This is a genomic window from Pseudomonas putida (assembly GCA_029953615.1).
Lineage (GTDB): Bacteria > Pseudomonadota > Gammaproteobacteria > Pseudomonadales > Pseudomonadaceae > Aquipseudomonas.
The window spans coordinates 3,599,859-3,656,587 of record CP124529.1 but is presented as its reverse complement, the minus strand read 5'-3'; the positions used below and the strand labels follow the sequence as shown (position 1 = coordinate 3,656,587).

General features: G+C 62.7%; 53 protein-coding genes and 5 pseudogenes (2 of these 58 cut by a window edge). 15 read left to right on the top strand and 43 right to left on the bottom strand.

Translation table 11 applies throughout. From position 1 onward, the window contains the following. Together QIY50_16800 and QIY50_16795 are read left to right on the top strand one after the other, a co-directional pair. Window positions 1–84 carry the 3' end of a hypothetical protein gene (locus QIY50_16800; protein WGV19073.1) on the top strand. The gene continues 354 nt to the left of window position 1, outside the view, so the window shows 84 of its 438 coding nt (coding positions 355–438); the start codon falls outside the window, past its left edge; it ends in the stop codon at window positions 82–84. Further along, window positions 81–485 carry an META domain-containing protein gene (locus QIY50_16795; GenBank protein ID WGV19072.1) on the top strand — a complete coding sequence of 135 codons (405 nt, stop codon included), beginning with the start codon at window positions 81–83 and terminating at the stop codon, window positions 483–485. Before QIY50_16800 ends, QIY50_16795 begins: the two co-directional genes overlap by 4 nt. 125 nt (window positions 486–610) lie before the next feature. Here the strand turns inward: QIY50_16795 and QIY50_16790 are convergent, their stop codons facing one another. After that, complete coding sequence (locus QIY50_16790) at window positions 611–1,075, bottom strand: TlpA disulfide reductase family protein (protein ID WGV19071.1); 465 nt, start codon at window positions 1,073–1,075, stop codon at window positions 611–613. 85 nt (window positions 1,076–1,160) lie between these two features. On the opposite strand from QIY50_16790, the gene arsC reads away from it, so the two are divergent. Genes arsC through QIY50_16775 form a run of 3 tightly spaced genes read left to right on the top strand, consistent with a single transcriptional unit; the run spans window position 1,161 to window position 2,522 of the window. Beyond that, window positions 1,161–1,514, top strand: a complete 354-nt coding sequence (gene arsC, locus QIY50_16785) for an arsenate reductase (glutaredoxin) (GenBank protein ID WGV19070.1) — start codon at window positions 1,161–1,163, stop codon at window positions 1,512–1,514. Then, window positions 1,511–2,116, top strand: coding sequence for an NAD(P)H:quinone oxidoreductase (gene wrbA, locus QIY50_16780; protein WGV19069.1), 606 nt, complete (start codon window positions 1,511–1,513; stop codon window positions 2,114–2,116). Before arsC ends, wrbA begins: the two co-directional genes overlap by 4 nt. Then, entirely contained in the window at window positions 2,109–2,522 is a 414-nt protein-coding gene (locus QIY50_16775; GenBank protein WGV19068.1) for a DUF2069 domain-containing protein, read from the top strand. Before wrbA ends, QIY50_16775 begins: the two co-directional genes overlap by 8 nt. A 102-nt stretch (window positions 2,523–2,624) precedes the next feature. On the opposite strand, the gene QIY50_16770 is transcribed toward QIY50_16775, so the two are convergent. Then, a complete protein-coding gene (locus tag QIY50_16770) occupies window positions 2,625–3,296 on the bottom strand; it encodes a DNA-3-methyladenine glycosylase I (protein ID WGV19067.1) in 672 nt (223 codons plus the stop codon). 4 nt (window positions 3,297–3,300) lie between these two features. Beyond that, window positions 3,301–4,126, bottom strand: a pseudogene (ttcA, locus tag QIY50_16765) (tRNA 2-thiocytidine(32) synthetase TtcA). 262 nt (window positions 4,127–4,388) lie between these two features. Between ttcA and QIY50_16760 the strand changes: the two are divergent. Then, window positions 4,389–4,988 (top strand): Yip1 family protein, encoded by a 600-nt coding sequence (locus tag QIY50_16760; protein ID WGV19066.1) that lies wholly within the window; start codon window positions 4,389–4,391, stop codon window positions 4,986–4,988. A gap of 131 nt (window positions 4,989–5,119) precedes the next feature. Continuing rightward, complete coding sequence (locus tag QIY50_16755; GenBank protein WGV19065.1) at window positions 5,120–5,614, top strand: SprT family zinc-dependent metalloprotease; 495 nt, start codon at window positions 5,120–5,122, stop codon at window positions 5,612–5,614. 125 nt (window positions 5,615–5,739) lie between these two features. Here the strand turns inward: QIY50_16755 and fpr are convergent, their stop codons facing one another. Continuing rightward, on the bottom strand, window positions 5,740–6,519 hold the full coding sequence (gene fpr / locus QIY50_16750; protein WGV19064.1) for a ferredoxin-NADP reductase: 780 nt from the start codon (window positions 6,517–6,519) through the stop codon (window positions 5,740–5,742). 121 nt (window positions 6,520–6,640) lie between these two features. Between fpr and finR the strand changes: the two genes are divergently transcribed. Continuing rightward, window positions 6,641–7,567 (top strand): LysR family transcriptional regulator FinR, encoded by a 927-nt coding sequence (finR, locus tag QIY50_16745; GenBank protein ID WGV19063.1) that lies wholly within the window; start codon window positions 6,641–6,643, stop codon window positions 7,565–7,567. Here the strand turns inward: finR and QIY50_16740 are convergent. The 3 genes from QIY50_16740 to QIY50_16730 form a co-directional block, all read right to left on the bottom strand. Next, a complete protein-coding gene (locus QIY50_16740; protein ID WGV19062.1) occupies window positions 7,564–7,929 on the bottom strand; it encodes a diacylglycerol kinase in 366 nt (121 codons plus the stop codon). The two genes, finR and QIY50_16740, sit on opposite strands and share 4 nt — an antisense overlap. 73 nt (window positions 7,930–8,002) lie before the next feature. Then, window positions 8,003–8,653 (bottom strand): response regulator transcription factor, encoded by a 651-nt coding sequence (locus QIY50_16735; protein ID WGV19061.1) that lies wholly within the window; start codon window positions 8,651–8,653, stop codon window positions 8,003–8,005. A gap of 78 nt (window positions 8,654–8,731) precedes the next feature. Beyond that, entirely contained in the window at window positions 8,732–9,442 is a 711-nt protein-coding gene (locus tag QIY50_16730) for a tRNA-uridine aminocarboxypropyltransferase (GenBank protein ID WGV19060.1), read from the bottom strand. 222 nt (window positions 9,443–9,664) lie between these two features. On the opposite strand from QIY50_16730, the gene QIY50_16725 reads away from it, so the two are divergent. After that, entirely contained in the window at window positions 9,665–10,084 is a 420-nt protein-coding gene (locus tag QIY50_16725; protein WGV19059.1) for a quorum-sensing-regulated virulence factor family protein, read from the top strand. Window positions 10,085–10,098: 14 nt separating this feature from the next. Here QIY50_16725 and QIY50_16720 read toward each other — a convergent pair whose 3' ends face one another. Next, a complete protein-coding gene (locus QIY50_16720) occupies window positions 10,099–10,308 on the bottom strand; it encodes a hypothetical protein (protein WGV19058.1) in 210 nt (69 codons plus the stop codon). Between the two features lie 161 nt (window positions 10,309–10,469). Here QIY50_16720 and QIY50_16715 point away from each other — a divergent pair, with 161 nt between their 5' ends. After that, entirely contained in the window at window positions 10,470–11,588 is a 1,119-nt protein-coding gene (locus QIY50_16715; GenBank protein ID WGV19057.1) for an LOG family protein, read from the top strand. Between the two features lie 204 nt (window positions 11,589–11,792). Here the strand turns inward: QIY50_16715 and recX are convergent, their stop codons facing one another. The 4 genes from recX to QIY50_16695 all read right to left on the bottom strand — a co-directional run bounded on the left by recX (window position 11,793) and on the right by QIY50_16695 (window position 14,681). Then, window positions 11,793–12,263 carry a recombination regulator RecX gene (recX, locus tag QIY50_16710; GenBank protein ID WGV19056.1) on the bottom strand — a complete coding sequence of 157 codons (471 nt, stop codon included), beginning with the start codon at window positions 12,261–12,263 and terminating at the stop codon, window positions 11,793–11,795. Window positions 12,264–12,284: 21 nt separating this feature from the next. Next, entirely contained in the window at window positions 12,285–13,352 is a 1,068-nt protein-coding gene (gene recA, locus QIY50_16705) for a recombinase RecA (protein WGV19055.1), read from the bottom strand. A 103-nt stretch (window positions 13,353–13,455) separates the two neighbouring features. Next, the gene (locus QIY50_16700) at window positions 13,456–13,938 is read right to left on the bottom strand and encodes a CinA family protein (GenBank protein ID WGV19054.1); all 483 of its coding nucleotides are present in this window, start codon (window positions 13,936–13,938) and stop codon (window positions 13,456–13,458) included. 89 nt (window positions 13,939–14,027) lie between these two features. After that, window positions 14,028–14,681: a hypothetical protein gene (locus tag QIY50_16695; protein ID WGV19053.1), complete on the bottom strand. Its 654-nt coding sequence runs from the start codon at window positions 14,679–14,681 to the stop codon at window positions 14,028–14,030. Between the two features lie 300 nt (window positions 14,682–14,981). On the opposite strand from QIY50_16695, the pseudogene mutS reads away from it, so the two are divergent. After that, window positions 14,982–17,559: pseudogene (mutS, locus tag QIY50_16690) on the top strand (DNA mismatch repair protein MutS). Between the two features lie 140 nt (window positions 17,560–17,699). Beyond that, a complete protein-coding gene (locus tag QIY50_16685) occupies window positions 17,700–18,023 on the top strand; it encodes a ferredoxin family protein (protein WGV19052.1) in 324 nt (107 codons plus the stop codon). Window positions 18,024–18,560: 537 nt separating this feature from the next. Here QIY50_16685 and rpoS read toward each other — a convergent pair. The 8 genes from rpoS to QIY50_16645 form a co-directional block, all read right to left on the bottom strand. After that, on the bottom strand, window positions 18,561–19,568 hold the full coding sequence (gene rpoS, locus QIY50_16680; protein WGV19051.1) for an RNA polymerase sigma factor RpoS: 1,008 nt from the start codon (window positions 19,566–19,568) through the stop codon (window positions 18,561–18,563). A gap of 108 nt (window positions 19,569–19,676) precedes the next feature. Then, on the bottom strand, window positions 19,677–20,534 hold the full coding sequence (locus QIY50_16675) for a peptidoglycan DD-metalloendopeptidase family protein (GenBank protein ID WGV19050.1): 858 nt from the start codon (window positions 20,532–20,534) through the stop codon (window positions 19,677–19,679). A 221-nt stretch (window positions 20,535–20,755) separates the two neighbouring features. Next, complete coding sequence (locus QIY50_16670; protein WGV23075.1) at window positions 20,756–21,394, bottom strand: protein-L-isoaspartate(D-aspartate) O-methyltransferase; 639 nt, start codon at window positions 21,392–21,394, stop codon at window positions 20,756–20,758. 35 nt (window positions 21,395–21,429) lie between these two features. Continuing rightward, the gene (gene surE / locus QIY50_16665; protein WGV19049.1) at window positions 21,430–22,179 is read right to left on the bottom strand and encodes a 5'/3'-nucleotidase SurE; all 750 of its coding nucleotides are present in this window, start codon (window positions 22,177–22,179) and stop codon (window positions 21,430–21,432) included. Continuing rightward, entirely contained in the window at window positions 22,167–23,225 is a 1,059-nt protein-coding gene (gene truD, locus QIY50_16660) for a tRNA pseudouridine(13) synthase TruD (GenBank protein ID WGV19048.1), read from the bottom strand. Before truD ends, surE begins: the two co-directional genes overlap by 13 nt. Beyond that, window positions 23,222–23,695: a 2-C-methyl-D-erythritol 2,4-cyclodiphosphate synthase gene (gene ispF / locus QIY50_16655; protein WGV19047.1), complete on the bottom strand. Its 474-nt coding sequence runs from the start codon at window positions 23,693–23,695 to the stop codon at window positions 23,222–23,224. The genes truD and ispF overlap by 4 nt, the downstream gene beginning before the upstream one ends. Window positions 23,696–23,905: 210 nt before the next feature. Beyond that, window positions 23,906–24,760, bottom strand: coding sequence for an S-formylglutathione hydrolase (gene fghA / locus QIY50_16650; GenBank protein ID WGV19046.1), 855 nt, complete (start codon window positions 24,758–24,760; stop codon window positions 23,906–23,908). 8 nt (window positions 24,761–24,768) lie between these two features. After that, window positions 24,769–25,881 (bottom strand): S-(hydroxymethyl)glutathione dehydrogenase/class III alcohol dehydrogenase, encoded by a 1,113-nt coding sequence (locus tag QIY50_16645; protein ID WGV19045.1) that lies wholly within the window; start codon window positions 25,879–25,881, stop codon window positions 24,769–24,771. 105 nt (window positions 25,882–25,986) lie between these two features. Here QIY50_16645 and QIY50_16640 point away from each other — a divergent pair, with 105 nt between their 5' ends. Next, window positions 25,987–26,883, top strand: a complete 897-nt coding sequence (locus QIY50_16640; protein WGV19044.1) for a LysR substrate-binding domain-containing protein — start codon at window positions 25,987–25,989, stop codon at window positions 26,881–26,883. A gap of 117 nt (window positions 26,884–27,000) precedes the next feature. Here QIY50_16640 and ispD read toward each other — a convergent pair whose 3' ends face one another. From ispD to rpsB, 23 genes and pseudogenes are all read right to left on the bottom strand, one after another. Beyond that, window positions 27,001–27,708, bottom strand: coding sequence for a 2-C-methyl-D-erythritol 4-phosphate cytidylyltransferase (gene ispD / locus QIY50_16635; GenBank protein WGV19043.1), 708 nt, complete (start codon window positions 27,706–27,708; stop codon window positions 27,001–27,003). Next, window positions 27,705–27,986, bottom strand: a complete 282-nt coding sequence (ftsB, locus tag QIY50_16630; GenBank protein WGV19042.1) for a cell division protein FtsB — start codon at window positions 27,984–27,986, stop codon at window positions 27,705–27,707. The genes ispD and ftsB overlap by 4 nt, the downstream gene beginning before the upstream one ends. Before the next feature lie 169 nt (window positions 27,987–28,155). Further along, on the bottom strand, window positions 28,156–29,445 hold the full coding sequence (eno, locus tag QIY50_16625; GenBank protein ID WGV19041.1) for a phosphopyruvate hydratase: 1,290 nt from the start codon (window positions 29,443–29,445) through the stop codon (window positions 28,156–28,158). 153 nt (window positions 29,446–29,598) lie between these two features. Next, window positions 29,599–30,444 carry a 3-deoxy-8-phosphooctulonate synthase gene (gene kdsA / locus QIY50_16620; GenBank protein WGV19040.1) on the bottom strand — a complete coding sequence of 282 codons (846 nt, stop codon included), beginning with the start codon at window positions 30,442–30,444 and terminating at the stop codon, window positions 29,599–29,601. A 3-nt stretch (window positions 30,445–30,447) separates the two neighbouring features. Further along, complete coding sequence (locus tag QIY50_16615; GenBank protein ID WGV19039.1) at window positions 30,448–32,076, bottom strand: CTP synthase; 1,629 nt, start codon at window positions 32,074–32,076, stop codon at window positions 30,448–30,450. Between the two features lie 269 nt (window positions 32,077–32,345). Then, window positions 32,346–33,629: a tRNA lysidine(34) synthetase TilS gene (gene tilS, locus QIY50_16610; GenBank protein ID WGV19038.1), complete on the bottom strand. Its 1,284-nt coding sequence runs from the start codon at window positions 33,627–33,629 to the stop codon at window positions 32,346–32,348. A 145-nt stretch (window positions 33,630–33,774) separates the two neighbouring features. Next, window positions 33,775–34,722: an acetyl-CoA carboxylase carboxyl transferase subunit alpha gene (gene accA, locus QIY50_16605; GenBank protein WGV19037.1), complete on the bottom strand. Its 948-nt coding sequence runs from the start codon at window positions 34,720–34,722 to the stop codon at window positions 33,775–33,777. A 107-nt stretch (window positions 34,723–34,829) separates the two neighbouring features. Beyond that, window positions 34,830–38,360 (bottom strand): annotated as a pseudogene (dnaE, locus tag QIY50_16600) (DNA polymerase III subunit alpha). A gap of 173 nt (window positions 38,361–38,533) precedes the next feature. Further along, a complete protein-coding gene (rnhB, locus tag QIY50_16595) occupies window positions 38,534–39,157 on the bottom strand; it encodes a ribonuclease HII (protein WGV19036.1) in 624 nt (207 codons plus the stop codon). A gap of 1 nt (window position 39,158) precedes the next feature. Beyond that, window positions 39,159–40,286: a lipid-A-disaccharide synthase gene (gene lpxB, locus QIY50_16590; protein ID WGV19035.1), complete on the bottom strand. Its 1,128-nt coding sequence runs from the start codon at window positions 40,284–40,286 to the stop codon at window positions 39,159–39,161. A 1-nt stretch (window position 40,287) separates the two neighbouring features. After that, window positions 40,288–41,064 (bottom strand): acyl-ACP--UDP-N-acetylglucosamine O-acyltransferase, encoded by a 777-nt coding sequence (gene lpxA, locus QIY50_16585; GenBank protein WGV19034.1) that lies wholly within the window; start codon window positions 41,062–41,064, stop codon window positions 40,288–40,290. After that, complete coding sequence (fabZ, locus tag QIY50_16580) at window positions 41,061–41,501, bottom strand: 3-hydroxyacyl-ACP dehydratase FabZ (protein WGV19033.1); 441 nt, start codon at window positions 41,499–41,501, stop codon at window positions 41,061–41,063. The genes lpxA and fabZ overlap by 4 nt, the downstream gene beginning before the upstream one ends. Window positions 41,502–41,615: 114 nt before the next feature. Beyond that, entirely contained in the window at window positions 41,616–42,671 is a 1,056-nt protein-coding gene (lpxD, locus tag QIY50_16575) for a UDP-3-O-(3-hydroxymyristoyl)glucosamine N-acyltransferase (protein ID WGV19032.1), read from the bottom strand. A 1-nt stretch (window position 42,672) separates the two neighbouring features. After that, on the bottom strand, window positions 42,673–43,176 hold the full coding sequence (locus QIY50_16570) for an OmpH family outer membrane protein (protein ID WGV19031.1): 504 nt from the start codon (window positions 43,174–43,176) through the stop codon (window positions 42,673–42,675). Window positions 43,177–43,220: 44 nt separating this feature from the next. Then, window positions 43,221–45,570, bottom strand: a pseudogene (bamA, locus tag QIY50_16565) (outer membrane protein assembly factor BamA). Window positions 45,571–45,644: 74 nt separating this feature from the next. Further along, window positions 45,645–46,997 carry an RIP metalloprotease RseP gene (rseP, locus tag QIY50_16560; protein ID WGV19030.1) on the bottom strand — a complete coding sequence of 451 codons (1,353 nt, stop codon included), beginning with the start codon at window positions 46,995–46,997 and terminating at the stop codon, window positions 45,645–45,647. A gap of 70 nt (window positions 46,998–47,067) precedes the next feature. After that, window positions 47,068–48,258 carry a 1-deoxy-D-xylulose-5-phosphate reductoisomerase gene (ispC, locus tag QIY50_16555; GenBank protein ID WGV19029.1) on the bottom strand — a complete coding sequence of 397 codons (1,191 nt, stop codon included), beginning with the start codon at window positions 48,256–48,258 and terminating at the stop codon, window positions 47,068–47,070. Beyond that, window positions 48,255–49,070 carry a phosphatidate cytidylyltransferase gene (locus QIY50_16550; GenBank protein WGV19028.1) on the bottom strand — a complete coding sequence of 272 codons (816 nt, stop codon included), beginning with the start codon at window positions 49,068–49,070 and terminating at the stop codon, window positions 48,255–48,257. The genes ispC and QIY50_16550 overlap by 4 nt, the downstream gene beginning before the upstream one ends. Next, window positions 49,070–49,826 (bottom strand): annotated as a pseudogene (gene uppS / locus QIY50_16545) (polyprenyl diphosphate synthase). Before uppS ends, QIY50_16550 begins: the two are co-directional and overlap by 1 nt. A 15-nt stretch (window positions 49,827–49,841) precedes the next feature. Continuing rightward, window positions 49,842–50,399 carry a ribosome recycling factor gene (frr, locus tag QIY50_16540; protein ID WGV19027.1) on the bottom strand — a complete coding sequence of 186 codons (558 nt, stop codon included), beginning with the start codon at window positions 50,397–50,399 and terminating at the stop codon, window positions 49,842–49,844. After that, complete coding sequence (pyrH, locus tag QIY50_16535; protein ID WGV19026.1) at window positions 50,396–51,139, bottom strand: UMP kinase; 744 nt, start codon at window positions 51,137–51,139, stop codon at window positions 50,396–50,398. Before pyrH ends, frr begins: the two co-directional genes overlap by 4 nt. 179 nt (window positions 51,140–51,318) lie before the next feature. Further along, a complete protein-coding gene (gene tsf, locus QIY50_16530; protein WGV19025.1) occupies window positions 51,319–52,182 on the bottom strand; it encodes a translation elongation factor Ts in 864 nt (287 codons plus the stop codon). Between the two features lie 186 nt (window positions 52,183–52,368). Beyond that, entirely contained in the window at window positions 52,369–53,106 is a 738-nt protein-coding gene (gene rpsB, locus QIY50_16525; protein ID WGV19024.1) for a 30S ribosomal protein S2, read from the bottom strand. A 346-nt stretch (window positions 53,107–53,452) separates the two neighbouring features. On the opposite strand from rpsB, the gene map reads away from it, so the two are divergent. Then, a complete protein-coding gene (gene map / locus QIY50_16520) occupies window positions 53,453–54,235 on the top strand; it encodes a type I methionyl aminopeptidase (GenBank protein ID WGV19023.1) in 783 nt (260 codons plus the stop codon). Window positions 54,236–54,277: 42 nt separating this feature from the next. Beyond that, a protein-coding gene (locus QIY50_16515; protein ID WGV19022.1) for a [protein-PII] uridylyltransferase crosses the window boundary here: on the top strand, window positions 54,278–56,729 show its 5' portion. The gene runs 251 nt beyond the window's last position; only the first 2,452 of its 2,703 coding nucleotides appear in the window; the start codon lies at window positions 54,278–54,280; its stop codon lies off the right edge, out of view.

Sequence of the window (56,729 nt, the reverse complement as noted above, 5' to 3'; positions counted from 1 at the left end):
GCCAGCGCCCGCGTTGCCGAGCTGGGTTGGGCCAGCCATGGCGAAAAACACCTGTGCCCGCGTTGCCAGGAGGCCGCCGAGTGAAGAATCTGCTGACCGGCTTGCTGATTGCCACCGGCCTGCTCGGCTGTGCCGCAGAACCTTCCAGGCTGCAGCAGGAGCGCAGCTACGTGCTGGAGTGGATTGGCGAACGGCCACTGATCGACTACAGCCACCTGACCCTGACCCTGGCCAGCGATGGCCGTGCCTATGGCAACGGTGGCTGCAACCACTGGTTCGCGCCGTACACACTGGACGGCGAGCACCTGAGCTTCGGCAAGGTCGGCAAGACCCGCAAGCTCTGCGCGCCGGCGTTGATGGAGCAGGAAAAGCGCTTCCTGCAGGCGCTGGAAACAGTGCAGCGCTGGGATGTGTCGCCGATCGAGCAGGTACGTTTCTGGCCGGCCGAAGGCAAGCCGCTGCGCTTCTGGCCTGAGGAAGGCTGATCGCTATTGCCTGTACCGGCCCTATCGCCGGCAAGCCAGCTCCCACAGGTACCGCACAGCATATGAACCCTGCGCAGTACCTGTGGTAGCTGGCTTGCCGGCGATATGGCCGGTACAGGCTGACTTCAGGCGCCCTTCAGGGCCTTGATCCTGGCCTGCAGCCCTTCCTGGGTTTGCTCGCCCATCAGCTGTTCCCGCACCTTGCCCTTGTCATCGATGATGTAGGTCACCGGCAATGCCTCGCTACGTGGCAGGTCATAGCGCTCGGCCGGGTCCTGCGCCAATACGGTGAAAGCGATGCCCAAGGTTTCGGCCGCCTGCTTCAGCTCCTGCCCCTGCAAGCCATCGAAGTTCACCCCCACCACCTTGATTCCGTCGGCCGCCCACTGCTTGGCTGCCGCGTTCAGCTCAGGGATTTCGGTACGGCACGGCCCGCACCATTCGGCCCAGTAATTGAGCACCAGCCAGTGCCCATCGATCTGTTCGGCCTTAACCGTATTACCGTGTTGGTCCACGCCATAATCGGCACCGCAACCACCGAGCAACAGGCTCGCGGTGATGGCCAGTACTGCTGCCAGACGCCTTGCCATGGGTCAATCCTTCTCGAGTTTTAAAGCAAATTGGTCAGTCGCTGCGGTTAGAATAGCCGCCACACCCTGCTGGATGCGACCCGACATGACCGACCTCACGCTCTATCATAACCCGCGCTGCTCGAAATCCCGCGGCGCCCTGGAACTGCTCGAAGCCCGCGGCCTGGCGCCGACCGTCGTGCGCTACCTCGAAACCCCGCCCGACGTCGCCACCCTCACGGCCCTGCTCGGCAAACTGGGCATCGCCCCGCGCCAGTTGCTGCGTACCGGCGAGGACGAGTACAAGGATCTGAACCTGGCCGACCCGGCGCTGACCGACGCACAACTGATCGAAGCCATGGCCCGGCACCCCAAGCTGATCGAGCGGCCGATCCTGGTCGCCGGTGACAAGGCCGTGGTCGGCCGCCCGCCCGAGAAAGTACTGGAGATCCTGCCGTGAGCCAGCCCTACATCCTGGTGCTGTACTACAGCCGCCATGGTTCGACCAGCGAGATGGCCCGGCACATCGCCCGCGGCATTGAGCTGGCCGGCATGGAAGCCCGCCTGCGCACGGTGCCGGCGATTTCCACGGAATGCGAAGCAGTCGCCCCGGACATCCCGGCCAGTGGCGCGCTGTACGCCACCCTGGACGACCTGCGTCACTGCGCCGGCCTGGTGCTGGGCAGCCCGACCCGCTTCGGCAACATGGCGGCGCCGCTCAAGTACTTCCTGGATGGTACCAGCAGCCTGTGGCTGAGCGGCGAGCTGGTCGGCAAGCCGGCCGGCGTGTTCACCTCCACCGCCAGCCTGCACGGTGGCCAGGAAACCACCCTGCTGTCGATGATGCTGCCCCTGATGCACCACGGCATGCTGGTGATGGGCCTGCCGTACAGCGAGTCGGCACTGCTCGAGACGCGTGGCGGCGGCACCCCGTATGGCGCCAGCCATCATGCTGGCGCCGATGGCAAGCGCGAGCTCGACCAACACGAAATCACCCTGTGCCGCGCCCTTGGCCAACGCCTGGCGACCACCGCCAAGGCCCTGGAGGCCACACGTGGCTAAAAAGCCCAAGGTATTGCCGACGCTGGAGTGGCTGGCACCGCGCCTGCGCCTGACGCGGGCACTGAGCCTGGCGTTCTTCTTTGGCCTGATCGCCCTGCTGGTGGTGAACAACCTGTGGTTCGCCAACCTGCACGGGGCGCGGGTCGAGGTGATCCTGGCGATCGAACTGGTGCCATTGCTGCTGTTGCTGCCGGGCATGCTGGCAGGCAGCGCCCGGGCACATGCCTGGACCTGCTTCGTGGTGAATATCTATTTCATCAAGGGTGTGCTGGCGGCGTTCGACCCGGCGCGGGCGGTGTTTGGCTGGGTAGAAGTGCTGGTGAGCCTGGGGCTGTTCATCGCCGGGCTGCTGTATGTGCGCTGGAAGTTCCAGCATGAGCGGCGCATGGCGGGCGAAGGTAGTTAGATTCTTCGCGGGCTTGCCCGCTCCCACAGGGTTCGAGCCACACATGAGGCCGGCGCTGTACCTGTGGGAGCGGGCATGCCCGCGAAGGGGCCAACACAAATCTCAATGGTTGACGGTATGCGCCAGCATCACCGACAACTGGCACAGCGGCCGCCCGCTCTCGGCATGCCACTGGTTGAACGCCTGCTGCACCAAGGCCAGATCGCGCTGGCTGGTCGGCTGTTTGTCGATCACATTCTGCGCAATCAACGCCGCCGCCATGTCATCGGTAGGGATGAATGTGTCCTTGCCGACCATGCGCAAGAAGCGCGGCGCGGACAACCCGCCCAGCTGGTTACCGTGCTTGGCCAGGTACTTCCACAAGCCGACGATGTCGGTCACCGGCCAGTCGGCGATGAACGCACCAAAGCTGCCCTTCTCCTTCGCGATATCAAGCACCATCTGCGCATTGCGCGGCACGCTCTTGAGCTTGCCCAGGTGGCGGATGATGCGCTCGTCGTGCATGAGCCGCTCGAGGTGCTCGGCGCCCATCAATACCACCTTCTCCGGGTCGAAGCCGAAGAATACCTGCTCAAAAGCTGGCCACTTGGCATCCACCAGGCTGTGCTTGAGCCCGGCGCGGAACACGCGCAGAGCCAAGGTCGACAGGTAGCGGTCGTCACTGATATCACGCAGCTGCGCCGGCGTGCGCGGCTGCGGCAGAAAGGCCTCCAGCGCCTGGGCCGAGCCGAAGCGGTTCAGGCAGTATTCGTGCAACCACTGGTAATCGCGCATGGGCTCAGATGTTCAGCACGTCAAGGAAGCGCGGGGTGGCGTTTTCGTCGATCTTCAGGCTGGTGAAATCGAACAGGTTGCGGTCGGCCAACTGCGACGGTGCCACGTTCTGCAAGGCGCGGAAGATGCTCTCGGTACGCCCCGGGTGCTTGCGCTCCCACTCCACCAGCATGTCCTTGACCACCTGGCGCTGCAGGTTTTCCTGCGAACCGCACAGGTTGCACGGAATGATCGGGAATTCCTTCATGTCCGAGTAGGCCTGGATATCCTTTTCGCTGGCAGTAGGCCAGCGGGCGGATCACCACGTTGCGGCCATCATCGGCGCGCAGCTTCGGCGGCATGCCCTTGAGCGCGCCGTTGAAGAACATGTTGAGGAAGAAGGTTTCGACGATATCGTCGCGGTGGTGGCCCAGCGCCATCTTGGTCGCGCCGATTTCGTCAGCGAAGGTGTACAAGGTGCCACGGCGCAGACGCGAGCACAGCGAGCAGGTGGTCTTGCCCTCGGGCACCAGCTCCTTGACCACCGAGTAGGTATCCTTCTCGACGATGTGGTACTCGACACCGAGTTCCTTGAGGTAGGCCGGCAGCACATGCTCGGGGAACCCTGGCTGCTTCTGGTCCATGTTCACCGCGACGATCTCGAACTTGATCGGTGCCACCTTCTGCAGGTGCAGCAGAACATCGAGCATGGTGTAGCTGTCCTTGCCGCCGGACAGGCAGACCATGACCTTGTCGCCATCCTCGATCATGTTGTAGTCGGTGATGGCTTCGCCGGCGAGACGACGCAGGCGTTTTTGCAGTTTGTTCTGGTTGACCGAGAGGGTGCCCATAGCGCTTGGATCCGCGAGGTGTGACAAAAGCCGGCTATTTTACGCACAAACGCGGCGGCGCTGTAGGCATTCCGATAAAGACTTCGTTGTAATCAACAGCGCGCCTTACAGCGCAATTTGCTCTAAAAAGCACGGTTTATGCGGGTAACGGCTTCCTATACTGCGACATAAGGCCACATTACCGCTTGCTTCGGTGTTCGGGCGTAGGGCCGCTTGCGCTCCATCTGGGGGGCGTTTGGCAACATTGAGAGGAGTGATCGGCATGATTCATCACGTTGTGGGGCTGTTTACCCATCCCGACCAGGAATGGCGGGAAATTCGTGGCGAAGAAGAAACCATCAGCCACATGTACCTGACGCACACCCTGATCCTGGCTGCGATCCCCGCCGTTTCGGCGTTCATCGGTACGACCCAGGTCGGCTGGGTAATCGGCGACCGGCCAGCGGTGATGCTGACCATGGAAAGCGCCATCTGGATGAGCATCATGTCGTACCTGGCGATGCTTGCCGGGGTGGCAGTGATGGGGGCGTTCATCCACTGGATGGCCCGCACCTACGATGCCAACCCATCCATGGCGCAGTGCATCGCCTTTGCCACCTACACCGCCACCCCGTTGTTCATCGGCGGCCTGGCGGCGCTGTACCCGCACCTGTGGCTGGGCATGCTGATTGGCACTGCCGCCATCTGCTACACGGTGTACCTGCTGTACGTCGGTTTGCCGACGTTCATGAACATACCGTCCGACGAAGGCTTCCTGTTCTCCAGCTCGGTGCTGGCGGTGGGCCTTGTAGTACTGGTGGCGATCATGGCCGCCACGGTGATCATCTGGGGACTGGGCGTGGGGCCCGTCTATACCAACTAGAACAGACTCGACCAACACTGGGGCATCAACCAGGGGCCGCCGCAAGGCGGCCTCTGGCTGTGCACTGACCGGTGGCTCGGCAGGCTGCCCGGGGTTGCGGCATAATGCCCGGTCAGGAGAACCATCCCGCCATGCCCGAGCTGCTCAGACAACGCGTCGAAACCTGTTACCAGCAAGCCGAAACCTTCTTCAAACGCCCCTTCCCGCGCCCGGAAGTCAGCTTCAAGCTACGCGGGCAAAAAGCCGGGGTCGCCCATCTGCACCAGAACCTGCTGCGCTTCAACCTGCAGCTTTACCGGGAAAACCAGGAAGACTTCCTGCGCCAGACCGTGGCCCATGAAGTGGCACATCTGGTGGCCCACCAGCTGTTCGGCGACCGTATCCAGGCCCATGGCGAGGAGTGGCAGCTGATCATGCGGGGGGTGTATGAACTGCCGCCCAACCGTTGCCACAACTACGAAGTGCAACGGCGCGTGGCCACCCGCTACATCTACCGCTGCCCGTGCCCGCAGAGCGACTTCCCGTTTACCGCACAGCGGCACAAGCTGGTGCGCCAGGGGCGGCGTTACCTGTGCAAGCGGTGTCGGGAGATATTGGTGTATAGCGGCGAGACGCGCGTCGAATAGATTGTAAGTTGCCAGCACTGGCCTCTTCGCGGGCAAGTCCGCGAAAGGGCCGGAACAGGCTGTTCACGAATGACAGGCACAAGAAAGGCGACCCGAGGGTCGCCTTCTTTGCATCAACCTGCGCCTTACTTCTCGACGAAGGCACGCTCGATCAGGTAATCACCCGGCTCGCGCATACGCGGGGAGATCTTCAGGCCGAAGCTGTCCAGCACTTCGCTGGTCTCGTCGAGCATGCTCGGGCTGCCGCAGATCATCGCGCGGTCGTCCTGCGGGTTGATCGGTGGCAGGCCGATGTCGCTGAACAGTTTGCCGCTACGCATCAGGTCGGTCAGGCGGCCCTGGTTCTCGAACGGTTCGCGGGTCACGGTCGGGTAGTAGATCAGCTTGTCGCGAACCGACTCACCGAAGAACTCGTTCTGCGGCAGGTGCTCGGTGATGAACTCGCGGTAGGCCACTTCGTTCACGTAGCGCACGCCGTGCACCAGGATCACTTTCTCGAAGCGCTCGTAGGTTTCCGGGTCCTGGATGACACTCATGAACGGCGCCAGGCCAGTACCGGTGCTCAGCAGGTACAGGTGCTTGCCCGGGTTCAGGTCGTCGAGTACCAGGGTACCGGTAGGCTTCTTGCTGATGATGATCTCGTCGCCTTCCTTCAGGTGCTGCAGCTGCGAGGTCAGCGGGCCGTCCGGCACCTTGATGCTGAAGAACTCCAGGTGCTCTTCCCAGTTCGGCGAAGCGATGGAATAGGCGCGCATGAGCGGACGGCCGTTGTCCTGTTGCAGGCCGATCATCACGAACTGACCGTTCTCGAAGCGCAGGCCCGGGTCGCGGGTGCACTTGAAGCTGAACAGGGTGTCGTTCCAGTGGTGAACACTGAGGACACGTTCGTGGTTCATGTTGCTCATCTAATGGGGCTCCTGAAGAAAGACGCGGCGCGCGCAAGACGCGCAGTTGCGCGATAGTTTAGGGGCAGCGACAATATCTGTTAACTGGATTATCAAGATATGTGTTATCGGTTATATCGATATGCGATTTACACTTCGTCAACTGCAAGTCTTCGTTGCCGTGGCCCAGCACCAAAGCGTCTCTCGGGCCGCTAGCCTGCTGGCCTTGTCGCAGTCGGCCGCCAGTACCTCCATCACCGAACTGGAGCGGCAATCGAGCTGCCAGTTGTTCGACCGTGCCGGCAAACGCCTGGCCCTCAACGCCCTGGGCCATCAACTGTTGCCACAAGCGGTAGCCCTGCTCGACCAGGCCAAGGAAATCGAAGACCTGCTCAACGGCAAGTCCGGTTTCGGTTCGCTGTCGGTCGGTGCCACGTTGACCATCGGCAACTACCTGGCCACCCTGCTGATCGGCAGCTTCATGCAGACCCACCCGGAAAGCCAGGTAAAGCTGCATGTACAGAACACTGCACATATTGTGCAACAGGTCGCGCACTACGAAATTGACCTGGGTCTGATCGAAGGTGACTGCAACCACCCGGACCTGGAAGTGCAGCCGTGGGTCGAAGACGAACTGGTAGTGTTCTGCGCCCCGCAGCACCCGCTGGCCAAGCTGGGCCGTGCCGATATCGAAAACCTCTCGCAAGAAGCCTGGATCCTGCGCGAACAGGGCTCGGGCACGCGTCTGACCTTCGACCAGGCCATGCGCCACCACCGCGCCAACCTCAATATCCGCCTGGAGCTGGAACACACCGAAGCAATCAAGCGCGCGGTGGAGTCGGGCCTGGGCATCGGTTGCATTTCACGCCTGGCCCTGCGTGACGCCTTCCGCCGTGGCAGCCTGGTACCGGTGGAAACCCCGGAGCTGGACCTGATGCGTCAGTTCTACTTCATCTGGCACAAACAGAAGTACCAGACCTCGGCCATGCGTGAGTTTCTTGAGCTATGCCGCAACTTCACCGCGGGCTTTACCCGCAGTGACGAAATCGTTTTGCCACCGATCGCTTAAAGCAGGATCACACCCCACACCAGCGCCACCATGGTCAGTGCCACCAGTTGCGCGGCGCTGCCCATGTCCTTGGCATTTTTCGACAGCGGGTGACGCTCCAGCGAAATGCGGTCGATCGCGGCCTCCACAGCCGAGTTGAACAGTTCGACGATCAAGCCCAACAGGCAAACGGCGATCATGATCGCCCGCTCCGCACGGCTGACCGGCAGCCAGAAGGCGATCGGGACCAGCAGCACATTGAGCAGCACCAGTTGGCGGAACGCGGCCTCGCCCTTGAAAGCGGCACGCAGGCCGTCCAGCGAATAGCCAGCGGCGTTGAAGATACGTTTGAGGCCGGTCTGGCCCTTGAATGGCGATGTCATGTGAGTCACTTCACAACGGAAAGGCCAGCAGACTAGACCGGCTCGGGTCAAAAAAGCGTGAAGCCAGGTGCACTCAGCTACTGGCAACCGATTCAAGTTGTTGCAGCAGCAACGCGGCCTGGGTGCGGGTACGCACACCCAGCTTGCGGAAGATCGCGGTCACGTGGGCTTTGATGGTCGCTTCCGAGACGTTCAGCTCATAGGCGATCTGCTTGTTCAGCAAGCCTTCACAGACCATGGTCAGCACGCGGAACTGTTGCGGCGTGAGGCTGGCCAGGCCTTCGCTGGCAGCCTTGGCCTCGGCCGAGACATCGACCTTTTCGAACGCCTGCGGCGGCCACCAGACCTCGCCATCGAGCACCTTGCGCACCGCATCCTGGATCACTTCCAGGGTGCTCGACTTGGGAATGAAGCCACTGGCGCCGAACTCGCGGGACTTGACCACCACTGCGGCCTCTTCCTGCGCCGATACCATCACCACTGGGATCTGCGGGTATTGCCCGCGCAGCAACACCAGCCCGGAAAAACCGTAGGCACCCGGCATGTTCAAGTCCAGCAACACCAGGTCCCAGTCGGCTTTTTCGCTCAGGCGGGTTTCCAGTTCGGCAATGCTGGCGACTTCAACCAGGCGTACATCCGGGCCCAGGCCGAGGGTAACGGCCTGGCGCAAAGCGCCACGGAACAGCGGGTGGTCATCGGCAATCAGGATTTCGTAAGTGGCCATCGATCTGGGGATCCTGTTCTGTGTCGGGCACTCGGGTAAGGGTCATTATGAACCAAAGCAGGGGTTGTGCCCCTTGGACTATAGGAAGGTATGCAAACGCTGGTGGGTGTCGTCCTGCTCGTCCAGCGGCAGGCGCCGCTTGCCGCTCAGGTAATGCAGGCTGAACACATCCAGGTAGGCGTCCAGCGCCTGCGAAGCCCGTGTATCACCGGCCAGCTCCAGGCACATGGCCGCGACTTCCGCGGTGCAGAAGTGATCGTCGCGCCTGGAGCGGCGCAGGCGGTAGCGGGACATCTGCTCGGCCTGCAGGCTCAAAACCGGGAAGCGGTCAAGGTACGGGCTTTTGCGGAACATCTTGCGTGCTTCGGTCCAGGTGGCATCCAGCAGGATGAACAGCGGGCGCTTGCCTGGCTCGCGCACCACCTCGCTGACCACCCGCTGCGGGGCAACGAATTCGCCGGGGAAGACGATGTACGGCTGCCAGCGCGGGTCGTCCAGCAAGGCCAGCAAGCGTTCGTCGACCGACGTGCGCAGCCAGCCGAAGGCCGAGGTGTCCTCGATCAGGTCGGCGATCAGCCAGCCGGTATTGGTGGGCTTCAGCGGCTCGGTGTCATGCATCAGCAGGCACATCCCGGACTCGGCCTGCACCCGGGGCTTCCAGGCGCACAGGCAATGCGTGGCGATGACCCGGCAATCTGGGCAGCGCTCGGCACGCGAACCACGGGCGATGAAGGGCTTGTTGCTGCGCGCCAGGCGTTCGGCGCGCAGGTGCGCTACCGCATGGCTCATGCCGGCAGGCCTCTGGACAGGTTGGGAATGGACACAAGGATGACTCGGGTGAAAACTAAGGGCACCAGTCTACCAGAACAGGGGGCAATTGCTGTGCAGGTGGCGGCGCGGTCCCTATAATCGCTGTTTTTACCGTCCCCCAGCCTCGCGCCTGCGCGATTTTCAGGGAACGCCGTCGACCCGCGCATGTCAAAGCGCCAGTCATCGAACCAGGAGAGATTCATGCTGCGCCGTATCGTCCCCGCCCTGAGCCTGTTGCTCGCCCTGCCCCTGGCAGCCCAGGCGGCTTCCAAGCAGGAATACGACCTGAACAACATGCTGCAGAAGGTTGCCAAAGAGAGCAGTGTCGGCACCCCGCGAGCCATCAACGAGGACATCCTCGACCAAGGTTACACAGTGGAAGGCAAGGCGCTGGTCAACCACCTGAGCGTGCGCCAGGAGCATGCTGCGCGCATGCAGGCCAACCCCGAACAGGTACGCAGCCAGCTGGGTGACAGCGTCTGCCGCAACAGCGGTTTCCGCAACCTGATGTCCAAAGGCGCGGTGATGGTCTACCGCTTCACGGTATACAAGAGCAACCAGCCGATCATGGACCAGGCGTTCGACAATGCCAGCTGCGTGGCCGGCAACAAGAAGAAGTAACCAACCTCAAATCGCTACGCCTTCTCGTCTTCACGGGCGCGCCAGCGCCCTTCAGCGGCATCGGCGCGCATCTCTGCCAGCAGCGCCTGCAGGTAGCACGACTGGCACTCCAGGCCCGACAACCTGCGCCGGCACTCGGCCTCCAGGCTCAGGTGATGCATCTGGGCCGCATTCTCCAGCTGCTCGTAAAGCTGCCGGTCCACTTCGATGACCAAGCGATGCATACCGCCACCTCCTGCATCGACACGTTTCGCTTTAACCAGTTAACCAAACCCGTACTCGCCGTGGCTGCATGCCGACGAGCGGCTGTGCCGAACAGCCCGGCACAATTGAGCGCGAGGGTCTAGATTGAGGTCAGAGGTATTGGTGCAGAAGGAGACGTTGCATGCCTTACCAATCGAGTGAACTGCTGTTCAGCCACTTCCGCGACAACAACATCGACCTGAGCAACATCGACGCACAATTGCAACTGGTGGCACCGAACAGCCCCAACCTGCCGCTGTACCGCGACATGATGCTGACCGTCCTGCGCATGGCCCATGACGACACCGACCGCTGGAGCGCCAAGATCACTCTTCAGGCCCTGCGCGAACTGGACCATTCGTTCCGCACCCTGGAACGCTACAAGGGCCGACGCAAGGTAACCGTGTTCGGCTCGGCGCGCACCCCGCTGGAACACCCGATGTACGCCCTGGCCCGCGAACTGGGCGCAACCCTGGCGCGCTCCGACCTGATGGTCATCACCGGCGCCGGCGGCGGTATCATGGCTGCTGCCCACGAAGGCGCCGGCAGCGACCACAGCCTGGGTTTCAACATCACCCTGCCCTTCGAACAACATGCCAACCCCACGGTGGACGGCACCGACAAGCTGCTGCCGTTCCACTTTTTCTTCATCCGCAAGCTGTTCTTCGTCAAGGAGGCCGATGCCCTGGTGCTGTGCCCAGGCGGTTTCGGCACCCTGGATGAAGCGCTGGAGGTGCTGACCCTGATCCAGACCGGCAAGAGCCCGCTGGTACCGGTGGTGCTGCTGGATTCGCCAGGCGGCAGCTTCTGGCGCGACTGCCTGGACTTCATCAGCAGCCAACTGGAGGAAAACCGCTACATCCTCCCCAGCGACCTGAAACTGTTGCGCCTGGTGCACAGCGCTGACGAGGCAGTGGAGGAAATCAACCAGTTCTACAGCAACTACCACTCCAGCCGGTGGCTGAAAAACCAGTTCGTGATCCGCATGCAGCACCCGCTCAGCGAGGCGGCGCTGTATGACATCCAGGAAGGCTTTGCCGACTTGCGCCTGAGTGGCAAGTATCACCAGCAACCTGATAGCAGCGCCGAGCACGAAGTGGGCAATTTCAGCCACCTGACCCGTTTGTCATTTGCCTTCAATGGCCGGGATCAGGGCAGGCTGCGCGAGCTGGTGGACTTCATCAACCTGCCGGAGAACTGGGCCAAGCCGCAACCCATGCATACCACGCAGCGGGCCAGGGAGGCATTGAAGGTCAGTTGATCGTGACATTAGTCCGCGCATCTTGTGGGAGCGGGCTCATCGAGGCGTCGAACCGCCGCGAAGAATCCAACGCGGTGTATGGCACCGGCTGCGCCGGTGTTCACGGGCTTGCCCGCTCCCACAGGAGCGACGCACTGTCTGATACATCGCCTCAAACCTGTGGGAACGGGCAAGCCCGCGAAGGGCCGCAAAGCGGCCCACTCTTCAGTAGTCGTCGATATCCCGCCCACTGAGCAAGCGGCCGATCATGTCCATGGGGAAACCCCGGTACGCCAGAAACCGGGTCTGCTGGGCACGGCTGCGCGGATCCTGCGGGCGCTGACCAGCAAACTTGCGCTGCCATACGTCCCGTATGCGCTCGCCCCAGTCCACCTCGCTCTCGCGCAGCGCCTGCTCGATATCACCACGCGCCAAACCACGCTGGCCCAGCTCTTCGCGAATGCGCGCAGGGCCATAGCCGGAGCTGGAGCGGTATCTGATGAAACTTTCGAGGTAGCGGGCTTCGCTAAGCAGCCCTTCTTCGGTGAGTCGATCGAGCTCAGGTTCGATCAGCTCGTCCGAAGCGCCGCGCTGACGCAACTTGCGCGTCAGCTCGACGCGACCGTGCTCACGTCGCGCGAGCAGGTCCATGGCTGTCCGCCGGATGGCGACGGGGGTGTCGAGTACGGCGGACATGTTCGGCTATCTACCGCGCAATCAATAACCGGCGTCAGCGTCGGCCATGTCGTCGGCATCGGCTTCGACAGCAGCAGCTTTACCAGCAGCCGCGACAGCACCAGCAGTCAGCAGCTTCTCGCGAATCTGCTTCTCGATCTCGGCACCAATGGCAGGGTTCTCAGCCAGGTACTTGGCAGCGTTTGCTTTACCTTGACCGATCTTGTTGCCTTGATAGGCGTACCAGGCACCGGACTTCTCGACCAGGCCCTGGGAAACACCCAGGTCAATGATCTCGCCGTTACGGTAGATACCCTTGCCGTAGAGGATCTGGAACTCGGCCTGACGGAACGGCGGCGAGACCTTGTTCTTGACGATCTTGACGCGGGTTTCGCTACCCACCACCTCGTCGCCTTCCTTGACCGCGCCAGTACGGCGGATATCCAGACGCACCGAGGCGTAGAACTTCAGGGCGTTACCGCCGGTGGTGGTTTCCGGGCTGCCGAACATCACACCGATCTTCATACGGATCTGGTTGATGAAGATGACCAGGCAGTTGGCGTTCTTGATGTTACCGGTGATCTTGCGCAGCGCCTGGGACATCAGGCGTGCCTGCAGACCCACGTGCATGTCACCCATCTCGCCTTCGATCTCGGCCTTCGGTACCAGGGCAGCCACGGAGTCGACGATGATCACGTCAACAGCGTTGGAACGCACCAGCATGTCGGTGATTTCCAGGGCCTGTTCGCCGGTGTCCGGCTGCGAAACCAGCAGGTCGTCGACGTTGACGCCCAGCTTGCCTGCGTACTCAGGGTCGAGGGCGTGCTCGGCGTCGACGAAGGCGCAGGTGGCGCCGTTTTTCTGGGCTTCGGCGATGACCGACAGAGTCAGCGTGGTCTTACCCGACGATTCCGGACCGTAGATCTCGACGATACGGCCTTTTGGCAGGCCGCCGATGCCCAGGGCGATGTCTAGGCCCAGCGAGCCGGTGGAGATGGCAGGGATAGCCTGGCGCTCGTGGTCGCCCATGCGCATGACGGCGCCTTTGCCGAATTGGCGTTCGATCTGACCCAGGGCCGCAGCCAAGGCGCGCTTCTTGTTGTCGTCCATTGAAATCCTCACGTGTTCGACTTGGCCCTGACGGCCGGAATACCTGTATAAGTAGCCAGTATTATTCCACAGGCAAGCGCCCGCGCAAACCCCTGTCGTCGATTTACTCGGCACCAAGCTGTAACAAGCCGTCTAACGCGGCGATCACCGTCTGTCGGCGCACCGCCTCGCGGTCGCCGTCGAACTGGCGGCGTTCGCTGAATATGTGGCTGCCGTCGCCCCAGGCCAGCCACACGGTACCGACCGGTTTGGCCGGCGAACCACCGTCCGGCCCGGCCACGCCGCTCACCGCCACGGCAAAGCGCGCGCCGCTGGCGGCCTGGGCGCCGCGGACCATGGCTTCAACCACTTCCTGGCTGACTGCGCCAACCTGGCCGAACAACGCCGCGGGCACTCCCAACTGACGGGTTTTCTGGGTATTGGAATAGGTCACATAACCGGCCTCGAACCAGGCCGAGCTGCCGGGCACACGGGTGATGGCCTCGGCGATGCCGCCGCCGGTGCAGGATTCGGCGGTGGTCACTTGCGCGTTGAAGCGGCGCAGGTGTTCACCCAGGCGGGTGGCAAGCGTGGTGATAGGGTCCATGTCGGGCTCCTTGACGGTTGCCCTCTACCCTAGCATTTTGGGGGTGAGGAGTTCGCCACCGGATTTTTGCCGCCTGAAGCCCACACCCATCAGAAACTCAGCCGCAGCACGGTCCGCCAGATGTTCTTCATCGGTGAACGACGGTGCTTGGCCCAATTGCGCTCCCACCATTCGTCCTCATTGCGCACCACCTGTTCCAGGTCGCTACCGGCCACGGCCGCGGCGTGCTGGCGGTACATCATGGGGAACACGCAATGCTGGCGAATCCTGTGCTTGACCACCACATCCACGGGGGTGCCATCGTAGGGCGTCTCTGCCAAGATCCGACAGCCCTCGCGCGACAGCACATAGGCATGCAGCGCCACCACCCGCCCGCGGGCGATGAACGGGAACCAGGTCAACCAGGTTCGCCCCATGGAATAGCCCAGGTGCAAGGCCTCGAAGGGCCGCTTCTGCATGAAGCGGTTTACCCAGCGCACTTGCGAAGGCTTGAACTCATAGGCCTTGGCATCGTCTTCGAAGATCAGGATTCGATCCAGACCGTTGTCCAGCGCATGACGGGCCAGTTGCTGATGCGATTCGTAGCAACCGCGCTTGGGGTCGCTGTTTTTCTCGACGACATGAAAATGCACTGCATTGTCGAGCTGCCGCCCGATGGTTTCGCGGAACAGCGTGCGCCGGTCAGCGCGCGTGTCGAGGGAAATACAAAAAACCGCATCTACATCAAAACGAATTGCGCTCACTACACTGATCAACCTGGTTGCAATAACTGTTTACCGGGGCGCGGGCCAGTGCGAATACGTAAGGCAGCCATCCCCGATCGGCAAAAGCGCAAATTCTCCATGGGCGCACCATGATGTCAAATGCCTTCAGTGCATCCCGACACACTCGCCGGACTTGCAGGTACTGCCTGCCCGGCAGCCGTGTTAACCTATGCGGCTTGAAAAATCCGGTGGGTCTCGGCGTCGCGCATGCAACACGGAACGCCCCAGTTTGCCCCACAACATTGAGACCTACTTTTTAAGCCCTTGATGAATAAAGCAATCTCCGATTTCTCCGCACACACTCCAATGATGCAGCAGTACTGGAAGCTGAAAAACCAGCACCCGGACCAGCTGATGTTCTACCGCATGGGCGGCACTTCTACGAAATCTTCTACGAAGATGCAAAGAAAGCCGCAAAACTGCTGGACATTACCCTGACCGCGCGCGGTCAGTCGGCCGGCCAGTCCATCCCCATGTGCGGGATTCCGTTCCATTCGCTGGAAGGCTACCTGGCAAAGTTGGTCAAGCTCGGCGAATCGGTGGTGATCTGCGAGCAGATTGGCGACCCCGCCACCAGCAAGGGCCCGGTGGAGCGCCAGGTGGTGCGCATCATCACCCCCGGCACGGTCAGCGACGAGGCCCTGCTCGACGAGCGTCGCGACAACCTGATTGCCGCGCTGCTCGGAGACGAGCGCCTGTTCGGCCTGGCCGTGCTGGACATCACCAGCGGCAACTTCAGCGTGCAGGAGATCAAGGGCTGGGAAAACCTGTTGGCCGAGCTCGAGCGCCTGAACCCGGTCGAGCTGTTGATCCCCGACGACTGGCCGCGCGACCTGCCTGCCGAGAAACGCCCTGGGGCCCGTCGCCGTGCGCCACATGGGACTTCGACCGCGACTCGGCGCGCAAGGCCCTGTGCCAACAGTTCGCAACCAAGGACCTCAAGGGCTTTGGCTGCGACAAGCTGACCCTGGCCATCGGCGCCGCCGGCTGCCTGCTGATCTACGCCAAGGAAACCCAGCGCACCGCCCTGCCGCACCTGCGCAGCCTGCGCCATGAACGCCTGGACGACACGGTCATCCTCGACGGCGCCAGCCGCCGTAATCTGGAGCTGGACATCAACCTTGCCGGCGGCCGTGACAACACCCTGCAATCGGTGATCGACCGCTGCCAGACCGCCATGGCCAGCCGTTTGCTGAGCCGCTGGTTGAACCGCCCGCTGCGCGACCTCAAGGTGCTGCAGGCACGCCAGGACTCGATCCGCTGCCTGCTCGACGGTTACCGCTTCGAGAAGCTGCAGCCGCAGCTCAAGGAAATTGGCGATATCGAGCGGATTCTCGCCCGTATCGGCCTGCGCAACGCCCGCCCACGCGACCTGGCACGCCTGCGCGACGCCTTGGGCGCGCTGCCCGAACTGCAGAACGCCATGGCCGAGCTGGAGGCACCGCACCTGGCGCGCCTGGCCGCCATTACCGGCACCTACCCCGAACTGGCCAGCCTGCTGGAGCGGGCGATCATCGACAACCCGCCAGCGGTAATCCGCGATGGCGGCGTACTCAAGGCCGGCTATGACAACGAACTGGACGAACTGCTGGCGATCAGCGAGAACGCCGGCCAGTTCCTGATCGACCTGGAAGCCCGGGAAAAGGCCCGTACCGGCCTGGCCAACCTCAAGGTCGGCTACAACCGCGTGCATGGCTACTTCATCGAGCTACCGACCAAGCAGGCCGAGCAGGCCCCGGGCGACTACATCCGCCGCCAGACCCTCAAGGGCGCCGAGCGCTTCATCACCCCGGAGCTGAAAGCGTTCGAGGACAAGGCGCTGTCGGCCAAGAGCCGCGCCCTGGCCCGCGAGAAGATGCTCTACGATGCCCTGCTGGAAACCCTGATCAGTCACCTGGCACCGCTGCAGGACAGCGCCGCCGCCCTGGCCGAACTGGACGTGCTCAGCAACCTGGCCGAACGTGCGCTGAACCTGGACCTGAACTGCCCGCGCTTCGTCGACGAGCCGTGCCTGCGAATCGAGCAGGGCCGTCACCCGGTGGTGGAACAGGTATTGACCACACCGTTCGTGGCCAATGACCTGGGCCTGGACAACAGCACGCGCATGCTGATCATTACCGGCCCGAACATGGGCGGTAAGTCTACCTACATGCGCCAGACCGCCCTGATCGTGCTGCTGGCACACATCGGCAGCTTCGTGCCGGCTGCCAGCTGCGAACTGTCGCTGGTCGACCGCATCTTCACCCGCATCGGCTCCAGTGACGACCTGGCCGGCGGCCGCTCGACCTTCATGGTCGAGATGAGCGAAACCGCCAACATCCTGCACAATGCCACCGACCGAAGCCTGGTGCTGATGGACGAAGTGGGCCGCGGTACCAGCACCTTCGACGGCCTGTCGCTGGCCTGGGCCGCAGCCGAGCGCCTGGCCCAGCTGCGTGCCTACACGCTGTTCGCCACGCACTATTTCGAGCTCACCGTGCTGCCGGAAAGCGAGCCGCTGGTGGCCAACGTGCACCTGAACGCCACCGAGCACAACGAACGCATCGTGTTCCTGCACCACGTACTGCCTGGCCCTGCCAGCCAGAGCTACGGCCTTGCCGTGGCGCAGCTGGCCGGTGTGCCATCGGCCGTCATCCAGCGTGCCCGTGAACACCTGGCGCGGCTGGAAACCACCAGCCTGCCGCATGAACAACCGCCGGCCCAAAAAGCCAAGGGCGAGCCACAGGTCCCGCACCAGAGCGACCTGTTCGCCAGCCTGCCACACCCGGCCATCGAGAAGCTGGGCAAGCTACAGCTGGACGATATGACCCCGCGTCAAGCTATCGAAATGCTATATCAACTAAAGAACCTGTTATAACGGCGCCCATTACAAGCTGGTAGAATCCGCCGCGGTTTGCTGGTGCTGCAGGTTATTAGCCTGGCCTGCAGCCACATACCCGTAAACCGCGCGGCCCTGAGAGGAAGGGCCGCCGCCGTCGCCTGAGGAGAGAACTAGAAATGACCTTCGTCGTCACCGACAACTGCATCAAATGCAAATACACCGACTGCGTGGAAGTCTGTCCGGTGGACTGCTTCTACGAAGGCCCGAACTTCCTGGTCATTCACCCGGACGAGTGCATCGACTGCGCCCTGTGCGAGCCGGAGTGCCCAGCGCAAGCCATCTTCTCGGAAGACGAAGTGCCTGCGGGCATGGAAAACTTCATCGAGCTGAACGCCGAACTGGCGGAAATCTGGCCGAACATCACCGAGCGCAAGGACGCCCTGCCGGACGCTGAAGAGTGGGATGGCAAAACTGGCAAGATCGAACACCTGGAGCGCTGATAGCGCCGCATACAAAAAAGGCCCTTGTGGCCTTTTTTGTTTTTTGCGGGCAAAAAAAAGGGGCGGTTTGACCCGCCCACATTTTTTCCGTAGTCCCTGCTTGTCCCAAACATCATCCTGATGAAATCGCTTCTTGCGATGTCCCTGGCTTTCCTCCTGAAGGCCTGTGCATGTCCCTGTGCACAGTTCGAATACTAGCGACTTGAGCCGGGCGGGCAACCGCGAAACCTCACAGGTTGTTGCAGGTGACACATTTCCTCACAGCTGAATAAACCAAGCTATTCAAGGAGTTGGGAAAACGCAGGTTCTGGATACGGCAATGATTTACTGAAGCATACATAGAAGGCTTACATAACAAGTAAGCAAAGGCTTACACGCGATGTTACTGGGATAGCGCGGTACATATTTCATTTTTGTTTTGCCTGGGCGATTTTGGGGCTGCTTTGCAGCCCCCGGCAATCCTGGATGGGACACCTCTGATCGGCACATACAAAAACGCCCCGAAATCATCGGGGCGCTTTGTGTTGCAGGCTTCCGCTACTGGAACAACGACTCACTGGACAGGCCGTTCTTTTCGAGGATCTCCCGCAAACGCTTGAGCCCCTCGACCTGGATTTGCCGCACCCGCTCACGGGTCAGGCCGATTTCCAGGCCGACATCTTCCAGGGTGCTGCTTTCATGCCCGCGCAGGCCAAAGCGGCGCACCACCACTTCACGCTGCTTGTCGGTCAATTCACCCAGCCATTGGTCGATGCTCTGCGACAGGTCGTCATCCTGCAGCAGTTCGCACGGGTCAGTCGGACGGTCGTCGGTCAGGGTATCGAGCAGGGTCTTGTCCGAGTCCGGGCCGAGCGACACATCCACCGAAGACACCCGCTCGTTCAGGCCCAGCATGCGCTTGACCTCGGTGACCGGCTTCTCCAGCAATGTGGCGATTTCTTCCGGCGAGGGTTCGTGGTCCAGCTTCTGGGTCAGCTCGCGCGCTGCACGCAGGTAGACGTTCAGTTCCTTGACCACGTGGATCGGCAGGCGAATGGTGCGGGTCTGGTTCATTATCGCCCGCTCGATGGTCTGGCGAATCCACCAGGTCGCATAGGTCGAGAAGCGGAAACCACGCTCCGGGTCGAACTTCTCGACCGCACGGATCAACCCCAGGTTGCCCTCCTCGATCAGGTCGAGCAATGACAGGCCACGATTCACGTAACGACGGGCAATTTTTACAACCAGGCGCAGGTTGCTTTCGATCATGCGCTTGCGGCCGGCGGGGTCGCCCTTTTGCGACAGGCGCGCAAAGTGCACTTCCTCTTCCGGCGAAAGCAGAGGCGAGAATCCGATCTCGTTGAGATACAGCTGGGTGGCATCGAGCGCCCGGCTGTAATCGATATACTTGTGTTGCTTGAGCGAAGAGCCCGACTTGGCCCTCGTCCGAACCGAAGATACAGCAGGTTCGTCTGACACCACATCCGTTTCCAAAACGATACCCGTCTCCATCAGGAGGACGTCATCGTCGATGTCAAACTCCGGCACTTCTTTACTGAGAGCCATTGTTATAGTCCTTTGCTGAGTTCGAACTCAGACTCGAGCGGCACCTGTCTCCCTGGCAGCGCTGGAGCCTGTCCCCTCTACATCAGCGGAACAGGCCGGGTACAACGGTCAACGACGTGGCAGGAACTGGAGCGGATCGACGGGTTTACCCTGGCGGCGAATCTCGAAATGCAGCTTCACCCGATCAGTGCCCGTGGACCCCATTTCAGCAATCGACTGCCCTGCCTTGACCTGCTGCCCCTCCCGAACCAACAGCCTGCGGTTATGGCCGTAGGCACTGACGTAGGTATCGCTGTGCTTGATGATGATCAGCTCGCCGTAGCCCCTCAAGCCACTCCCGGCGTAAACCACTGCACCATCAGACGCAGCAAAAACAGGCTGTCCCAAATCACCGGCGATATCAATGCCTTTATTCAAACTACCGTTTGAAGCGAATTTTCCAATCAGCACGCCGTTGGCTGGCCAGGTCCAGCCGCCTACCGCGCGCTCCGCAGCGGGCACGGTGGCGACCACCGGGGTACTGCTGGAGGCTGCCGGCGTAGCCGGCTTGCTGGTGCTGGCAGGAGGGGCGGCGGTGCTACCCACAGGCCGCCGGATGACCGTGGTCTTGCTCGACGACGACGGGCTGGACACCACCGTGGTGCTGCCGGTAGAGCCACTGCTGAAACGAATCGCCTGCCCCGGGCGAATGGTGTAAGGCGCGGCGATGCCGTTGCGCGCAGCCAGCTCCTTGTAGTCCCAGCCATAACGGAAGGCGATGGAGAACAGCGTATCGCCAGGTTTGACGATGTACTGCCCGGTAGTTACCGCCGGCCGCTTGGGAACGGTGTTACTGCGGTCGACCACCCGCGCGCTGTTGCTGCTGGTGCTCGAGCAACCCACCAATAGCGTACCCATGGCCAGTGCAATCACCAGAAGCGTGAAACCCGACCCGTCCTTGCGCTGCCGAATGACTGTGTGACCCACCCGCGCTCCCCTCATGGTGCCGAAAAACGATATGAAGACAAGAAATGCAATATTGTTGCAATTATAACCAAGCCCGCCAGCATTGGCAGGGTTGGTAGAAGACTGTTGCAAAGCCTTGCTGCAAGCTGTGCGCTGGCGCTTCACCCCGCCAGATAGACAGGGCGTTGCGGCAAGAATTCGGTGCTGGCGCAAAAATATCGCGCGGTTCGAACCCGCTGTGGTCAGGCTAGCGGACCGTTGAGCAGCGGTACAAAGCGCACGGCCCCCAGCACGCGGCGAGAGAAGCCATGTTCCTCGCGCACGATCAGCATCAACTGCTGGGTTTCGCCGGCTGGCCCCACCGGGATCACCATGCGGCCACCGGGTGCCAGTTGGTCGAGCAGTGCCTGCGGCACTTCCGGTGCCACCGCGGTGACGATGATGCCGTTGTACGGTGCTAGCGCCGGCCAGCCCTCGCAACCGTCGCCCCAACGGAATACCACGTTGCGCAGGTTCAGTTCCACCAGGCGCTCCTTGGCCCGGTCCTGCAGCACCTTGATGCGTTCCACCGAGAACACCCGCTCGACCAGCTGGGCCAGGATCGCCGTCTGGTAGCCCGAGCCGGTGCCGATCTCCAGCACCTTGTCCAGCGGCCCGGCCTCGAGCAGCAGCTCGCTCATGTGGGCAACCATGAACGGTTGCGAGATGGTCTGGTTGTGGCCGATCGGCAGCGCGGTGTCTTCATAGGCGCGATGCGCCAGCGCCTCGTCGACGAACAGGTGGCGCGGAGTACGACGGATCACGTCGAGCACCTTGGTGTTCGAAACACCTTCCTCGCACAGGCGCTGGATCAGCCGCTCCCGGGTACGCTGGGAGGTCATGCCGATGCCACGCCGCAGCATATCGTCCTCGCGCATCAGAGCAGGCCCTCCAGCCAGCCGTCGAGCTGCTCGAAGGCATCACTGAAAGTGCGGTCGAGCTGCAGCGGCGTGATCGATACGTAACCTTGCATCACAGCGTGGAAGTCGGTGCCCGGGCCGCCGTCCTCGGCATCCCCGGCCACGGCGATCCAGTAGCCTTCCTTGCCGCGCGGGTTGACCACCTTGGTCGGCGCCGCCGCCCGCGCCCGGTGACCGAGGCGGGTGAGCTGGATGCCACGAATGTGCTCCAGCGGCAGGTTGGGGATGTTGACGTTGAGCACGGTGCGCGGCGGCAAGGCCAGGCGCGACTGCGCCTCGACCAGGCGACGGGCGATATGGGCCGCGGTCGGCAGGTTGTCCGGCTGGCGCGACAACAGCGAAAACGCCAGCGAGGTACCGCCAAGGAAACGGCCTTCCAACGCGGCCGCGACCGTGCCCGAATAGAGCACGTCATCGCCCAGGTTGGCACCGAGGTTGATCCCCGATACGACCATGTCCGGCGTCTGTGGCAACAGCCCATTGAGCCCCAGGTGCACGCAGTCGGTCGGCGTGCCGTTGAGGCTGATGAAGCCATTGGCCAAAGTCTGCGGGTGCAGCGGCCGGTCCAGCGTCAGCGAACTGCTGGCGCCGCTCTTGTCTTGATCCGGAGCAATCACCACGCACTCGGCGTAATCTGCCAGCGCAGCGTGCAGCGCGGCGATGCCGGGTGCGGTAACACCGTCGTCGTTCGAAATCAGAATACGCATGAGCTGTCCGTCTGCCCTGCCGACACCAGATCCACGACTTCGCGCACCACCACGGTGGCGAAGCATCCGGCCGGAAGGACGAATTCCAGTTGCAGGATATCAGGCTCGGGATAATGCCACGTAAGGCCGCCAATAGGGAGCCGCAGAATGCGTCGTTCGTGATCCATGCCCGCCTGGGCCAACCACTGGCAAAGTTCCGGCTGACGCGCACCGACGGCGTTTTCCAGCTGCGCTGTGAGGCCAGCGGCCGGCGAATCGCCCGCCCCCCACATCGGGCCGGTCGGGTGCAGGTCGAGAATTGCCAGGCGCGGGTCGGCACATTCCGCCTCCCCTGCCGGGAAGAAGCTGCGGCTGTCGGTGAACGCCAGCAGGTCGCCCACCTGGGCCCGCGCCCAGCTGCCATCGGCGACACGGGCCGCCAACACCTGGTTGAACAGGTAGCTGCGCGCGGCCGACAGCAGGCGCGAGCGCACGTTGCGCTGCTCGGGCAGGGCCTTGCGTGCAGCCCAGTCGAGGGCGTCGTGAACGTTGCCGCCACCGTGGCCGAAGCGCTGAGTGCCGAAATAGTTGGGCACGCCGTGCTGCTTGAGCTGTTCCAGGCGCGCATCCAGCGCCTGGTGATCGGCAGCCAGGGCAGTCAGGCGCAGCGTGAAGCCGTTGGCCGAATGCGCGCCGCGCTGCAGCTTGCGCTGGTGACGCACCTGCTTGAGCACACGCAGGCTGGCATCTTCGGCACGCGACAGGTCCGGGTCGGCCTTGCCCGGCAGGTGCAGGCTGAACCACTGGCGGGTCAGGGCCTGGCGGTCCTTGAGGCCGGCGTAGCTGATCGTGCGCACCGGCACGCCAGCGGCACGTGCCAGGCGGCGGGCTGCCTCCTCGGTGTTCAGGTCACGCTTTTCGACCCACAACCACAGGTGCTCGCCCTGGCCCGACAGCGGTATGTCCAGCACTTCGTCGACCTGGAAATCTTCGGCCACCGCCTTGAGGACGGCGGTACCCAATGGTTCGCCCGATGCGCGCGGGCCCAGCAGTTCCAGTTCGGTCATGCTGGCAGCAGCAGGGCAACCGCATGCACGGCGATGCCCTCCTCGCGGCCAGTAAAGCCCAGCTTTTCGGTGGTGGTAGCCTTGACGTTGACCTGGTCGAGTGCAACCTGCAGGTCCTCGGCGATCAGCTGGCGCATGGTTTCGATGTGCGGGGCCATCTTCGGCGCCTGGGCGACGATGGTGGTGTCGATGTTGCCGACCTTCCAGCCCTTGGCCTGGACGATGCCGACCACATGGCGCAGCAGTACGCGGCTGTCGGCGCCCTTGAACTGCGGGTCGGTGTCGGGGAAGTGCTTGCCGATGTCGCCCAGCGCTGCCGCGCCAAGCAAGGCATCGCTCAGGGCATGCAGCAGCACGTCACCGTCGGAGTGGGCCAGGAGGCCGTATTTGTGGGGGATACGCACCCCGCCCAGGGTAATGAAATCACCGTCGCAGAAACGGTGCACATCGTAGCCGTGGCCAATACGCATAGAAAAACGCCCTGAATGAGTCAGGGCGTGATTCTACCTGCTTTAGCCGCCATTGGGGCTGCCTTGTAGGAGCGGCCTTGCGTCGCGATCGGGCTGCAAAGCAGCCCCGGCAATATCCGCGTCAACGCCTGAATCCGGGGGCCGCTTTGCGGCCCTTTCGCGACACAAGGCCGCTCCTACAAGCGATCAAGCAAACACCGCAGCTACGCCTTACACCCGCCCCAGCGCCACCGCATGATGACGCAAGTGTTCCTCGATGAAGCTGGCGATGAAGTAATAGCTGTGGTCATAGCCAGGCTGCAGCCGCAGGGTCAGTTCATGCCCTCCTTTGCGTGCCGCCTGCTCCAGCGCTTCAGGCTTGAGCTGCTTTTCGAGGAAGTCGTCGCGGTCGCCCTGGTCCACCAGCAATGGCGGGCACTCGCCAGCCGCGGTTTCGGCCAGCAGCACGCTGGCATCCCACTCGCGCCAGCGCGCACGGTCTTCACCCAGGTAGCGGCTGAAGGCTTTCTCGCCCCACGGGCAATCCATCGGGTTGCTGATCGGCGAAAACGCCGACACCGAGCGGTAGCGCCCCGGGTTGCGCAAGGCACACACCAGTGCGCCATGCCCACCCATGGAGTGGCCACTGATGCTGCGCTCGCCCGAGGCGGGGAAGTGTGCCTCGATCAACGCAGGCAACTCCTCCACCACATAGTCTTGCATGCGGTAGTGCTGGGCCCAGGGCTGCTGAGTGGCATTGAGGTAGAAACCGGCACCCAGGCCGAAGTCCCAGGCGCCGTCCGGGTCACCCGGCACCTGCTCGCCACGCGGGCTGGTGTCGGGGGCGACGATGATCAGCCCAAGCTCCGCGGCCAGGCGCTGGGCGCCGGCCTTCTGCATGAAGTTCTCGTCGGTGCAGGTGAGGCCGCTGAGCCAGTACAGCACCGGCAGCTTCTCGCCCTGTTCGGCCTGCGGCGGCAGGTACACGGCGAACACCATGTCGCAGCCCAGCACCTTGGAGTGATGCCGGTAACGCTTGTGCCAGCCGCCGAAGCTCTTCTGGCAGGAGATGTTATCCAGGCTCATGGCAAACCTCAGAAGTGGATCACGCTGCGGATGCTCTTGCCTTCATGCATCAGGTCGAAGGCCTTGTTGATGTCTTCCAGGCCCATGGTATGGGTGATGAAGGTATCCAGCGGGATTTCGCCCTTCTCCGACATTTCCACGTAGCTTGGCAGCTCGCTGCGGCCACGCACGCCGCCGAACGCCGAACCACGCCATACACGGCCGGTGACCAGCTGGAACGGACGGGTGGCGATTTCCTGGCCAGCGCCGGCCACGCCGATGATCACCGACTCACCCCAGCCCTTGTGGCAGCATTCCAGCGCCGCACGCATCAGCTGCACGTTGCCGATGCACTCGAAGGAGAAGTCCACGCCGCCGTCGGTGAGGTCGACGATCACTTCCTGGATCGGGCGGTCGTAGTCTTTCGGGTTGATGCAGTCGGTGGCACCCAGCTGGCGGGCGATTTCGAACTTGGCAGGGTTGATGTCGATGGCAATGATGCGCGAGGCCTTGGCCTTGACTGCACCGATCACCGCCGACAGGCCGATGCCGCCCAGGCCGAAGATGGCCACGGTGTCACCCGGCTTGACCTTGGCGGTGTTGAGCACCGCGCCGATACCCGTGGTGACGCCACAGCCCAGCAGGCAGACCTTTTCCAGTGGCGCTTCTTTCTGGATCTTGGCCACGGAGATTTCCGGCAGCACGGTGTACTCGGAGAAGGTCGAGGTACCCATGTAGTGGAACAACTGCTGGCCTTTGTAGGAGAAGCGCGTGGTGCCGTCCGGCATCAGGCCCTTGCCCTGGGTGGCGCGGATGGCCTGGCACAGGTTGGTCTTGCCCGAGAGGCAGAACTTGCACTTTCCGCATTCCGGGGTGTACAGCGGAATGACGTGGTCACCGACGGCGACCGAAGTGACGCCCTCGCCTACCGCCTCGACGATCGCACCACCTTCATGACCGAGGATCGACGGGAAGATACCCTCCGGGTCGGCACCCGACAGGGTGTAGGCGTCGGTGTGGCAGACACCACTGGCGACCACGCGCAGCAGCACTTCACCGGCCTTGGGCATGGCCACGTCGACTTCGACGATTTCCAGGGGTTTCTTGGCTTCGAAGGCTACGGCAGCACGGGACTTGATCATCAAAGGTCTCCAGAGAGGGTCGATTCAGTCTGGCAGTGTAATTCACCGCCATTTGATGAATAATCCAGCCAAAGACAAAACATTATTGCCATACAGGGATAATCCATGAGCAGCCGCTGGGAAGGCATCGACGAATTCGTCGCCGTGGCCGAATCGGGCCAGTTCACCGCGGCCGCCGAGCGCCTGGGGGTTTCCTCCTCGCATATCAGCCGGCAGATTGCCCGGCTGGAGGAACGGCTGCAGACGCGCCTGCTGTACCGCAGTACCCGGCGGGTGACCCTGAGCGAGGCCGGGCAGACATTCCTGCAGCACTGCCAGCGCCTGCAGGATGGCCGTGAGGAAGCCCTGCGCGCCATGGGTGACCTGGCCAGCGAGCCCAAGGGTTTGCTGCGCATGACCTGCGCGGTGGCCTATGGCGAGCGCTTCATCGTACCGCTGGTGACGCGGTTCATGGCGCTGTACCCGCAGTTGCGGGTGGATGTGGAGCTGAGCAACCACACCCTCGACCTGGTGCATGAAGGCATGGACCTGGCCATCCGCCTGGGCCGGCTGGCCGACTCGCGACTGGTGGCAACCCGCCTGGCGCCCCGGCGAATGTACCTGTGCGCCTCGCCGGCTTACCTGGAACGTTATGGCCGGCCACACAGCCTGTCCGAACTGGCGCGGCACAATTGCCTGGTGGGCAGTTCGGACTTGTGGGCGCTGCAGCAGGACGGTCGCGAGATCAGCCAGCGGGTGCAGGGCAACTGGCGTTGCAACAGCGGGCAGGCGGTGCTGGATGCGGCGCTGCAGGGGATGGGGTTGTGCCAGTTACCCGACTATTACGTGCTGGAGCACTTGAACAGTGGCGCGCTGGTGTCGTTGCTGGAGGCGCACCAGCCGCCGAATACAGCAGTGTGGGCACTGTATCCACAGCAGCGGCACCTGTCGCCGAAGGTGCGGCGGCTGGTGGATTACCTGAAGGAAGGGTTGGCGGGGTTGCCGGAGTATCGGTTCGGCTGAGGGGTGCGCTGCCTGTGCCGGCCTATTCGCGGGCTTGCCCGCTCCCACAGGTACTGCGCATACCTTCACTGTGGGAGCGGGCAAGCCCGCGAAGAGGCCGGCACAGGAGCAAGAAATTCAGCGGCGCCCTGCCCAACGCTGGCGCAACCACTCCAGGTCTTCCGGCCGGGTCACCTTGATGTTGTCGCTGCGCCCTTCGACCAGCCGCGGCGCCTGGCCGGACCACTCGATGGCAGAGGACTCGTCGGTCACCGGCACATCCGACACCAGGCACTCGGCCAGCGCCCGATGCAACGCCCCCAGGCGGAACATCTGCGGGGTATAGGCCTGCCAGACGGTACTGCGGTCTACGGTGGCGCCCACCCGGCCATCGGCATTGGCCCGCTTGAGGGTATCGCGCGCCGGCACCGCCAGCAGGCCACCCACCGGGTCGTTCGCCAGCTCCGACAACAGTTTGTCCAGATCGCTGCGCGCCAGGTTCGGTCGCGCGGCATCGTGCACCAGCACCCAGTCGCTGTCCGCGGCCCCTTGGGCATGCAGCATTAGCAAGGCATTGAGCACCGAATCGGCACGCTCGCGGCCGCCCGCCGCGCGCTGGATGCGCGGGTCACCGGCGCAGCGCAGGCGAGGCCAGTACGGGTCGTCTTCGGCAATGCTGACCACCACGCCCTTGAGCATCGGATGGCCAAGAAAACAGTCGAGGCTGTGCTCGAGAATGGTCTGCCCGGCCAGCTCCAGGTACTGCTTGGGGCGGTCGGCAGCCATGCGGGCACCGATGCCCGCAGCAGGAATCACGGCCCAGAAGGCCGGTAATGGTTCGATCATTTTTGTGGCAACTGGAAGAGGGTTTCGCCCTCTTTGACCATTCCCAATTCGTGGCGAGCCCGCTCTTCAACGGTCTCCATGCCTTTTTTAAGTTCCAGCACTTCGGCATCGAGCACGCGGTTGCGCTCGAGCAGGCGCTCGTTTTCGGCATGCTGCTCGGCAATCTGCTGCTTCAGCTCGGTCACTTGCGCCAGGCTGCCGTTACCCACCCACAGGCGGTACTGCAGGCCACCCAGTAGCAGGAGCAGGACGAGGAACAACCAATAGGGACTGCGCATCACGTTATCCAGGTTAAAAAGGCTGCCGGGTATCGTTTACTTCGGGGCCTCGAATAGCACGAAGCCTGGCCGAGGCCAGGCTTCGTCGACAGTAAACCCGTTGGAATGTAGGAAAGATCAGTACGAACGTTCCTACAACTCCGGCTGCTGTCTTTTTACCATCTCTTGCTTAGCCGCGAAACTCGGCACGACCGCGGTAAACCGCTTTGGCACCCAGTTGCTCTTCGATGCGCAGCAGCTGGTTGTACTTGGAAACGCGGTCGGAACGGCACAGCGAGCCAGTCTTGATCTGGCCAGCAGCGGTACCCACGGCCAGGTCGGCAATGGTCGAGTCTTCGGTTTCACCGGAACGGTGCGAAATCACCGCGGTGTAGCCAGCAGCCTTGGCCATCTGGATGGCTTCCAGGGTTTCGGTCAGCGAGCCGATCTGGTTGAACTTGATCAGGATCGAGTTACCGATGCCTTTTTCGATGCCTTCTTTCAGGATCTTGGTGTTGGTCACGAACAGGTCGTCGCCAACCAGCTGCACTTTGGTGCCGATCTTGTCGGTGAGGATCTTCCAGCCAGCCCAGTCGGACTCGTCCAGGCCGTCTTCGATCGAGATGATCGGGAAGCGCTCGGTCAGGCCTTTCAGGTATTCGGCGAAACCTTCGGCGTCGAACGACTTGCCTTCGCCAGACAGGTTGTACTTGCCGTCTTCGTAGAACTCGGAAGCCGCGCAGTCCAGAGCCAGGGTCACGTCGGTGCCCAGCTTGTAGCCGGCTTTCTCGACGGCTTCGGCGATGGCGCCCAGGGCGTCTTCGTTGGAAGCCAGGTTAGGGGCGAAACCACCTTCGTCACCAACCGCGGTGTTCAGGCCACGGGCCTTCAGCACGGCTTTGAGGTGGTGGAAGATTTCGGTACCCATGCGCAGGCCGTCGGAGAAGGTCTTGGCGCCAACCGGCTGAACCATGAACTCCTGAATGTCGACGTTGTTGTCGGCGTGCTCGCCACCGTTGATGATGTTCATCATCGGTACCGGCATCGAGTACTGGCCAGGGGTGCCGTTCAGGTTGGCGATGTGCGCGTACAGCGGCAGGTCCTGGTCCTGGGCAGCGGCCTTGGCGGCAGCCAGGGACACGGCCAGGATGGCATTGGCGCCCAGCTTGGCCTTGTTCTCGGTACCGTCCAGCTCGATCATGGCGCGGTCCAGGGCCTTCTGGTCGGCAGGGTCCTTGCCCAGCAGCAGGTCACGGATCGGGCCGTTGATGTTGGCGACGGCCTTCAGCACGCCCTTGCCCAGGTAACGGCTCTTGTCGCCATCACGCAGCTCCAGCGCTTCGCGCGAGCCAGTGGAAGCACCGGACGGCGCGCAGGCGCTGCCGATGATGCCGTTGTCGAGCAGTACATCGGCTTCCACGGTGGGGTTGCCACGCGAATCGAGAACTTCACGACCTTTGATGTCGACGATTTTTGCCATTGTTGTAAGCACTCCAGAATTGACGAAAACAACTTAGCTTAGGAAATTCTTGCCGTTCACCGGGCGGACTTGCAGTGGGCAGGCCGGGTGAAGGGAACCCCTGACCGACTGGTCAGGGGTGGATCGGACGGTACTTTACCCGAGAATCGAGCTTTACGCGGTTTCTACCGTCGGAAAACTTTTCACCAGGTCGTCCAGTTGCTTGAGCTGGGCCAGGAACGGCTCCAGCTTGTCCAGGCGCAGGGCGCATGGGCCATCGCACTTGGCGTTGTCCGGATCGGGGTGGGCTTCGAGGAACAGCCCGGCCAGGCCCTGGCTCATGCCGGCCTTGGCCAGGTCGGTGACCTGGGCGCGGCGACCACCGGCGGAGTCGGCGCGGCCACCCGGCATCTGCAGGGCATGGGTCACGTCGAAGAACACCGGGTACTCGAACTGCTTCATGATGCCGAAGCCGAGCATGTCCACTACCAGGTTGTTGTAGCCGAAGCTCGAACCACGCTCGCAGAGAATCAATTGGTCGTTACCGGCCTCTTCGCACTTGGTCAGGATGTGTTTCATTTCCTGGGGCGCGAGGAACTGGGCCTTCTTGATATTGATCACCGCGCCGGTTTTGGCCATGGCCACCACCAGGTCGGTCTGCCGCGAGAGGAAGGCCGGCAGCTGGATGATGTCGCACACCTTGGCTACCGGTTCGGCCTGGTAAGGCTCGTGCACGTCGGTGATGACCGGCACGTTGAAGGTGCGCTTGATCTCTTCGAAGATCTTCAGCCCTTCTTCCATGCCCGGGCCACGGTACGAGGTTACCGACGAACGGTTGGCCTTGTCGAAGCTGGCCTTGAACACGTACGGGATACCGAGCTTCTCGGTCACCCGCACGTACTCTTCGCAGACCTTCATTGCCAGGTCACGGGACTCCAGGACGTTCATGCCGCCGAACAGGACGAACGGCTTGTCGTTGGCGATCTCGATGTTACCGACGCGAATGATCTTCTGGGTCATTGATCAGGCCTTGTTCTTCTGAGCCAGGGCTGCCTTGACGAAACCACTGAACAGCGGGTGGCCGTCACGCGGGGTCGAAGTGAATTCCGGGTGGAACTGGCAGGCGACGAACCATGGGTGGTCCTTGGACTCGACCACTTCCACCAGCGCGCCGTCTTCGGAACGGCCGGAAACCACCAGGCCGGCGTCGACCAGTTGCGGCAGCAGGTTGTTGTTCACTTCGTAGCGGTGACGGTGACGCTCGGTGATCACGTCCTTGCCGTAGCAGTCGTGCACCCTGGAACCGGCGGCCAGCTGGCAGTCCTGTGCGCCCAGGCGCATGGTGCCACCCAGGTCGGAGGCTTCGCTGCGGGTTTCGACGGCACCAGTGGCATCGGACCACTCGGTGATCAGGCCGACTACCGGGTGGCCGCTGTTGCGGTCGAACTCGGTGGAGTTGGCGTCTTTCCAGCCCATCACGTTACGGGCGAATTCGATCACGGCCACCTGCATGCCCAGGCAGATACCCAGGTACGGCACCTTGTTCTCACGGGCGTATTGCACCGCGGTGATCTTGCCTTCCACACCGCGCAGGCCGAAACCGCCCGGCACCAGGATGGCATCGGCGCCTTCGAGCAGGCTGGTGCCCTGGTTCTCGATGTCTTCCGAGTCGATGTAGCGCAGGTTGACCTTGGTGCGGTTGGTGATGCCGGCGTGGCTCATCGCTTCGATCAGCGACTTGTACGCATCCAGCAGCTCCATGTACTTGCCGACCATGGCGATGGTCACTTCGTGCTCAGGGTTGAGCTTGGCATCGACCACCTTGTCCCACTCGGACAGGTCGGCGCCATTGCACTGCAGGCCGAAGCGCTCGACGACGAAGTCGTCCAGGCCCTGTGCGTGCAGTACGCCCGGGATCTTGTAGATGGTGTCGACGTCTTCCAGCGAGATCACCGCACGCTCTTCGACGTTGGTGAACAGCGCGATCTTGCGACGCGACGAGGCATCGACCGGGTGGTCGGAGCGGCAGATCAGTACGTCAGGCTGCAGGCCGATGGAGCGCAGTTCCTTGACCGAGTGCTGGGTCGGCTTGGTCTTGGTCTCGCCAGCGGTGGCGATGTACGGGACCAGGGTCAGGTGCATCAGCATGGCGCGCTTGGAGCCCACTTCGACGCGCAGCTGGCGGATGGCTTCGAGGAACGGCTGCGACTCGATGTCACCCACGGTACCGCCGATTTCCACCAGGGCCACGTCGGCATCGCCGGCGCCCTTGATGATGCGACGCTTGATTTCGTCGGTGATGTGCGGGATGACCTGGATGGTCGCGCCCAGGTAGTCACCACGGCGCTCTTTACGCAGTACGTGCTCGTAGATGCGGCCGGTGGTGAAGTTGTTGTTCTGGGTCATGGTGGTGCGGATGAACCGCTCGTAGTGGCCCAGGTCGAGGTCGGTCTCGGCGCCATCGTGGGTGACGAACACTTCACCGTGCTGGAACGGGCTCATGGTGCCCGGATCGACGTTGATGTACGGATCCAGCTTGAGCATGGTGACCTTCAGGCCCCGCGCTTCCAGGATGGCCGCCAGGGAAGCCGAGGCAATGCCTTTCCCCAATGAAGAAACAACACCGCCCGTGACGAATATGTAGCGCGTCATGAAAAACCCTAGAAGTCTGCGTTAAGGCGGCCAGCGCCGCCGGAGAAAGCGAAGGAAGGCCGAAGCCCCCGATCACCTGCGTCAATCACAGTGCATCTCGAAAAACTGCCGCGTCTGTACAGACCAGGGGTATCCCCGGCATGGAGCTCGCTCGTCATTTTCAGAATCAGCCCAGCAAAAAACTGCTTGGTAATCGGCAACTCCTGTGTTTTCGCGGAACCCACAGAAGCTGTATCAAGAAGGGAGGGTAGTCTACCCGAATGTACCCTTCAGCTCAAACCTTGCGCGTTCGTCGGCAACTGCCAGTACAGCTGGCAATCCGCCTGCACCAGCCCGGGCAGGTTGGCCACTGCCAGCAGGCGCTCGCCCTGGTACAGCAGTGGCAGGCGCGGACGCAGGAAGAACGGGACCTGCAGTTCGTTGAGCAGGCGCTTGAGGTCGCGTCGGCCGCGGCCGGGAAGGTCCAGCACTTCACCGCCCTGGCGGTAGGCGATGCGCAAGCCGCCCAGTGGCGCTGCGCCAGCAAGACGCACCCAACCGTTACCCGGCAACAGCAACGGCTTGCCGGGATCGACCCAGGCCAGCTCGCCCGTGGGCAGCTGCAGCCAGTCGCCGCTCAACCACCAGATGCGCCCATGGCTGCGCAGCAGTTGCCCATCGGCAAGCTGCCAGACGGGCCGGGCATCGGCGGCGGCATCGCGCAGGTCCGCCCAGCCGGCCCAGTGGCGGGTGTCGGGCAGGCGGCTGCGCCGGCTCAGCCAGTATTGCAGGGCATTGCGTTGACGGGCAGGCGACAGCGCCACCAGGGTTGCCAGGTCGAGGGAGGCCAGCCCCGGCCAGGCCAGCGGCGCGCCGGCCCCGGCGAGCGCCAGGTCGTCCTGGGCCAATTCGTCCAGCAGCCCCTGGGCTTCGCCCAGGTGCTCGGCGGCGCGGGCGAAATTCTGGCTGGCTTGCGGCCAACGCTGCCGAAGCAGCGGAAACACTTCGCGGCGCAGGTAGTTGCGGGCAAATTGTGTATCAGCGTTGGACGGATCTTCGATCCAGGCCAGGCCATTAGCCTGGGCGTAGTCCTGCAGTTGCTGGCGGGAACAGCCCAGCAATGGCCTGACCAGGCTGCCCTGCCCTAGCACCCGCTGCCCCGGCATTGCTGCCAGGCCACGCAGGCCGGCGCCCCGCAGCAGGCGGAACAGCAGGGTTTCGGCCTGGTCGTCGCAATGCTGGCCGGTGAACAGGATGTCGCCTGGGCCGAGGGCTTGCCTGAAGGCGGCATAGCGGGCGTCGCGGGCGGCCTGTTCGAGGCTGGTGCCGGGGGAGACCTGAACGTGGATGACCTGGAGTTCGATACCCAGGCTGTCGCAGATGGCTTGGCAGTGGGCGGGCCAGGTGTCGGCGGCGGCTTGCAGGCCATGGTGGACGTGGATGGCGCGCAATGGTGGGGATGCGTGATTGCGGGCGTGGCTGGCTAGCAGGTGCAGGAGCACGGTGGAGTCGAGGCCACCGGAAAAGGCGATGTACCAGGTGGGGGCGTTGAGCCAGGGGGTGAGGTTGATCATCGGGGCCTCACATGGCTTGAGATTGCCGGGGGTGCTTTGCACCCCTTTCGCCGGCAAGCCAGCTCCCACAAAGATCGGCGTGAACACGGACAATGTGGGAGCTGGCTTGCCGGCGAAAGGGCCGCAGAGCGGCCCCAGGGATCTATCAGATGCCGTAGCTCATCAGGCGATCGTAACGGCGAGCCAGCAGCGCGTCGTGGTCGAGTTTGCCGAGCATGTCCAGCTGCTGTACCAGGTCGGCACGGATGCTTTCCGACATTTTCGCCGGGTCACGGTGGGCGCCGCCCAGCGGCTCCTGAATGACCTTGTCGACGATGTTCAGGCTCTTCAGGCGCTCGGCAGTGATGCCCATGGCCTCGGCCGCGTCGGCTGCCTTGTCGGCGGTCTTCCACAGGATCGAGGCGCAGCCTTCCGGGGAGATCACCGAGTAGGTGGAATACTGCAGCATGTTCAACTGGTCGCACACGCCGATGGCCAGCGCACCGCCGGAACCACCCTCACCGATCACGGTGGCGATGATCGGGGTTTTCAGGCGCGCCATCACGCGCAGGTTCCAGGCGATGGCCTCACTCTGGTTGCGCTCTTCGGCGTCGATGCCCGGGTAGGCGCCAGGGGTATCGATGAAGGTCAGGATCGGCATCTTGAAGCGCTCGGCCATTTCCATCAGGCGGCACGCCTTGCGGTAGCCTTCAGGGCGCGGCATGCCGAAGTTGCGGCGCACCTTCTCGCGTACTTCACGGCCCTTCTGGTGGCCGATGACCATGACCGGCTTGCCGTCCAGGCGCGCGGTACCACCGACGATGGCAGCGTCGTCGGAGAAGTGGCGGTCGCCGTGCAGCTCTTCGAACTCGGTGAAGATGTGCTCCAGGTAGTCCAGGGTGTAAGGACGACGCGGGTGACGAGCCAGGCGAGCGATCTGCCAGCTGGTCAGGTTGCCGAAGATGCTTTCGGTCAGAGTGTTGCTCTTGTCTTGCAGACGGGCAATTTCATCGCTGATGTTCAGCGAGTTGTCGTTGCCTACCAGGCGCAGGCCTTCGATCTTGGCTTGCAGGTCGGCAATCGGCTGTTCGAAATCGAGAAAATTCGGGTTCATAGTCATCCGTCTTGGGTCTACGGCCAGGCGGCCGGCCGGTTGATCCGTTTGGCGCCCTACCTTAAGGGATCAGGCGCATTCAGGTCGAGATTAAATTTTTTGTCGGTTCAACGATATTGCAGGAAGACGTTCTCACGCCCGAACTGGTCACGCAGCGCCTGAATCAGCCCATCAGCCGGGTCGATGGCCCACTGCTCACCGAACTGCAGCATGGCCTTGGCGTCGCTGCCGGTGTACTCGAGGGTGATCGGGCAAGCACCGCGATGGCGGGTAATCAAATCGCCCAGCCACTTCAACCGGTCGCCCTTGAGCGCTTCGTGTGCCACCTTCAGGCGCAGGCTTTCGGCCAGCTTGGTGGCGCGCGTCCTCCATGGTCATCACCTGCTTAACCCGCAGGCGCAGGCCACCGGAGAAATCGTCGTTGCTGACCTCGCCTTCGACAACCACCATGGCATCGGTCTGCAGCAAGGACTGTGCCGCCATGAAGGCATCGGCAAACAGCGACGCCTCGATGCGCCCGGAACGGTCATCCAGGGTGACGAAGCCCATCTTGTCACCCTTCTTGTTCTTCATCACCCGCAGGGCAATGATCATGCCGGCGATGGTCTGGGTATCGCGTGACGGCTTGAGGTCGATGATGCGCTGGCGGGCAAAGCGGCGAATCTCGGTCTCGTACTCGTCGATCGGGTGGCCGGTGAGGTACAGGCCGAGGGTGTCCTTCTCCCCCTTCAGGCGCTCCTTGAGGGTCAGTTCGCGCACCTTGCGGTGGTTGGCGTAGACGTCGGCGTCCGCCGCTTCGAACATGCCGCCGAACAGGTCGACGTGGCCACTGTCAGCGGTGTGCGCGGCCTGCTCGGCAGCCTTGATGGCCTCGCCCAGCGCCGAGAGCAAGGTTGCACGGTTGATGTCGATGTTGGCGTGATAGGCCTTTATCTCGTCATGGAAGTGCGGGCCCAGGCGGTCCAGCGCACCACTGCGGATCAGCGCATCGAGGGTTCGCTTGTTGACCCGCTTGAGGTCGATGCGTTCACAGAAATCGAACAGGTCCTTGAACGGGCCACCCTGGGCGCGGGCCTCGACGATAGCCTCTACCGGGCCTTCGCCGACGCCCTTGATGGCGCCCAGGCCGTAGACGATGCGCCCGTCATTGTTGACGGTGAACTTGAAGTCGGAGAAGTTCACGTCCGGCGCGTCGAGGCGCAGCTTCATGCTGCGCACTTCCTCGACCAGCACCACCACCTTGTCGGTGTTGTGCATATCCGCCGACAGTACCGCAGCCATGAACGCCGCCGGGTGGTGGGTTTTCAGCCAGGCAGTCTGGTACGACACCAGGCCATAGGCAGCGGAGTGGGATTTGTTGAAGCCGTAGCCGGCGAACTTTTCCACCAGGTCAAAGATGTTACCGGCCAGGTCTGCATCGATATTGTTGTTGGCACAACCTTCGATGAAACCACCGCGCTGCTTGGCCATCTCCTCGGGCTTCTTCTTACCCATCGCGCGGCGCAGCATGTCGGCGCCGCCGAGGGTATAGCCTGCCATCACCTGGGCGATCTGCATCACCTGTTCCTGGTACAGGATGATGCCGTAGGTGGGCGCCAGTACCGGCTTCAGGCCTTCGTACTGGTAGTCCGGGTGCGGGTAAGCCAACTCGGCGCGGCCGTGCTTGCGGTTGATGAAGTCGTCCACCATGCCTGACTGCAGCGGGCCTGGGCGGAACAGCGCCACCAGTGCGATAAGGTCTTCCAGGCAGTCGGGCTTGAGCTTCTTGATCAGCTCTTTCATGCCCCGCGATTCAAGCTGGAACACCGCCGTGGTTTCGGCCTTCTGCAACAGCTCGTAGGTCTTGCGGTCGTCCAGCTGCGGAATGAAGTCGATGTTGACGTCGGGCAGGTTCTTCTTGGCCTGCTCGCGGTTGATGATCTCCATTGCCCACTTGATGATGGTCAGGGTCCGCAGGCCGAGGAAGTCGAACTTCACCAGGCCGGCGGCCTCGACGTCATCCTTGTCGAACTGGGTAACCAGGCCGCCGCCCTCTTCGTCACAGGCGATCGGCGAGAAGTCGGTGAGCTTGGTCGGGGCGATGACCACACCACCGGCATGCTTGCCGGTACCGCGCGTCACGCCCTCGAGCTTCAGGGCCATGTCCCAGATTTCGCGGGCGTCTTCGTCACCCTTGAGGAAGTCGCGCAGGATCTCTTCCTGCTCGTAGGCCTTCTCCAGGGTCATGCCCACTTCGAACGGGATCATCTTCGACAGGCGGTCGGCCAGGCCGTAGGACTTGCCCTGTACCCGCGCCACGTCTCGCACCACCGCCTTCGCCGCCATGGTACCGAAGGTGATGATCTGGCTGACCGCATTGCGCGGCCATAAGCTTCGGCCACGTAATCGATTACCCGGTCACGGCCATCCATGCAGAAGTCGACGTCGAAGTCGGGCATGGAAATACGTTCGGGGTTAAGGAAGCGCTCGAACAGCAGGTCGTAGGCCAGCGGGTCGAGGTCGGTGATCTTCAGCACGTAAGCCACCAGCGAGCCGGCACCCGACCCCCGGCCCGGGCCGACTGGCACGCCGTTGTTCTTGGCCCACTTGATGAAGTCCATCACGATCAGGAAGTAACCGGGGAAGCCCATCTGGATGATGATGTCCAGCTCGAACTTCAGGCGGTCCAGGTAGACCTGGCGCTTCTCTTCGTAATTGGGCGTGGTCTCTTTCGGCCACAGCACCGCCAGGCGCTCTTCCAGGCCTTCGTGGGACACATGCCGCAGGTAGTCATCGATGCCCATGCCGTTGGGCGTTGGGAAGTCGGGCAGGAAGTACTTGCCCAACTGCACCTGGATGTTGCAGCGCTTGGCGATCTCGACGGTGTTGGCAATGGCGTCGGGCAGGTCACTGAACAGCTCGGTCATTTCCTCGGCTGACTTCAGGTACTGCTGGTCGCTGTACATCCTTGGCCGTCGCGGGTCGTCGAGTGTCCAGCCCTCGCCGATGCACACGCGGGTTTCGTGGGCGTCGAAGTCCGACTGCTTGATGAAGCGCACGTCGTTGGTCGCAACCAGCGGAGCGCCGAACTTGTCCGCCAGGGCCACGGCTGCATGCACGTACTCCTCGTCGCGGGCGCGGTTGGTGCGCTGCACTTCGACGTAGAAGCGCTCGGGAAACATGGCCATCCAGTCCTGCAGCAGGGCCTCGGCTTCATCGTCCTTGCCGGCCAGCAGGGCCATGCCGATATCGCCTTCCTTGCCTGCGGACAGGGCGATCAGGCCCTCACTGGCGGGGGCGATCCATTCACGCTGGAGGATGACCAGGCCGTTGCGCTGGCCGTCGGTCCAGCCGCGCGAGATCAGCTCGGTGAGGTTGCGGTAGCCCTTGGGGTTCATGGCCAGCAAGCAGATACGCGACAGCGGTGCTTCCGGATCGGCAGCGGCCAGCCACAAGTCGGCGCCGCAAATCGGCTTGATGCCGGCGCCCATGGCGGTCTTGTAGAACTTGACCAGCGAGCACATGTTGCTCTGGTCGGTGATCGCCACCGCCGGCATGTTCATCCCGGCCAGTGCCTTGGCCAGCGGCTTGATCCGCACCAGGCCGTCGACCAGCGAGAATTCGGAGTGGACGCGCAGGTGAACGAAGGGAACCGACATGGAAGATCCTGTAGCAGTGCTGAACGACAAGGGCGGGATTGTAGCTTAAATGGACATGTTTTTTGGGCTGCTTCACAGCCCTTCGCGGGCGCGCCCTCTCCCACAGGGGTATAGCGGCGACATACCTGTGGGAGCGGGCATGCCCGCGAAGGGCCGCAAAGCGGCCCCAGAAGTCAGATCAGCGAGTCGGTGACGCCTTCAAGCGCGTCCCACGCAGCCCGCACCGGGGCAAAGGAACGCCGATGAATGGGCGTTGGCCCCAAGCGTGCCAGCGCCTCGAGGTGCACCGGGGTCGGGTAGCCCTTGTGTCCGCCAATGCCATAACCCGGGTAGATCAGCTCGAATGCGCTCATCTCCCGGTCACGGGTCACCTTGGCCAGGATCGACGCCGCCGCGATTGCCGGCACCTGGCTATCACCCTTGACCACCGGCGACGCCGGTACGGCCAGTTTCGGGCAGCGGTTACCGTCGATCAGGGCCAGCTTCGGTGTAATGTGCAAGCCTTCCACGGCGCGCTGCATGGCCAGCATGGTTGCATGCAGGATGTTCAGTCGGTCGATTTCCTCGACCTCGGCGCGGGCGATGCAGAAGCTCAGGGCCTTTTCGCAGATCTCGTCGAACAGCGCTTCACGCCTGGCTTCGGTGAGTTTCTTCGAATCGTTCAGGCCGAGGATCGGGCGCGCCGGGTCGAGGATCACCGCGGCGGTCACCACCGCGCCGCACAGCGGGCCACGGCCCACTTCGTCGACGCCGGCGACCAGGTCCTCGACCAGGTTGAAGTCCAGTCCAATTTGCATGTCAGCGGTCCTTGAGCAAGGCCAGTATCGCCTCGGCCGCCTGGTTGGAGGCGTCACGGCGCAAGGTGCGGTGAATTTCGTCGAAACGCTCGGTCTGCTGGCTGCCATCGGCTACCAGCGGCGCCAAGGTATTGGCCAAGGCTTCGCTAGTGGCCTCGTCCTGCAGCAGCTCGGGTACCAGCACGCGCTGGGCCAGCAGGTTCGGCAATGACACGTAGGGGCTCTTGACCAGGCGCTTGAGGATCCAGTAGGTCAGCGGCGCCAGGCGATAAGCCACAACCATCGGCCGCTTGTACAGCAACGCTTCGAGGGTGGCGGTACCCGAGGCGATCAGCACCGCGTCACAGGCCGCCAGGGCCTGGTGCGACTGGCCATCGAGCAGGGTCAGCGGCAAGTCGCGGCCTTCGAGCATCTGCTCGATCTGGGCGCGCCGCGCGGCATTGGCACACGGCAGTACGAAATGCACACCCGGGACCTGCTGGCGGAGCCGTTCGGCAGCATCCAGGAACAGGGCCCCCAGGCGCCCTACTTCGCCGCCCCGGCTGCCTGGCATCAACGCAACTACCGGCCCTTCGCCCAGGCCCAGCGCGACACGTGCCGCCGGGCGGTCGGCTTCGAGCGGGATGGTATCGGCCAACGGGTGACCGACAAAACGCACAGGCACGCCCTGCTCTTCATAGAAGCGCGCCTCGAATGGCAACAGCGTCAGCATCAGGTCGCAGCCTTCGCGAATCTTCAGTACCCGCTTCTGCCGCCAGGCCCAGACCGACGGGCTGACGTAGTGCACGGTCTTGATCCCGGCCTGACGCAGTTTCAGTTCGATGTTGAGGGTGAAGTCGGGGGCATCGATGCCGATGAACACATCGGGCTGTTCGCCGATCAGGGTCTCGATCAGCAGCTTGCGGCGCTTGAGCAATTCGCGAAGGCGCCCCAGCACTTCGACCAGGCCCATGACGGCCAGGCGCTCCATGGGGAAATAGGATTGCAGGCCTTCGGCTTCCATCAGCGGGCCGCCAACGCCGATGAACCGTACGTCGGGGTGGCGTGCCTTGATGGCACGCATCAAACCTGAACCGAGAATGTCGCCGCTGGCCTCACCTGCGACCAAGGCTACGCAAAGCCGGGCCATGTCAGCGGGTGATGCCGCGGGCAGAATTCACGATCGACTGACGGAACAGATCGACCTCGGGGTGCTTGGCGGCCAGTTCGTCCAGCTCCTTGAGCGCGTCTTCGACGGTCAGGCCCTGGCGATAGACGATCTTGTAGCAACGACGCAGCACGTGGATCACCTCATCGCTGAAACCCCGGCGGCGCATGCCTTCGAAGTTCATGCTGCGGGCTTCGGCCGGGCTACCGAACACGGTGACGAAGGCCGGGACGTCCTTGCCGATCGCCGTGCCCATGCCGGAAAACGCGTGGGCACCGATATGGCAGTATTGGTGCACCAGGGTGTAGCCGGACAGGATCGCCCAGTCGCCCACATGCACATGGCCGGCCAGGGCCGTGTTGTTGACCAGGATGCAGTGGTTGCCGATGACGCTGTCGTGGCCGATGTGGGCATAGGCCATGATCAGGTTGTGATCGCCCACGGTGGTTTCCGCGCGGTCCTGAACGGTGCCGCGGTGGATGGTCACCCCTTCGCGGATCACATTGTGGTCACCGATCACCAGGCGAGTCGGTTCACCCTTGTACTTGAGGTCCGGGGTATCTTCGCCGATCGAGGAAAACTGAAAGATACGGTTGTGCCTGCCGATGCGGGTCGGCCCTTTGAGCACAACATGCGGGCCGATAACGGTGCCCTCCCCGATTTCCACATCGGGGCCAACGATCGACCAGGGGCCGACCTCGACACCATCGGCCAGCTTGGCCGACGGGTCGATAATGGCCCGAGGATCAATCGAATTCATAGGGAGCGTTCCGCACAGGTGATTTCTGCCGAGCAAACCGGCTTGCCGTCGACCAGGGCGCGGCATTCGAATTTCCAGATCATGCTCTTGCGGCTGAGGAACTTGGCTTCCAGCACCAGCTGGTCACCCGGCAGTACCGGCTGACGGAAACGCAGCTTGTCGGAGCCAACGAAGTAGTACAGGGTGCCATCGGCCGGCTTGGCGTCAAGCATCTTGAAACCGAGGATACCGGCGGCCTGGGCCATGGCTTCGATGATCAGAACGCCCGGCATGATCGGGTGCGCCGGGAAATGGCCGTTGAAGAACGGCTCGTTGATGCTGACATTCTTGTAGGCACGAATGCTCTGGGCCTCGTAGTCCAGATCCGTCACACGGTCCACCAGCAAGAACGGGTAACGGTGAGGCAGGTATTCGCGAATCTCGTTGATGTCCATCATTTCGGGGGGGAAGCCTGTAATAAGAATAGGGAGCGCAGGTGCTGACCACACGCTCCTTTTGCAGTCCAAAGAGGAGCCAGCTAGCGACTGTTCACTCTTGCTCAGGGAATGGTATCAGCCTTCTGATGTCGGCTGGCCACCTGAGGTCACGGTATCGACGCGTTTTTCCAGCTGCTGGAGACGCTTGGCCATGTCGTCCAGGTGGCGGATACGCGCGGCGCTCTTGCGCCATTCAGCCAGTGGCTGCATGGCAGTGCCGGAAGAGTAGGCACCCGGTTCGGTGATCGAACGGGTCACCATGGTCATCCCGGACACGAAAACGTTATCACAGACATCGATATGACCAACCATGCCGACACCGCCGGCGATGGTGCAATGCTTGCCGATGCGCGTGCTGCCGGAAATCCCGACACAGGCGGCCATGGCTGTGTGCTCACCGATCTGCACGTTGTGGGCGATCTGGATCTGGTTGTCGAGCTTGACCCCGTCAGCAATCCGCGTGTCCGACAGCGCACCGCGATCGACCGCGGTGTTGACACCGATTTCAACGTCGTCGCCGATGGTCACGCCACCGATCTGGGCGATCTTGCGCCATACGCCCTTCTCGTTGGCAAAGCCGAAGCCCTCACCGCCGATCACCGCACCCGACTGGATGACCACACGCTTGCCGATGGTCACATCATGGTACAGCGTGACCCGAGGAGCCAGCCAGCCGCCCTCACCGATCACGCACCGGGCACCGACCACGCAGTGCGCACCTACGCTGACATTGGCCGCGATGCGCGCACCGCTTTCGATGACCGCAAACGGCCCGATGCTGGCACTGGCATCCACCTGCGCGTCCTCGGCTACCACGGCGCTGGGATGAATACCCGCCACAGCCTTGGGTTTGGGATCGAACAGATGGGAAATGCGCGCGTAGGCCAGGTAGGGATCGGCGACGATCAGTGCATTGCCGGCAAAGCCTTCGGCGTCCGCCGCCTTCAGCAGCACCGCCGCCGCCTGGCTGTTATCCAGGAATTTGCGGTACTGCGGGTTGGCGAGGAAACTCAACTGACCGGGGCCAGCCTCCTGCAAGGTGGCCAGCCCGGTAATCTGCAGCGCCTCGGGCCCCTTGAGGGTGGCGCCGAGGGCCTCGGCCAACTGGCCTAGCGTCATGGTCACGGTCATATCAACGGGCTTGGTTCATGCGCTCGATGACCTGGCGGGTGATGTCGTACTGAGGTTTGACATCGATAACCGCGCCACGCTCAAGGACCAGGTCGTAACCGCCCTTCTTGATCACTTCCTCTACAGCGCCATCCAGCTTCGGCTTCAGCTGCTTGAGCATGTCGCGGTCGGCAACCGCCTTGGCTTCGTTCAGTTCCTTGGACTGGAACTGGAAGTCACGGGCCTTCTGCTTGAACTCGAGCTCCAGGCGCTCACGCTCCTGCTGCTGCATCTTGTCGCCGCCCTTGATCAGACGGTCCTGAATGCCCTTGGCGCTGCTTTCCAGGCTTTTCAGCTTGGTCAGCTGCGGGCCGAACTTCTTCTCGGCATCTACCGCGTACTTCTTGGCGGCATCCGATTCCAGCAAGGCCATCTGATAGTTCAGGACGGCAACCTTCATTTCGGCGAAAGCCGGGGTGGCGACCAGCGCCGCGGCCACTACGGCCAGTTGGGTCAACTTACGCACGATGAACTCCTGGATAAACCGTTGTCATTAAGCGAGGGCCGACCTCAGAAGGTCTGGCCCAGAGAGAATTGGAACACCTGGGTGTCGGCATCGTCCGGCTTCTTGACCGGCATTGCCAGGCTGAAGCTCAGCGGGCCCAGTGCGGTGATCCAGGTCACGCCCAGGCCGACCGAACTGGCCATGCCCGAGAAACCGACCTTCTCGCAATCAGGCTGGTTGCCGCAATTGGTATCGAACACGTTACCCACGTCCCAGAACACGGAGGTGCGCAGCGAACGCTGGTCCTTGACGAACGGCAGCGGGAACAGCAGCTCGACACCGCCCTGAACCAGCACGTTGCCACCGAACGGCAGCGGATCCTGGTCCGGGTCGCGCAGAGTGCCTGGTCGAGTACCGTCGCTCGGGGTACTGCGTGGGCCCAGGCTGCTGTCCTTGAAGCCACGGACCGAGTTGAAGCCACCCGCGAAGTAGTTCTCGTAGAACGGCAGGCCCGAGGTGCCGCCGTAGCCATCACCATAGCCCAGCTCGGTGTGCAGGCGCAGGGTGTAGTTGCTGCTGATCGGCTTGAACAACTGGCCGCGGTAGTCGAGCTTGTAGAACGACAGGTCGCTGCCTGGAACAGTCGATTCCAGAGTCAGGCTCTGGGAGTGACCACGGGTCGCCAGCACACCCTTGTTCAGGGTCGATTCCGACCAGCCGATCGAGGCCTTGAAGTTCAGGAAGTTGTCGCCTTCCTCTTCGAGGAAATCGAAAATTTCGTCAACGGTGTACTTGCCGGTCTTGATCTTGTCCTGCTGTACGCTCAGGCCGTAGGTCAGGCGCGAGGTCTCGCTGATCGGGTAGCCCAGGCTGACACCGGCACCGTAGCTGTCCACTGCGTAGCTGGCCACGTCGACATCGAGGTCGTCGGTAGTCGGTGCTGCGGTAGAAGGCGTTGTAGCCCAGGCTCACGCCATCGGCAGTGAAGTAGGGGTCAACGAAGCCGAAGTTGTAGCGGGTCTGGTATTCCGAACGGGTCAGGCCGATGGACACCTTGTTACCGGTACCGAGGAAGTTGCTCTGGCTGATCGAACCACCGAGGATCAGGCCGGCGCTCTGGGCGAAACCGACGCTGGCGGTGATCGAGCCGGAGGCCTGTTCTTCGACGCTGTAGTTGACGTCGACCTGGTCGTCGGTGCCCGGCACCGGCGGGGTCTCGACGTTGACTTCCTTGAAGAAGCCCAGGCGTTCCAGACGGGTCTTGGACTGGTCGATCAGGTAGGTCGAGGCCCAGCCGCCTTCCATCTGGCGCATTTCGCGACGCAACACTTCGTCTTCGGTCTTGGTGTTGCCGCGGTAGTTGATGCGGTTGACGTAGGCACGCTTGCCCGGGTCGACCACGAACATGATATCGACAGTGTGGTCTTCATCGTTCGGCTGCGGCACGCCGTTGACGTTGGCGAAGGTGTAGCCTTCGTTACCCAGACGACGGGTGATCAGATCGGACGTGCTGGTCATCACCTTGCGCGAGAACACCTGGCCCGGCTGCACCAGCAGCAGCGACTTGACCTGGTCTTCCGGCACCTTCAGGTCACCGGACAGCTTCACGTCGCGAACGGTGTACTTCTCGCCTTCGTTGATGTTGACGGTGATGTAGACGTGCTTCTTGTCCGGCGTGATGGACACCTGGGTAGAAGCGATATCCATATTGATGTAGCCGCGGTCCAGGTAGTAGGAACGCAGGCGCTCCAGGTCACCGGAGAGCTTTTCGCGGGCGTACTTGTCGTCGTTCTTGAAGAACGACAGCCAGTTGGTGGTTTTCAGCTCGAACAACTGCGCCAGGGTCTCGTCGTCGAACACGTTGTTGCCAACGATGTTGATGTGCTGGATGGCGGCGACGGTGCCTTCGTTGATCTTGATCTTCAGCGCCACGCGGTTGCGCGGCTGCGGCACCACCTCGGCGTCGACCTCGGCCGAGTAGCGGCCCTGGGCCACGTACTGGCGCTGCAGTTCGTTACGCACACCTTCGAGGGTGGCACGCTGGAAGATCTCGCCTTCGGCCAGGCCCGATTGCTTCAGGCCCTTCATCAGGTCTTCGGTGCTGATGGCCTTGTTGCCTTCGATCTCGATGCTCGACACCGACGGGCGCTCGACCACGTTGATGATCAGGACATTGCCATCGCGGTTCAGCTGGATGTCCTGGAAGAAGCCGGTCTTGAACAGGGAACGGGTCGACTCCACCAGTCGGCGGTCATCGGCCTGGTCGCCGACGTTCAGCGGCAAGGCACCGAAGACACTGCCGGCGGAAACCCGCTGCAGGCCGTTGACGCGGATATCGGAGATGGTGAAGGACTCGGCGTGAACTTCAGCGATCATCAGTGCGGACATGACCGCAGTTAGCAGCAGACGTTTCATGAAGTCCTTTTATTCCAACTGGCAATAAACAGCCCGCCGCGACAAGACGGCAGGTTTCGCAATTGAGCGAAGCTTTATAGTCGACCCAGATCGTTGATCAGGGCGAGCAACATCACCCCTATGACCAAACTGATACCGATCTGGACCCCCCAACCTTGCACCCGATCCGACAGCGGACGACCGCGCGCCCACTCGACCAGGTAAAACAGCAAATGCCCCCCATCCAGAACCGGGATGGGCAGCAGGTTAAGAACCCCCAGGCTTATGCTCAGGTAGGCCAGGAAATTCAGGAAATCCCCCACGCCGGACTGGGCTGAAGCGCCCGCCACTTTAGCAATGGTTATCGGTCCGCTCAAGTTTTTTACCGAGAGCTCCCCGAACAGCATTTTCTTCAGCGATTCAAGGGTCAGGACGCTCATGTTCCAGGTGCGTGACAGGCCCTCACCTACCGCATCCAGCGGGCCGTAGCTGACTTCGCGGAGCATGCTGGCAGGCCATTCGCCACCTTTTACTCCGGCCCCCAGATAGCCGCCGGCCGCCTTGCCCTCGCCCTTGCGCGCCAGGGTGACCGGGACGTCCAGCGCAGCACCATCGCGCTCGACACGCACCACAACCTTCGCTTGCGGGCGGGCCCGCACGGCATCGACCACCTGCTGCCATTCGCTCACTGCCACGCCATCGAGGGCCAGCAGCTTGTCACCGGTTTTCAGGCCCGCGGCGGCAGCCGGGCCCTTCGGATCGATCTCGGCCAACACCGGCACGATCGCCGGGCGCCAAGGCTGCAGCCCCAGGGACTGGATCGGGTCCGGCTCGTCAGCGCCCTTGAGCCAGCTGTCCAGTTTCACTTGCAGTTGGCGCTCGGCGCTGGCGCCTTCTTCACGCACGCCAACCTGCAAGGTGCCGCTTTCGCCCAGCCGGCGAACCAGCTGCAGGTTGACTGCAGACCAACCATTGGTCGGCTTGCCGTCAATGGAGACGATTTCCTGACCTGCGGTCAGGCCCGCCGATGCTGCCAGGCTGCCAGCCTCGACCGCACCGATCACCGGGCGGACCTGCTGGGTCCCCAGCATCGCCAGCACCCAGAAGAACAGGATGGCCAGCAGGAAGTTGGCAACCGGGCCCGCCGCGACGATCGCGATGCGCTGGCGCACGGACTTGCGGTTGAACGATTGCTCGACAAGCGCCGGCGGCACCTCGCCTTCGCGCTCGTCGAGCATCTTGACGTAGCCACCCAGCGGGATCGCCGCAATCACGAACTCGGTGCCATGGCGGTCATGCCAGCGCAGCAGCGGCGTGCCGAAGCCCACCGAGAAGCGCAGCACCTTGACACCACAGCGGCGTGCCACCCAGAAGTGGCCGAACTCATGGAAAGTGACCAGCACGCCCAGGGCTACGAGGGTGCCGATAATCATGTAGAGCGCTGTCATATCCATCTCCGAATGATGTTCAGCGGGCTGGCATCATGCCCAGCCCCTCGTGAACCGTGGCGGGCCTGCATCAGCGACCGTGACGCCTCAGCCACTCACGGGAAAGCTCCCGGGCACGCTGGTCGGCGGCGAACACCGCGTCCAGCGACGGCAGCGGTACGACGGGCTCCTGATCGAGCACCTGTTCGATCATACCCGCGATCTCCGGAAAGCGGATACGCCGCTGGAGAAATGCCTCGACTGCAACCTCGTTGGCCGCATTGAGCACGGCCGGTGCGCTGTTGCCGGCTTCGGCAGCCTGCCGCGCCAAGCGCAGGCAAGGGAAGCGCTGTTCGTCGGGCGCCTGGAAATCCAGACGAGCTATGGCGAACAGGTCCAGCGGGGCCACCCCGGAATCGATCCGCTCGGGCCAGGCCAGGGCGTTGGCGATGGGCGTGCGCATGTCCGGGTTACCCAGCTGCGCCAGCACCGAACCGTCCACATAGTCCACCAGGGAGTGGATCACGCTCTGTGGGTGCACCACCACCTCGACCTTGGCCGGTGCGGCATCGAACAGCCAGCAGGCCTCGATCAGTTCCAGGCCTTTGTTCATCATGCTGGCCGAATCCACGGAAATCTTGCGCCCCATGGACCAGTTGGGGTGTGCGCAGGCCTGCTCCGGGGTGACGTCCAGCAGCGCCTCGACAGGGGTCTCGCGGAACGGGCCACCGGAGGCGGTGAGCAGGATCCGGCGCACGCCGACGGCGCTCAGGCCGCGCGCGTAGTCGCCAGGCATGCACTGGAAGATCGCGTTGTGCTCGCTGTCGATCGGCAGCAGCACGGCGCCACTGCGCCGCACCGCGTCCATGAACAGCGCGCCGGACATGACCAGCGCCTCCTTGTTGGCCAGCAACACTTTCTTGCCCGCCTCGACCGCCGCCAGGGTGGGGCGCAGGCCGGCGGCGCCGACAATGGCCGCCATCACCGCATCCACCTCTGGCGCAGAGGCCACCTGGCACAGCCCGGCCTCGCCTTCCAGCACTTCGGTGGCACAGCCTGCCGCAACCAGGCTTTCACGCAGCCGCATGGCCGCCTCGGCGCCCGGCACCACGGCGAACGCCGGGCGGTGGCGCACACACAGGGCCAGCAATTCGTCGATACGCGAATAGCCACTCAGGGCAAAAACCTGGTAGCGGTCGGGGTGGCGCGCGATGACATCCAGCGTGCTCAGGCCAATGGAGCCGGTGGCCCCCAGCACGGTAATCCGCTGCGGACGGCTCACATCACACCCCATTCAGCCGCCCACAGCAGCACGGCGAAAATCGGGATCGCCGCGGTCAGGCTGTCGATGCGGTCGAGCACCCCACCGTGACCAGGCAACAGGTTGCTACTGTCCTTGATGCCGGTACGGCGCTTGAACATGCTTTCGGTCAGGTCACCGACCACCGAAGACATGACCACCAGTGCGGCACCCAGCAGACCCAGCAGGATCTGGCCGAAGCCCCAGTCGCGACTGATGCCGACCACCAGGGTAATTACCAGGCTGACTGCCAGGCCGCCATAGACGCCTTCCCAGCTCTTGCCCGGGCTGACCTGTGGCGCCAGCTTGCGCTTGCCGAAGGCACGGCCAGAGAAGTACGCGCCAATATCGGCAGCCCACACCAGCACCATGACCGACAGGATCAGCCAGTTACCCAGCGGCCAGTGCTTGAGCAGCACCAGCCCCTGCCAGGCCGGCAGCAATACCAGCAGGCCGATCAGCAACCGGCAGGCGGCACTGGCCCACAGCTCACTGCTGCGCGGGTAGGTAAGCACCAGCCAGGTGGCCAACCCCCACCAGATCACCGCGGCCCCCAGCACCCAGGGCGCCAGCTCCGGAAGGATGTACAGCAGCATCAGCGCTCCGGCGACGACCACGGCATAGGCGATGCGCAGCGGCTGGGCCATCAGCCCGGCCAGGCGCGCCCACTCCCAGGCGCCGAGGGTCACCACGAAGCCGATGAACAGGGCGAAATCCCCACCGTTGAGCAGGAAAAAGCCACCCAGCGCGACCGGCAGCAGGATCAGCGCGGTAATGATGCGTTGTTTAAGCATTAAGCACGAGCTCCAGCCTCGACCTGCTCGCTGGTCTTACCGAAGCGGCGCTGGCGCGAAGCGAAATCGGCCAGGGCGTTGCGCATGGCCTCGTGTTTGAAGTCCGGCCAGTACAGGTCGGAGAAGTACAGCTCGGCGTAGGCCAGCTGCCACAACAGGAAGTTGCTGATGCGGTGCTCGCCACCGGTGCGGATACACAGGTCCGGCAGCGGCAGCTCGCCGGTTGCCAGGCAGGTCTGCAGCAAGCCCGGGGTGATGTCTTCCGGACGCAGGTGCCCGGCTTGCACTTCCCGCGCCAGCCGCTGGGCGGCCTGGGCGATGTCCCACTGGCCACCGTAGTTGGCCGCGATCTGCAGGATGAAGCGATTGTTGCCGGCGGTCAGTGCCTCGGCTTCGCGCATGGCGGCCTGCAGCTCCGGATGGAAACGCGAACGATCACCAATGATACGCAAGCTGATGTTGTTCTCGTTGAGGCGCTTGGCCTCACGGCGCAGGGCCGAGAAGAACAACTCCATCCAGCGCCCCCACCTCTTCGGCGGGGCGTTGCCAGTTTTCGCTGGAGAAGGCGAACAGGGTCAGCACCTCGACCCCGGACTCGGCACAGACTTCAATGACCGCGCGAACGGCGTCGACACCCGCCTTGTGCCCGGCAACGCCGGGCAGCAGGCGTTTTTTCGCCCAGCGGTTGTTGCCATCCATGATGATCGCGACATGACGCGGCACCGAGGACGGCACCGCTGGCTTGGTCTTTTCCATTAAAAAACCCCGGCCTTAGACGGCCATCAGGTCCTTTTCCTTGGCTTTGAAGGCGGCATCGACCTCGGCAACGTACTTGTCGGTCAGTTTCTGGATCTCGTCAGCGGCACGACGCTCTTCGTCTTCGCTGATTTCCTTGTCCTTGGTCAGCTTCTTCAGGTCGGCCAGGGCATCACGGCGCACGTTGCGCACGGCTACCTTGGCATCCTCGGCAACGCCGCTGGCCTGCTTGGTGTAGCCCTTGCGGGTTTCCTCGGTCAGGGCCGGCATCGGCACACGGATGGTGGTACCGGCGCTGGACGGGTTCAGGCCCAGGTCGGAGGTAAGGATGGCCTTCTCGATGGCGGCGCTCAGATTCTTGTCGTGGGCGACGATCTTCAGGGTACGGGCATCTTCGACGGTGATCGCGGCCACCTGGTTCAGCGGCATCTCGCTACCCCAGGCCGGGACCTTGACGCTGTCCAGGATGCTTGGGTGGGCGCGACCGGTGCGGATTGCCGCCAGGTTGCGAGCCAGGGCCTCGAGGGACTTGGTCATGCGCTCCTGCGCGTCTTTCTTGATGTCGTTGATCATGCTTGGCCTTCCTCGATCAGAGTACCTTCAGCGCCACCCACCACGATGTTCAGCAGGGCGCCAGGCTTGTTCATGTTGAATACCCGCAATGGCATCTTGTGGTCACGGCACAGGCAGATTGCGGTCAGGTCCATCACGCCCAGCTTGCGATCCAGGACCTCGTCGTAGGTCAGGTGATCGAACTTCTCGGCATGCGGGTCCTTGAATGGATCGGCAGTGTACACACCATCGACCTTGGTCGCCTTCAGCACCACGTCGGCATCGATTTCGATGGCGCGCAGGCAGGCTGCGGAGTCGGTGGTGAAGAACGGGTTGCCGGTACCGGCGGAGAAAATTACCACATCCCCGGAGTTGAGGTGGCGAATAGCTTTGCGACGATCGTAATGATCGGTGACACCGACCATGGAAATGGCCGACATGACCAGGGCCGGGATGTTCGAGCGCTCCAGCGCGTCGCGCATGGCCAGGCCGTTCATCACGGTAGCCAGCATGCCCATGTGGTCACCGGTGACGCGGTCCATGCCGGCTGCGCTCAGCGCGGCGCCGCGGAACAGGTTGCCGCCACCGATCACCAGGCCGACCTGGACACCGATCCCTACCAGCTGGCCAACTTCAAGGGCCATGCGATCCAGCACTTTCGGGTCGATCCCGAAGTCTTCCGAGCCCATCAGGGCCTCGCCGCTAAGTTTGAGCAAAATGCGTTTATAGCGAGGTTGGCGACCACTCACCTGCTGAGCCATTGCGAGTCTCTCCTGCGGCGTACTTTTAGAAAATTCGTGCGGGCTGTTTACAGCCTGCTAACTGTAGCGTGACACCGCTTCGGTGCCAGCGGCGGGGGCCTTATAAACCCTTCGCCGTTTTGACAAAGAGGCTGCGCGCGTGAGCGGGCAGCCTCTTTGGGGCGACAGACGGGGCTGTCTTACTGCTTGGCAGCAGCGACCTGAGCGGCAACTTCAGCAGCGAAGTCGTCGACTGGCTTCTCGATGCCTTCGCCTACTTTGAAGTAGGTGAAGGAAACGATTTCAGCGCCGGCTTTCTTGGCCAGCTCGCCAACCTTGACTTCCGGATTCATGACGAAAGCCTGCTCGACCAGCGAGGCTTCGGCCAGGAACTTCGAGATACGACCTTTGATCATGTTCTCGACGATGTTTTCCGGCTTGCCGGCGATCTTGTCAGCGTTCAGCTGCAGGAAGACGCCCTTCTCGCGCTCGATGGCTTCGGCGGAAACTTCCGACGGCAGCAGGAACTCAGGGTTCGAAGCTGCAACGTGCATGGCGATGTTCTTGGCCAGATCGACGTCGCCGCCTTTCAGGACAACGGCAGCGCCGATCTTGTTGCCGTGCAGGTAGGCACCGACAACGTCACCTTCAACGCGCACCAGGCGGCGGATGTTGACGTTCTCGCCACACTTGGCAACCAGGGCTTCACGAGCAGCTTCACGCGAGGCGATCAGCGGAGCAGCGTCGGTCAGCTTCTGGGCGAAGGCTTCTTCGATGCTGTCGGCAACGAAGTTCTTGAAGTCGTCTTGCAGGGCCAGGAAGTCGGTCTGCGAGTTCACTTCCAGCAGGACGGCGGATTTACCGTCGGTCTTGACGGCGATAGCGCCTTCAGCAGCGACGTTGCCAGCCTTTTTGGCGGCCTTGATGGCGCCCGAGGCACGCATGTCGTCAATGGCTTTTTCGATGTCGCCGCCGGCCTTTTCCAGGGCCTTCTTGCAATCCATCATGCCTTCGCCGGTACGCTCGCGCAGTTCTTTTACCAGCGCTGCAGTAATTGCTGCCATTTCAAAATCCTCTTGGAAAGTTTTTCAACCATTCCACCCGTTCGTCACGGGCGTTCAATTCTGCAAATCCGCTGTGTTTATCTCAGCGAGCCGATGATGCGGGGCCGATGCTGACAGCAGGATTTCAAGGTGGCAAAAAGGGGGCAGAGCCCCCTTTTTGCGTGCCAAGTCGACGCTAGCGTCTAATTACTCGGCAGCAGGTGCAGCCGCTTCTTCAGCGTAAACTTCGGTGCCGCCGGCAACGTTGTTGCGGCCGCGGATGACAGCGTCAGCCATCGAAGTCATGTACAGCTCGATAGCGCGGATGGCGTCATCGTTACCCGGGATGATGTAGTCAACACCTTCAGGGCTGCTGTTGGTATCGACAACGCCGATAACCGGGATGCCCAGCTTGTTGGCTTCGGTGATCGCGATGCGCTCGTGATCAACGTCGATCACGAACAGAGCGTCTGGCAGACCGCCCATGTCCTTGATACCACCCAGGCTGCGATCCAGTTTTTCCAGGTCGCGGGAGCGCATCAGGGCTTCTTTCTTGGTCAGCTTGGCGAAAGTGCCGTCTTCGGCCTGGGTTTCCAGGTCGCGCAGACGCTTGATCGAAGCGCGGATGGTCTTGTAGTTGGTCAGCATGCCGCCCAACCAACGGTGGTCAACGTACGGCGAACCGCAACGAGCAGCTTGCTCGGCGACGATCTTGCCGGCGGAACGCTTGGTGCCGACGAACAGGATCTTGTTCTTGCCCTGGGCCAGGCGCTCTACGAACGACAGAGCGTCGTTGAACATCGGCAGGGTTTTTTCCAGGTTGACGATGTGGATCTTGTTACGCGCGCCGAAAATGTACTTGCCCATTTTCGGGTTCCAGTAACGGGTCTGGTGGCCGAAGTGCACACCGGCCTTCAGCATATCGCGCATGTTGACTTGGGACATGATAGTTCCTTGATAAGTCGGGTTGGGCCTCCACGTATCCCAATGACCAACCCGCGAATTCTGCAACTCGGGGCACCCAGGTCATCGTGTCGACACGTGTGTGGGTTAAGTGCTGACGGGGTCGTCCCCGAAAGCGGCGCATTTTATACCACAGACCGCGGCCAAACGGAACCCGGATACTGTTGCGTCCGTCAGCGGTTTTTGCAGCACCCCGGCTTTCGCGCCAGAATGCCAGCTATAGACAGCAGCATGAGCGTCTTTATCCCGACCGATCGGCGCCCTGCTCTGCTAGAATCCGGCCTTTCCCGTTTGTTCGCGTCGCATGCGGCGCTGTAGAGAGCCTGTAATGACCGTCACCATCAAGACCGCAGAAGACATCGAGAAGATGCGCATCGCTGGCCGCCTGGCCGCCGAAGTGCTGGAAATGATCGAAGAACACGTCAAGCCCGGTGTCACCACCGAAGAGCTGGACCGTCTGTGCCACGACTACATCGTCAACGTCCAGCAGGCCATTCCGGCGCCACTCAACTACAAGGGCTACCCGAAGTCGATCTGCACCTCGATCAACCATGTGGTCTGCCACGGCATCCCCAACGACAAGCCGCTCAAGGACGGTGACACGCTGAACATCGACGTGACCGTGATCAAGGACGGCTACCACGGCGACACCAGCCGCATGTTCCACGTCGGCACCGTGCCGGTATGGGCCGAGCGCCTGTCCAAGGTCACCCAGGAATGCATGTACAAGGCCATCGAACTGGTCAAGCCGGGCTGCCGCCTGGGCGACATCGGCGAAGTGATCCAGAAGCACGCTGAAAAGAACGGTTTCTCGGTGGTACGCGAGTTCTGCGGCCACGGCATCGGCAAGGTGTTCCACGAAGAGCCGCAAATCCTGCATTACGGCCGGGCTGGCACCGGCATGGAACTGAAGGAAGGCATGACCTTCACCATCGAGCCGATGATCAACCAGGGCAAGGCCGACACCAAGGTGCTGGGCGACGGCTGGACCGCCATCACCAAGGATCGCAAGCTCTCGGCGCAGTGGGAACACACCCTGGTGGTCACCGCGACCGGCTACGAAATCTTCACCCTGCGCAAGGACGACACCATCCCGCGCACCTCGGCCTGACCGCACTTCGACAGGCCACCCCCACGACAGGAACGTGACGCGATGCCCCAGGTGGATCCCGAGCTGTTCGACCGCGGCCAGTTCCAGGCGGAACTGGCCCTCAAGGCGAGCCCCATCGCTGCCTTCAAGAAAGCCATCCGCCAGGCCGGCGAGGTGCTCGACAAGCGTTTCCGCAGTGGCAGCGAAATCCGCCCGCTGATCGAGGCCCGCGCCTGGCTCGTCGACAATATCCTGCAACAGGCCTGGAACCAGTTCGACTGGGGCGACCAGAGCGGCATTGCCCTGGTTGCGGTGGGCGGTTACGGGCGCGGTGAGCTGCACCCGCATTCGGACATCGACCTGCTGATCTTGCTGGGTGCCGCCGAACACGAGCAGTACCGCGATGCCATCGAGCGGTTTCTTACCCTGCTGTGGGACATCGGCCTGGAAGTTGGCCAGAGCGTGCGCACCGTCGACGAGTGCGCCGAGCAGGCCCGCGCCGACCTGACGGTTATCACCAACCTGATGGAAAGCCGCACCATTGCCGGCCCCGAGGCCCTGCGCCAGCGGATGCTGGAAGTGACCAGTACTGCACACATGTGGCCGAGCAAGGATTTCTTCCTGGCCAAGCGAGCCGAACTCAAGGCCCGCCACCACAAGTACAACGACACCGAGTACAACCTCGAACCCAATGTGAAAGGTTCACCCGGCGGCCTGCGCGATATCCAGACAGTGCTATGGGTCGCCCGCCGCCAGTACGGCACGCTCAACCTGCACGCGCTGGCAGGCGAAGGTTTCCTTCTGGAAAGCGAGAACGAGCTGCTGGCCTCGTCACAGGACTTCCTGTGGAAGGTGCGCTACGCCTTGCACATGCTCGCCGGGCGCGCCGAGGACCGCCTGCTGTTCGACCACCAGCGCAGCATCGCCGCGCTGCTGGGCTACCGCGACGACAACCCCAAGCGGGCGATCGAGCAGTTCATGCAGCAGTACTACCGTGTGGTGATGAGCATCAGCCAGCTGTGCGACCTGATCATCCAGCACTTCGAGGAGGTCATCCTCGCCGATGACGACAGTGGCACCACCCAGCCTCTGAATGCGCGCTTCCGCCTGCATGACGGCTATATAGAAGCTACCCGGCCGAACGTGTTCAAGCGCACGCCGTTCGCCATGCTGGAAATCTTCGTGCTGATGGCCCAGCACCCGGAAATCAAGGGCGTACGCGCCGATACCGTGCGGCTACTGCGCGAGCACCGCCACCTGATCGACGACACCTTCCGCACCGATATCCGCAATACCAGCCTGTTCATCGAACTGTTCAAGTGCGAAATCGGTATCCACCGCAACCTGCGGCGGATGAACCGCTACGGCATCCTGGGCCGCTACCTGCCGGAGTTCGGCCTGATCGTCGGTCAGATGCAGCACGACCTGTTCCACATCTATACGGTCGATGCGCACACCCTCAACCTCATCAAGCACCTGCGCAAGCTGCAATACACGCCGGTGTCCGAGAAATTTCCACTGGCCAGCAAGCTCATGGGCCGCCTGCCCAAGCCCGAGCTGATCTACCTGGCCGGCCTGTACCACGACATCGGCAAGGGCCGCCAGGGCGACCATTCCGAGCTGGGCGCGGTGGATGCGCAGAAGTTCTGCGAACGCCACCAGTTGCCGGCCTGGGACAGCCGGTTGATCGTCTGGCTGGTGCAGAACCACCTGGTGATGTCGACCACCGCCCAGCGCAAGGACCTGTCCGACCCGCAGGTGATCAACGATTTCGCCCTGCATGTGGGCGACGAGACACGCCTGGACTACCTGTACGTGCTGACCGTGGCCGATATCAACGCCACCAACCCCAGCCTGTGGAACTCGTGGCGGGCCAGCCTGCTGCGCCAGCTGTACACCGAGACCAAGCGCGCCCTGCGCCGTGGCCTGGAAAACCCTCTGGACCGCGAAGAGCAGATTCGCCAGACCCAATCGGCGGCGCTGGATATCCTGGTGCGCGAAGGCACCGACCCGGACGACGTCGAGCAGCTGTGGTCACAGCTGGGCGATGACTACTTCCTCAAGCACACCGCTGCCGACGTGGCCTGGCACAGTGACGCGATACTCCAGCAGCCGGCCGATGGCGGGCCGCTGGTGCTGATCAAGGAAACCACCCAGCGCGAGTTCGAGGGCGGCACGCAGATCTTCATCTACGCCCCCGACCAGCACGACTTCTTCGCCGTGACGGTGGCGGCCATGTCGCAGCTGAACCTGAACATTCATGACGCGCGGATCATCACCTCGAGCAGCCAGTTCACCCTCGATACCTACATCGTGCTGGACAACGACGGCGGCTCGATCGGCGACAACCCGCAGCGGGTCAAGCAGATTCGCGACGGCCTGACCGAAGCGCTGCGCAACCCCGAGGACTACCCGACCATCATCCAGCGCCGGGTACCGCGCCAACTCAAGCACTTCGACTTCCCGCCGCAAGTGACCATCCTCAATGATGCCCAGCGACCGGTGACCATCCTCG

Coding starts and splice junctions, on each gene's coding strand:
- rpsB (WGV19024.1), bottom strand. CDS start 53,106: ATGTCCCAAGTCAACATGCGCGATATGCTGAAGGCCGGTGTGCACTTC.
- QIY50_16720 (WGV19058.1), bottom strand. CDS start 10,308: ATGCATCGCTTGGTCATCGAAGTGGACCGGCAGCTTTACGAGCAGCTG.
- QIY50_16670 (WGV23075.1), bottom strand. CDS start 21,394: ATGACCTCCCAGCGTACCCGGGAGCGGCTGATCCAGCGCCTGTGCGAG.
- ispF (WGV19047.1), bottom strand. CDS start 23,695: ATGCGTATTGGCCACGGCTACGATGTGCACCGTTTCTGCGACGGTGAT.
- QIY50_16685 (WGV19052.1), top strand. CDS start 17,700: ATGACCTTCGTCGTCACCGACAACTGCATCAAATGCAAATACACCGAC.
- QIY50_16645 (WGV19045.1), bottom strand. CDS start 25,881: ATGATCAAGTCCCGTGCTGCCGTAGCCTTCGAAGCCAAGAAACCCCTG.
- QIY50_16740 (WGV19062.1), bottom strand. CDS start 7,929: ATGACATCGCCATTCAAGGGCCAGACCGGCCTCAAACGTATCTTCAAC.
- QIY50_16550 (WGV19028.1), bottom strand. CDS start 49,070: ATGCTTAAACAACGCATCATTACCGCGCTGATCCTGCTGCCGGTCGCG.
- eno (WGV19041.1), bottom strand. CDS start 29,445: ATGGCAAAAATCGTCGACATCAAAGGTCGTGAAGTTCTCGATTCGCGT.
- QIY50_16615 (WGV19039.1), bottom strand. CDS start 32,076: ATGACGCGCTACATATTCGTCACGGGCGGTGTTGTTTCTTCATTGGGG.
- fghA (WGV19046.1), bottom strand. CDS start 24,760: ATGAGCCTGGATAACATCTCCTGCCAGAAGAGCTTCGGCGGCTGGCAC.
- QIY50_16735 (WGV19061.1), bottom strand. CDS start 8,653: ATGGCCACTTACGAAATCCTGATTGCCGATGACCACCCGCTGTTCCGT.
- surE (WGV19049.1), bottom strand. CDS start 22,179: ATGCGTATTCTGATTTCGAACGACGACGGTGTTACCGCACCCGGCATC.
- QIY50_16760 (WGV19066.1), top strand. CDS start 4,389: ATGATTCATCACGTTGTGGGGCTGTTTACCCATCCCGACCAGGAATGG.
- QIY50_16730 (WGV19060.1), bottom strand. CDS start 9,442: ATGAGCCATGCGGTAGCGCACCTGCGCGCCGAACGCCTGGCGCGCAGC.
- recX (WGV19056.1), bottom strand. CDS start 12,263: ATGTCCGCCGTACTCGACACCCCCGTCGCCATCCGGCGGACAGCCATG.
- QIY50_16770 (WGV19067.1), bottom strand. CDS start 3,296: ATGCGCGATTACCAGTGGTTGCACGAATACTGCCTGAACCGCTTCGGC.
- tsf (WGV19025.1), bottom strand. CDS start 52,182: ATGGCAGCAATTACTGCAGCGCTGGTAAAAGAACTGCGCGAGCGTACC.
- rpoS (WGV19051.1), bottom strand. CDS start 19,568: ATGGCTCTCAGTAAAGAAGTGCCGGAGTTTGACATCGACGATGACGTC.
- QIY50_16790 (WGV19071.1), bottom strand. CDS start 1,075: ATGGCAAGGCGTCTGGCAGCAGTACTGGCCATCACCGCGAGCCTGTTG.
- lpxD (WGV19032.1), bottom strand. CDS start 42,671: ATGACCGTGACCATGACGCTAGGCCAGTTGGCCGAGGCCCTCGGCGCC.
- finR (WGV19063.1), top strand. CDS start 6,641: ATGCGATTTACACTTCGTCAACTGCAAGTCTTCGTTGCCGTGGCCCAG.
- lpxA (WGV19034.1), bottom strand. CDS start 41,064: ATGAATTCGATTGATCCTCGGGCCATTATCGACCCGTCGGCCAAGCTG.
- tilS (WGV19038.1), bottom strand. CDS start 33,629: ATGATCAACCTCACCCCCTGGCTCAACGCCCCCACCTGGTACATCGCC.
- map (WGV19023.1), top strand. CDS start 53,453: ATGACCGTCACCATCAAGACCGCAGAAGACATCGAGAAGATGCGCATC.
- fabZ (WGV19033.1), bottom strand. CDS start 41,501: ATGATGGACATCAACGAGATTCGCGAATACCTGCCTCACCGTTACCCG.
- ftsB (WGV19042.1), bottom strand. CDS start 27,986: ATGCGCAGTCCCTATTGGTTGTTCCTCGTCCTGCTCCTGCTACTGGGT.
- fpr (WGV19064.1), bottom strand. CDS start 6,519: ATGAGCAACATGAACCACGAACGTGTCCTCAGTGTTCACCACTGGAAC.
- QIY50_16640 (WGV19044.1), top strand. CDS start 25,987: ATGAGCAGCCGCTGGGAAGGCATCGACGAATTCGTCGCCGTGGCCGAA.
- truD (WGV19048.1), bottom strand. CDS start 23,225: ATGACCGAACTGGAACTGCTGGGCCCGCGCGCATCGGGCGAACCATTG.
- QIY50_16755 (WGV19065.1), top strand. CDS start 5,120: ATGCCCGAGCTGCTCAGACAACGCGTCGAAACCTGTTACCAGCAAGCC.
- pyrH (WGV19026.1), bottom strand. CDS start 51,139: ATGGCTCAGCAGGTGAGTGGTCGCCAACCTCGCTATAAACGCATTTTG.
- arsC (WGV19070.1), top strand. CDS start 1,161: ATGACCGACCTCACGCTCTATCATAACCCGCGCTGCTCGAAATCCCGC.
- lpxB (WGV19035.1), bottom strand. CDS start 40,286: ATGGCCCGGCTTTGCGTAGCCTTGGTCGCAGGTGAGGCCAGCGGCGAC.
- rseP (WGV19030.1), bottom strand. CDS start 46,997: ATGACAGCGCTCTACATGATTATCGGCACCCTCGTAGCCCTGGGCGTG.
- QIY50_16715 (WGV19057.1), top strand. CDS start 10,470: ATGCCTTACCAATCGAGTGAACTGCTGTTCAGCCACTTCCGCGACAAC.
- QIY50_16700 (WGV19054.1), bottom strand. CDS start 13,938: ATGGACCCTATCACCACGCTTGCCACCCGCCTGGGTGAACACCTGCGC.
- ispD (WGV19043.1), bottom strand. CDS start 27,708: ATGATCGAACCATTACCGGCCTTCTGGGCCGTGATTCCTGCTGCGGGC.
- accA (WGV19037.1), bottom strand. CDS start 34,722: ATGAACCCGAATTTTCTCGATTTCGAACAGCCGATTGCCGACCTGCAA.
- kdsA (WGV19040.1), bottom strand. CDS start 30,444: ATGACCCAGAAGATCATTCGCGTCGGTAACATCGAGATCGCCAACGAC.
- recA (WGV19055.1), bottom strand. CDS start 13,352: ATGGACGACAACAAGAAGCGCGCCTTGGCTGCGGCCCTGGGTCAGATC.
- rnhB (WGV19036.1), bottom strand. CDS start 39,157: ATGCAAATTGGACTGGACTTCAACCTGGTCGAGGACCTGGTCGCCGGC.
- QIY50_16725 (WGV19059.1), top strand. CDS start 9,665: ATGCTGCGCCGTATCGTCCCCGCCCTGAGCCTGTTGCTCGCCCTGCCC.
- frr (WGV19027.1), bottom strand. CDS start 50,399: ATGATCAACGACATCAAGAAAGACGCGCAGGAGCGCATGACCAAGTCC.